We start from the raw sequence: 57671 nt of genomic DNA on the forward strand, positions 1-57671 counted from the left end.
CGGGTGGCGGTTGCGGACCGGGTGGCGGTTGCGGACCGGGTGGCGGTTGCGGACCGGCCGGCGGTTGCGGGCCGGCCGGCGGTTGCGCAGCGGTCCGGCTGAGGGCCGGTCCCGGCGGGGGCGGGCCGGCCTCGGTCAGCCGGCGCCGCTCCCGGGCCGGGCCGGTCCCCGCCGAGCCGGCGGGCTCGGAGTCGGGCTCGGGAACCCGGCTCCGGGCCGGCGTGGGCGGGAACAGATAGGCGTCGCCGTCGGGCGGCCGGTCGGGAAAGAGCGCGTCGTTCCCGGCGGCGGGTCGGTGGCCCTCGGCGACCGGCGGGGCTTCGGGCGGCTGCCCGGCAGATCCGGCGACGGTGGTGGAGGTGGCCTCCGGCGCGGGGAGGTTGCGGTCGGGGCCCGGCGCCGCCGGCCGGCGGCGCCGGGCCCAGGGCGGCGGGGAATCGTCGGGCATGTCACGGCTCCAGGCGGCGGGGGAGGCACCGGTTCGTCAGCGCCGCACCGGTCAACTCGGGAAAGCGCTCGGCGCACCAGGCCACCACGTCGGCCGGCCGGTCGGCGGCGACCAGCGCCACGGTGATCCAGAGCGGCTGGCCCCGGTACAACTGCCGCTTGCCGACGTCGGTGCTGAGCAGCAGCACAACCGGCGCCTCCCGGGCGGTCTCGGCCCGGATCCGGCGGTGCTCGGCCAGGATGTCGACCGCGTGGAAGGTGTGCGAGCCGTTCGCCGCCACCTGCCGCGGGTCCACGATGCCGACGCTCTTCGAGGCCAGTTGGGCGGCGTACCGGCCGTCGAGCCGGATCAGCGGCTGGTCGCCGAGCCGCAGCTCGTGCAGCGCCGCCAGGGCTGCCGCCTCGGCCCCGGCGGTCGACTCCGAACCGGCCGGTGCGGTGGTCCAGCCCGATGCCGGCGTATCCGTCGAGCCCGGTTCGGCCGGCGCCTCCGTCCAGCCCGATGCGGCCGGGCCGGCTTCGGTGGCCCGCCAGCCGGTCGGCTCGGCCGCGTCCGGCCCGGCTACCTCGGCTGCCGGGTCCGCGCCGCCGTCGCTCCCTTCACCGGCCGCCAGCACCACGGCGGCGGAGACCGCCAGTGCCACCAGCACCATCACGCCGGCCAGCCGAGCGATCCGGGGCAGGGCGCCACCGGGGCCGATCCCCTGTGCGGAGCCGACTCCGGCCAGCAGGCCGCCGACGAGTCCGGAATCGGCCCCGACCACCGGTTCGTTCCCCGACCGGGGCGCGACACCGGTCGCCGCGCCGCCCCCGACCGTCGTACCGTCGCTCGTCGCCGCGCTGCCGTCCCCGACCGTCGCATCGGCCTGGACGGTGGGCGGCACCGCAGGGCCCCGGTCGGCCAGGTCGCCGACCAGGTTCCGCAGGTCCCAGACGGCTGGCGTGGCCGGCGCCGGGCCGTCGTCGTCGCCGGTCACGGCTCGTCCACCACCAGCACGCGACGCTTCGGGTACCCGCCGTCGGTGCTCGACGCCCCGATCGACCGTCCTGCCGGTATCGCCCGCTCCCGGCCCCAGGCCCGGATCTCCTCGATCTGCTCCGGGTTCGTCCGGCTCAGCGGGTACGTGTTGGCGAAGGTGTCCAGCACGAACTCCGGGCGCAGCGCGTCGGTGCCGCCGTTCAGCAGTACCTCGGCGCCCACCTCGTGCAGCGCGGCCTCGATGTCGGAGCCGGCGAAGCCGTCCGAGAGCGCGACGAGCTTGTCGACGAGTTCGGGCGGTGGCTCCTGCCGGACGTACCGGCGGTAGTAGAGGCGGACGATGTCGCCACGGTCCTCGGCGTCCGGCAGGTCCACGAAGAACAGCTCGTCGAAGCGGCCCTTGCGGAGCAACTCCGGTGGCAGCGACCGGATGTCGTTCGAGGTGGCCACGACGAAGACCCGGGACCGGGACTCCTGGAGCCAGAACAGGAACTGGCCGACCATCCGCCGGCCCACGCCGGTGCTGTCGTTCTGCCCGGCCAGCCCCTTCTCGATCTCGTCGATCCAGAGCACGCAGGGTGCCACCCGGTCGGCCGTGTCGAGCGCCTCCCGGAGCCGGCCCTCGGACTGCCCGACGTACTGGCCGAGGATGGCGGCGAGGTCCATCCGGTACAGCGGCAGCCGCCACTGCGCGGCGACGGCCTTGGCCGACAGCGACTTGCCGCAGCCCGGTACCCCGACCAGCAGCACTCCGCGCGGCGGCCGGAGTTCGGTGCCGCGCAGGTCGGCCACCATGATCTGGTGCCGGCGCCGCAGCCAGCTCCGCAGGCTGGTCAGCCCGCCCACCTGGTGGTCGGCCTCCTTGAGGTGTACGCGTTCCAGCCCGGCCAGGTCACCGAAGTGCTTGTCCTTGAACTCGGCGAGCCGTTCGACGTCCTCCCGGTCCACCGAGCCCTTCGTCACGATCGTCGCCAGTACGTTGACCGCGGTCCCCTCCGGTACCCCGACCAGGAACTCGGCGGCGCGCCGGGCGTCGGATTCGGTCCAGGCGATCGGCACCACCCCGTGGTGGTCGCCGAGGAAGTCGACGATCACCTCGTACATCTCGGTGGCGTCCGGCAGGTCGAGCGTCACGCTCATGCCCAGCCGCTGCAAGCCGCTCCACAGTGGCGTGTCGGTGACCACGATGATGCTGCCGGAGTTGGCGTCGGCGAGCCGGGCCAGCTCGGCGACGTGCCGGGCGGCGGCGTTGTCGTCGCCGAGGTCGTCCGGGTCGACGAGCACCACGGTGGCGTTGGCCCGGCTGGTGAACTGGGCGGCGGCGAAGTCCATCGCCCCGACCAGCGAGCGGTCCTCCTGGGCGGAGGAGTTGTTGCGCAGGTCGCGGATGCCGGTGGCCCGGGTGTAGATCCAGAACGGCAGTTGGCTGCGCTTCGGGTTCGCCGCCACGTCCTTGACCAGGCGGATCGCCCTGACCTGTTCGATGGTGCGTACGCCGATCAGGGGTACCCGGGCGGCGATGTAACTGTCGAGGTCCCGACGGGACTCGGCGTAGTTGGACACGCTCGCTCCTTCCGGAACGGGTCAGGGCCACGGGGGCGGGGTGCGGGAGTCAGTCGGCGATGATCCGGCGTCGGGTGGTCCGGGTCGGGTCGGCGTACCATCCGGCCGGCCCGGGTGGCTCGGCCTCGGCCGGCTGCCCGACCAGCACGGTCAACGGGTTGTCCCGGACGGTCCGCAGCCGGGCCTGGACGATCCGCTCGTCGAGGCCGGAGCGGCGGGCCAGGTCGAGGTCGTCGACGAGCGACTGCTGCGCCGCCCGCACCCCCCGGTCCACCGCCTCGACCAGTTTCCCGGCGAGCTCGGTGGGCAGGCCGGGGTGTCCGGCCAGCGCCCGGATCGGCTGGAGGCTCCACCGGGCGTGCCCGAGCGCCCGGGCCGCCTCGAACTCGTCCCGGGACTGGCTCATCGACCGGGCGAGCGCCTGTGACCAGGACCGGAGCCGGCGGGACAGCGCGTCGCTGATCCGGTTGGTCAGTCGCTCCCAACCGTCGCCGGGGAAGTCCGCCGGCTCCAGCGCCGGCAGCGTGTCCGGGTCGACCCGCTCACCCGCGGCCCAGCGTTCGAGGAACGAGGCCCAGGCCGCGTACTGTCCACCGCCGCCCCACACCGCGTCACTGCCCGCGAGGACGCTGGACGAGGATCTCGCCGGGCGGCAGCGGCTCCCAGCCGGGCAGCCCGTCGGCGATCCGCCGGGTCCGGGCGGTGGCGCGCTGCCCGGGTACGGCCGGCTGGCGGGCCCACGGTACGGCGGCGGGCGCCGGTGTCGGCCCGGCCGGAGCGTCGGGGGAGGTGTTCATGCCATGCTCCTGTCTGCGCGGTGACCCTGCTCGGCGGCCGCGACGGTGCGCCGCTCGTACGGCGAGACGGTCTGCCCGGCGCTGGCGAGTTCGGCGATGAGCGTCCGGACCTGTGCCTCCGTGCCGTCGGCCGCCTTGAACTGGCTGGTCCAGTCGGTGAGTTCGGCGTGCGCGCCGCGCAGTTGGGCGAGCGAGTCCTGCCGGGCCCGTGCGATCAACTCCGCCGCTTCGGATTGCCGGCGCTGCGCGGCCTGGGACTGGCTGTAGAGCACCAGCGCCCAGATGCCGCCGCCGAGCACGGCCGCCAGCAGGCCGAACCCGATGCTGCCGCATACCCCGAAGACCAGCAGTACGGCGCTCAGCACCGCGATCGGCAACACCAGCGCCTTACCCCAGTTGAACGCGAACCCGTCGATGTACGGCTTGCCGTGCCGGTCCCAGTGGTCCACCAGGGACCGTTCCAGGTCCTCCAACGGCCGGGTGAACGAGCCGGTCCACCTCGGTAGCTGGAACGCCTGCGCGCCGGGGTTGTGCGTCCCCTCGAAGGCCGCCTCCACGTCGGACGGTACGACCAGGCGGTAGTCGCGGGTGAACTCGGCGTGCGCGGTGCCGAGCCACTCGTGGCAGGCGGAGACCGCTATCCGCTGGGTCGAGCGGGACACTCCGATCGCGGCCGGGTCGAGCGCGGCGGTGGTCTGGATCGTCAGGTAGTCGAGGGTGCTCTCCAGCGCGGCCGACCCGGCGTCGACGGTCCGGGTGGCCGCTTCGAGGTCGCCGTCGTGCGCGATGACCGCCTGGCTCCGGGCCAGCTCCCGGCGCAGTGGCAGCTCCTCGGTGTCGTACTCGGCGACCAGCCGGTCCAGGATGTCGTCGACCGCGTCCTCCAGCCGGTCGTTCGGCACGATCTCCTCGGCCAGCATCGCGGTGTACTTGTCCACCACCGATCGGTGGCTCTCGGCCCGGACGAGCGCGGTGTCCATCTGTGGCCACTGCGGCGACACCTCGGCGAGCCGGGGGAACCGGGCCGCGGCCGGTACCGTGCCGACCAGGCTCTCCAGTTCGTGCCGCCACCGGTCGACCTGGGCGCGCTGCATCGACTCGTCGGAGAGCAGTTGCCGTCGGCACCGGTCGAGGAAGTCCCGGACGAGTTCGAGGCCGGCCGGACCGAAGGCGCCGTGCGAGATCGCCTCCAGGATGACCGCGAAGTCCCGGCCCAGCGCCGCCGGGTCCTGCGCGGCCAGGTAGTGCCGCAGCCAGCGCACCGAGCTGGCCCGCCGGCCCTGGCGGCGCAGCACCAGGGCCATGAACAGGGAGGTCCGGTCCGGTGACCGGCGGAACGCCTCCTCGATCGCGCGCCCGCAGAGGTCCTGGTCGTCGCCGGCCCACGCGGCGAGGGCGACCAGCACCGGGGCGAGCCAGTATCTGGGGGTCTGCACCATGAGCTGTTCGCCGACCTCCCGGACGGTCTCCTCGGAGACCAGCCCCACGTCGAAGGCCTGGAGCATCCCGACCGCGGTGCGCCGGACCACCTTGTGGTGGCCGAACTGGTGCTCCAGCTCGCCCTGCAACGCCCCGACCCGGGTTTCGGCGCGCTGGAGGTTGGCGATCCGTTCGGTCCGGGCGACATGGCGGCGGAACTCGTCGCGCAGCTCCAGCAGCTTGTCGTGCGACTCCTGCTGCTTGTTGCCGATGTCGTAGACCTGCTGGTTGACCAGGCCCAACGTGTGGTCCAGCGCGGCGACCGCGTGCTGCACCTCGTTGACCTGGCGACGAAGGTGGTGATCTATCTCAGACATGGGCGGTCCAAATCGGCTAGACGGGAGCGGATCCGCCGCTGTCGGAGACGACGGTTCCGTCGGCGAAGACGGGCCGGATCTCGCCGCTGGCGTACACCTCGACGAAGGCGTACGCGTCGTTGCGGGCGAGCATCCTGGCCTGGGCGAACGGCTCGGGTACTCCGTCGGCGGGGGCGAAGTGCTCCACGATGTCGTGCAGCAGGTCGAGCCGGTGGTCGACGTAGGGCGGGCCGAGGTAGCAGCGCGCCATGAAGCCCAGCGGGATGTCCCCGTACTCGGTCTCGTACTGCTCCCGGACCCAGCGGGCCAGCTCGGCGCGGGCCGCCGGGTCGATCTCGGTGTCGAGCCGGCTGACGGCCGCGAACAGACCGGAGTGCCGAGGCTTCCTTGCCCTGCGCAACGGTGTGCTCCGGAGGTCGCCGGATCGGCGCAGGCCGGTAGTGGATTGATCATGGCGTTTCTCGACGCGTCTGCGGGAAAAGAAGTCCATCGGCATCCCTGGCGCACTCGGGCGGGCTTGCAATGGGTGGCGCTAATCGGGTGGCGCGCAATCGGGAGGCAGCTTATCCACGGCCTCAAGTGCGGGCCAGCGTACCGTCTGCTTTTTTTCACACAAAACCATCGTTCCGGCTGTCCGGTCGATGTCGCGGAACGATTCGGTCGGGTGACTTGTTCGTCCGTACGACGGGTTGGCCGAAAGTCTGTTCCGGTCGGCCGACCGGGGTGTCACCGCCGCCGATCGCCGTCGGCCGGGTGGGTCGGTCCGGTTCGGACTGTCGATCATGGAGGAGCAGGTCAGGAGCGCTCCGCCCTGTCGACCAAGGCGATTCTGGCCATACGTCCGGCCGGTACTGACCGTACCGGCGGTGCCGGCAAGCCCGGCGTACCAGCCGGAAATCGTGATCGCCGGAAAGTGGTCCGGCGCAGGGGTGGACATCGGCGCCGATGGCTTGCCCGCGCAATAGCCACCTGCAAGGCGCGCTCCCGCGCAAACACCCGGCGGAAGTCCGCCGCCGGTCCTGGCGTACGCATTCCAGGCGTTAATGCGCCGGCCCCTGCGCGCCGCCGGCGCATTCCGCGTGCCCTGGTGGTAGCGGAAGCTATCGGCGATGCCGGATCCGATCTCCGCCGTCGAGGAGTGACCCCCGATTCCGGCATGTCGCTCGACGAATGGATCGTATTGTCGACCCGGACCTGCCGACCCCGAACGGTCGGCACGCCGCCCGCCCGCGAGCTACTGGATCGACGGGGTCTGCTCGGCCGCGGTGACGGCGAGCGTGGCGTCCCATCCCGCGACCCGGGCGCCCGGGCGTCCGCCCATCCCGGCCGCTGACCGCCTGCCATGTCCAACCGTGTCCAACCCGGTCCAAGATCCCGGGAGTTCTGTCCCGCCGGGCGGCAGGGTCGGTCGCGCGCACCCGTCGGCGGCACCGGAGGGCACCGCCGGCCGGACCCTCCGGCGCGGATTCGCCATCGCCAGCCGCGCGGCCGGCCGGCGGCGGTGGCCGCCCCGGGTGCCGCCCGGACGGCGAGGGGGTGTCCGGGCGGGCCCGGGTCGGCGTGGTCACGCGTCGACCCGGCATCCGCACCAGGGACGCCGCGCGGAGATCCGGGCGGACGGCTCCACCCGGCCGACCCGACCGACGCGCGGGGCGCGCCGGAGTTGCGGGCTGTGCGGGGAGCGTGCTCGGCCGGGCGGGGTCCGATCGAGGGGCGATTCCGGATGCCGGGGTCAGCGGTCCGGTGCCCGGCCGACCCGGTGCAGGCGGGCCTTCACCTGCTCCGCGTCCGGGTGGTCGAGGTCGTCCAGGATGTCGAGCGCCCGGTGCCAGGTGTCCGAGGCGGCGTCGAGGTCACCGATCGCCGACTGGGTGTCGCCGAGCCGGGCCAGCAGGTCCGCCTCCTGATAGCGGTGGCCCAACTCCCGCCAGAGGGCGTACGACTGCTGGTACGACTCGGCCGCCTCCCGGTACCGGCCGAGTTCGTGCTGGGCGTGCCCGAGGCTGTCCCAGCCGTCGGCGGCGCCGAACCGGTCGTCGAGTTCCAGCAGCGTGTCGAGGGCCCGTCGGCAGTAGTCGACGGCCTCCTCGTGCTGCCCGAGCCAGCTCAGGCACCAGCCGATGTTGTTGAGCGCCCGACCCTGTCCGGAGCGGCTTCCCGCGGCGGTGAACAGCGCGAGCGCCTCCCTGCTGTGCCGCAGCGCGTCGGGGTAGCGGTCCTGCCGGACCGCGATCCAGCTCAGGTCGAACTGGATCCGGCCCTGTCCGAGCCGGTCGGCGGCCAGCCGGTAGAGCCGGTGTGCGGTCTCGAAATGGTCGGTGGCCCGGTCGATCCGTCCGAGGTGGACCTGGGACCGGCCGAGACTCCGCCGGGCGTGTGCCTCCTCGGCCGGGTCGTTCAGCCGCTGGGCCGCCGCCACGGCGAGTTCCTGCACCGCGGCCCACCGGTGCCAGTGTCCCCGGCGCTCCAGGGCGTGCGCCATGGTCCGGGTCAGCCGGCACAGGTGCCGGTCGAGCCGGGCGGTGGCGGCCTCCTCCGCGCTCGCCAGCAGCGCCGGCAGTTCGGCGTCGAACCAGGCAAGAGCGGCGCCGTGGTCGGCGATCTGCCCCGGTGTGACGCCGGGCGAGGCGGTTAGCAGCGGGATCGGGTCGCGGTGCGGGTCCAACCGGCGATCCGCGGCGTGCGCCGTGTGCAGGTAGTGGTCGAGTACCCGGCGGCTCGCGGCCCGCCGCTCCTGCTCCGGGTCGATCCCGGCGGTCAGCTCGGCCGCGTACGCGACCAGCAGGTCGTGGCAGGCGTACCGGCCGGGGCCTTGCTCGGCGACCAGGTTGGCGTCGGTCAGCTCGGCGAGCAGCGGCCGGACCTGGTGCGGCGGCAGGCCGGCGAGGCTGGCTGCCGCCGGTGCGCCGACACTGGGTCCGGGGTGCAGGGAGAGCAGCCGGAACAGCCGGGCGGCGGCGGAACTGAGCGCCCGGTACGACCAGGAGAAGACCGCGCGTACGTCGGAGGCCGGATCGGTGCCGGCGAAGGCGGCCAGTCCGCCCCGAGCGTCACGGAGTTCCCCGGCCAGCGCGCCGAGCGGAAACTCGGGGTGCAGCGCCGCCCGGGCCGCCACGATCGCCAGCCCCAGCGGTAGCCGGGTGCAGGCGATGACGATGTCGTCGACCGCCTCTGGTTCGGCCGCCACCCGGGCGGCACCGATCCGGGCGGCCAGTAGCTGCCGGGCCTCGGTGCGGGTGAGCAGGTCCAGGGTGATCGGTCGGGCGCCTCCGGTGCTGAGCAGGCCGGCGAGCGGGTTGCGGCTGGTCACCAGGACCCGGCAGGCGGGGCCACCGGGCAGCAGCGGGCGTACCTGGTCGGCGTCCCGCGCGTTGTCGAGCACCACCAGCACGTGCCGTTCGGCGAGCAGCCCCCGGTAGAGGGCCGCCTGCGCGTCCAGGGTCGCGGGGATCCGCTGCGGCGGCACTCCGAGGGCGTCGAGCATCGTACGGACCGCCTCGGCCGGGGCGACCGGCGCTCCGGCCGGGTCGAAGCCGCGCAGGTTGAGGTAGAGCTGCCCGTCGGCGAACCGGTCGGCGACCCGGTGCGCCCAGTGCAGGGCCAGCGCGGTCTTGCCGACCCCGGCCGTGCCGGAGACGGCGGTGATCAGCGCTACCGGCGCGGCCGGATCGGCCTCCAGCAGCCGGTCGAGTTCGGCGAGCTGGCTGGCCCGGCCCGCGAAACCGGGCACGGCCGGCGGAAGCTGGCGCGGGGACGGGACGGCCGGGGCGACCGGACCGGCCGATCCGGTGGACCGGCGTCGTTCCTCGACCCGGTCCCGGGCGGTGGCCAGGGCGCCCTGCTCGGCAGGGGTGGCGCCGAGCAGCCGGATCAGGATGTCGAACCGGTCGGTGGGCGGCAGCACCCGGCCGGCGAAGTACTCGCCGAGGATGCCCCGCGACCAGCCGGTCTTGGCCGCCAGATCGCGGTAGGTGAGCGGGCTCGCCCCCTCCAGCCGGGCCTCCCGGCGCCGGAGTTGACGCAGCAGCGCGGCCAGTTCGGCGACGGTCTCCACCCGGGCCACGTCCCGGTGCGACAGTCCCGGCGATCGTTCGCCCGACCAGTCGGTCACCCGTCCTCCATGCCTCGCGGACATCGGCCTGCGCAGTGAACCTTCTCCACCTGAACCGGGCGACGCTCACGCACCGCGTCCGACCCTGCCGTCCACCGCAGCGCAAGGGGTAGGTGGAAGAGGCTCAGTGTGGTGGAACCGACACAATATATCTACCCGCGTCGCTGGCCGGCCGCGTTCGTCCCGCCGGGCACCGGACCGCACGCCCGACTGGCAGGTGCGGGACGGGCCACCGGATGACCTCGGCGAACTCCGCCCGGCACCTGGCGGGCCGGTGTCAGCCCTGGCGGCTCTTCCACTGCGGGTTGGCGCGGTTCACCACGACCACCCGGCCGCGCCGGCGTACCACCACCGAGCCCGGCTTCTGCTTCAACGCCCGGAGCGAGCTGCGGACCTTCATGACTGCTCCCCTCCGTCTGCTACCGGCGGATTCTCCGCGGTTTCCGTCCGGCACAACGCCCGCTCCGGGGTGCGGATTCCCCGACACGGTTCGGCGGAGCGGCCCAGCCGACCGGCCGGAACGTGGTAAATCTCGGGGGTCGAGACCCGGAGCGGGCGCGGACGAGGCGCGGCCGGGTTCCCGCCCGGAAGGCTCGTGTGTCGGGTTCGTGCCTCCGGGCGCAGATGGCTGACCGGACGGGGGATACCGGTGACCGATCCGCCTTCGTCCCGGTTTTCCGGCCGGACGGCCTGGGCCCAGGACATCGCCGCGCCGCTGCGGCGGTTCGCGCGTACCGAGTCGGGCAGCGCCGGGATACTGGTGGCGGCCATCGCCGCGGCGCTGGTCTGGGCGAACATCCACACATCGTCGTACGAGGCGGTGTGGGGCACCGAGCTGTCGATCCGGCTCGACGGCGTCGGCGTGGCGTACGACCTGCGTACCTGGGTGAACAGCGGCCTGATGACCCTGTTCTTCCTGGTGGTGGGTCTGGAGGCGCGCCGGGAGTTCGACCTCGGCGACCTGCGGGACCGGCGGCGGTTCGTGCTCCCGCTCGCGGCGGGCGTGGTCGGGATGGCGGTCCCGGTCGGGATCTACCTGCTGGTCAACCGGGGCGGTCCCGGGGCGCACGGCTGGGGCGTGGCGATGTCCACCGACACCGCGCTCGCGCTCGGCCTGATCTCGCTGCTCGGCCGTGGCGTACCCGACCAGGTGCGGATCTTCCTGCTGACGGTGTTCGTGGTCGACGACCTGGTGGCGCTGGTCGTGATCGCGGTGGTCTACACCGAGCACGTCGACGTGCTGCCGCTGGTTGTGGCGATCGGGCTCTTCGCGGTACTGCTCGGGCTGCGGGCGCTCGGGGTGCGGCGCGGCTTGGTCTACCTCCCGTTCTGCGTCGCGCTCTGGGCCGCGTTGCTGGCCAGCGGGGTGGAGCCGGTGGTGGCCGGGCTCGCCATCGGCCTCACCGCGACCGCGTACTCGCCGGCCCGGGGTGCCCTGGAGTACGCCAGCGGCCTGTTCAAGCTGTTCCGGGAGCAGCCCACCGCCGAACTGGCCCGCAGCGCCACGATCGGCCTGACCCGCTCCCTGTCGCCCAACGACCGGCTCCAGCGGATGTACCACCCGTGGTCGAGCTATCTCATCGTCCCGCTCTTCGGCCTGGCCAACGCCGGTATCGCGCTCGACGCCGAGTTCCTCTCCCGGGCCGTCACCGCCCCGGTGACCCTCGGCGTCTTCCTCGGGTACGTCGTCGGCAAGCCGGTCGCGGTCGCCGGGGTCTCCTGGCTGGTGCAGCAGATCTCCGGGGGCCGGATCCGGCCGTCGGTCGGCTGGGCCGGCGTTCTCGCCAGCGGCACCATCTCCGGCATCGGCTTCACCCTGTCGCTGCTGATCGCCACGCTCGCCTTCCGCGGCGACCAACTCGCCGAGGCGAAGATCGGGGTGCTGGCCGCGTCGGTGGTCGCCTCCCTGCTCACCTGGGTCGTCTTCCGGATCACCGCGGCGCTGCCGAAGCCGCGACGGACCCGTGCGCTGCTCGGCGACGCGGACCAGCTCCTCGACCTCGCCCCGCCGGTCGACCCCCGCCGGGACCATGTTCGCGGTCCGGCGGACGCCTCCGTCACGGTGGTCGAGTACGGCGACTTCCAGTGCCCGTACTGCGGCCAGGCCGAACCCGCGGTACGCGAGCTGCTGACCGACGCCGACCTGCGTTACGTCTGGCGGCACCTGCCGTTGACCGACGTCCATCCGCAGGCACAGCTCGCGGCGGAGGCGGCGGAGGCGGCGGCCGCCCAGGGCGCCTTCTGGGAGATGCACGACCTGCTGCTCGACCACCAGGACCGGCTGCGCCTCGACGACCTGGTCGGGTACGCCGGCCAGCTCGGGCTCGACCAGGAGCAGTTCCAGGCGGACCTGATGACGAACGAGCACGCGGCCCGGGTCGCCAAGGACGTGGACTCGGCCGACGTCAGCGGAGTCTCCGGCACCCCGACCTTCTTCATCAACGACCGCCGGCACTACGGGGCGTACGACATCGAGACCCTGACCCGGGCGGTCAAGGTGGCCCGGGCGCGGGCCCGGATCCAGCCGCGCCGGGACCGGCGGTCGGGCCGGGACTGAGCCCAAACCGATTCTCTTCTTTCCGTTCTCTGTCCCGCATCTTTCAGCCTTGCGTCGGACTATTGCGAGAATGTGTCGGGTCCTGGCAGGCTAAGGCATCGACCCGCATCCCTTCCCCCCGAGGAGCGGCAGCCATGGCGGTAGCACGCCGACGATTCCTGATGTCCGCAGCGGCCGGTTCAGCCCTGGCCGCCGTCTCCACCACCGAACTGCTCGCGGCGATGACCGGCCCGGCCGGCGCGGCGAGTCCGCCCGGCGACGTGGTCGGCAAGATCTCGGTCGGCTACCAGGGCTGGTTCGCCTGCCCCGGCGACGGCGCGCCGATCGGCGGCTGGTGGCACTGGAGCCGTGACCGGTTCCAGCCGCCCTCGCCGAGCAACACCACCATCGTCTCCTGGCCGGACATGCGCGAGCTGAGCCGGGGCTACCCGACGGCGTACCCGAACCTCGGCAACGGGGCGCCGGCCGAGCTGTTCTCCTCCTACGACCAGCAGACCGTCGACACGCACTTCCGGTGGATGCGGGACCACAACTGCGACACCGCCGCGCTGCAACGGTTCAACCCGATGGGCGACGAGGGACCGACCCGGGACGCGATGGCCGCCAAGGTCCGGGACGCGGCCGAGCGGTTCGGTCGGAAGTACTACATCATGTACGACGTCACGAGCTGGACGAACTTCCAGCCGGAGATCAAGGTCGACTGGTCGACGAAGATGTCGGCGCACACCGCCTCAGCGGCGTACGCCCGGCAGAACGGCAAGCCGGTCGTCTGCATCTGGGGCTTCGGCTTCAACGACCCCGGTCGCCCGTTTCCGCCGGCGCCCTGCCTGGACGTGGTCAACTGGTTCAAGGCACAGGGCTGCTACGTGATCGGCGGGGTGCCGACGTACTGGCGGGAGGGGATCAACGACTCCCGGCCCGGGTTCCTCGACGTCTACCACGCGTTCAACATGATCTCGCCGTGGATGGTCGGCCGCACCGGCACCCTCGACGGGCTGGACTGGTTCTACACCAACGTCAACCAGCCCGACCAGGCCGACTGCAACGCCCGGGGGATCGACTACCAGCCGTGCGTGATGCCGGGCGACCTCTCCTCCGGGCACCGCCGGCACGGCGACTTCTACTGGCGGCACCTCTACAACATGATCCGGCTCGGTGCCCAGGGCCTCTACGTCTCGATGTTCGACGAGTTCAACGAGGGCAACCAGATCGCCAAGACCAGCGAGACCCAGGCGACCACTCCGGCCGGAGCCGGCATCCGGGCACTGGACGAGGACGGCACGTTCTGCTCGTCCGACTACTACCTGCGGATCACCGCCGACGGTGGCCGGATGCTCAAGGGTCAGCTCGCGCTGACCCCGGTCCGGCCGACCCCGCCGGTGGCCGGCGGCACCGGCACCCCGCCCACCGCACCGGGCAACCTGACCGTCACCGCGAAGACGGCCAGCAGCGTCTCGCTGGCCTGGACGGCGTCGACCGACGACGGCGGGGTGACCGGCTACCAGGTCCGGCAGGGTTCGAGCGTGCTCGGCTCGCCGACCGGCACGTCGTACCAGGTGACCGGGCTGCACCCCGCGACCAGCTACACCTTCACGGTGGTCGCCCGGGACGGCGCCGGCAACGTCTCCGCGCCGTCGAATCCGGTGACCGTGACCACCGACCCGGCCCCGGCCACCAACCTGGCGCGCGGCCGGCCGACCGCCGAGAGCGGGCACACCCAGAACTACGGCTCGGGCAACGTCGTGGACGGCAACCCGGACAGCTACTGGGAGAGTCCCAACCACGTCTTCCCGCAGTGGGTGCAGGTCGACCTCGGGGCCAGCACGGCGGTCGGGCGGCTGGTGCTGAAGCTGCCACCCTCGCCCGCCTGGGGCACCCGTACCCAGACCCTGGCGGTGCGCGGCAGCACCGACGGCAGCTCCTTCACCACCCTGTCGGCCTCGGCCGGGCGGCAGTTCAACCCGGCCAGCGGCAACACCGTCACGGTCACCTTCCCGGCGACCCCGACCCGGTACGTCCGGCTGGAGTTCACCGGCAACACCGGCTGGCCCGCCGGTCAGCTCTCCGAGCTGGAGGTCTATCCGAGCTAGTCCTCCGGTCAGGTCCGGGCCAGCGGCACCTCGACCAGGTGCTCGGCGAGGAACCACGCCTGAAGCTCGCCGGTCCGCAGCACGTTCGACACCAGCACGTCGTTGCTGCCGTCGTCGCCGAGTTCGGCCACCCGCCGGGCGGCGTCGCGTACCTCGATCAGGATGATCTCGTGCGCCTCCAGCAGCCGGGACAGCATCACCGGCACCTGCTCGGCCCCGTCCGGCGGCCGGGGGATCCGGGTGATCTCGGCGACGTGCCGGGGGTCGCCGATCGCCACCCCGCCGAGCGTCTGCACCCGTTCGGCGAGCATGTCGACCAGCGCCAGTTGCTCGCCGGCGTGCTTGTCGAGCAGCAGGTGGAGCTGGTAGAAGGTGGGCCCGCGCATCAACCAGTGATGCTTCTTGTAGAGGGCGTACAGAATCTGGGTGTCGGCCAGGACCCGGTTGAGCCGCTGGCAGGAGTACATCCGGGCGTCCGAGGAGAGCCCGAGCGGAAACTGCCGTACGGTGCCGAACTCCTGGATCCGCCCGTCGTGCTGGTGCAGCCACGGTTGACTTCCGACGGTTTGCCCCGGACCGCTCATCGCACGCCCCTTCCGACCGGCGACGGTGATAGGAGACAGGCGCCTACCCGGGTGCCGCCCCGGCAAACCCGCGGACCGGCCCAGGTCACCGCCGGATCAGAGGGCGACGGGCCGGTTACCCGGCGGGTGACCGGCGAGCTGGCGCGGCCTAGACTCTCGGATGTGGGCGCCAGCATGATCGACCGGACGGTCGCCGAGCTGGCCTGCCTGCACCCGGTGACCAACGTCCCGGAGGTCCTGACCGTCGTACCGGGGACCTCGTGGAGCGCCGCCGCCCGCCTCGTCGAACTGCTCGGGCTGTCCGGAGTGCGGGTCGAGGCGGCTCGATGAGGACAGGCGCCGCCGCCGGCCACCAGGGTTACTACCACGAGGCCGTGCCGTACCGCTCCGACGACGAGCTGCTCGCCGTCGTGCTGCCGTTCCTGCTCGGCGGCGTCTCGGCCGGAGAGCCGACGGTGGTCTCCCTCGGCGAGCGGACGGGGGCGCTGGTCCGGGCCGCGCTGCCCGCCGGCTCGGGCGTCACCTTCCTGCCCGGCGGCGATCTCTACGCCCGCCCCGCCGCCGCGATCCGGAGCTACCAGCGGATGCTGGCCGGATACGTCGCCGACGGCGCCCGGCAGATCCGGATCATCGGGGAGGTGCCGCCGGCCGCGCTCGGCGCGACCTGGGACTGGTGGGCCCGCTACGAATCGGCGATCAACTATGCGTACGACAGCTTCCCGCTCTGGAGCATGTGCGCGTACGACACCCGGATCACTCCGGCGCCGGTGCTCGCGGACGTGCTGCGTACCCACCCGCGGGTGGTCACGGCGGACGGCCGCCGGCCCAGTGAGACGTACACCGAGCCGAAGGCGTACCTGACGGAGGAGCGGCCGCCGCTGCCCGATCCGCTCCAGCGGACGCCACCGCTCGTCGAACTCGTCGATCCGTCCCCGATCCGGGCCCGGCAGGCGGTTTACGAGGCCGACTCTGGAGTGCTCCGCACCGAGGAGGTCGAGGACCTGGTCGTCGCGGTCAGCGAGACGGTGACCAACGCGCTGCGGCACGGCCGCCCGCCGGTCCGGTTCCGGCTCTGGGCCGGCATGGACCGCATCGTCGTTGCGGTCAGCGACGGCGGTGGCGGCCCGGAGGACCCGTTCGCCGGGCTGCTGCCGGCGGCCGACGGCGGCACGGGTGGGCTCGGCCTGTGGATCACCTATCAGTCGTGCAACCACGTGGTGCTCACCAGGAGCCAGGGTGCCTTCACCCTCCGGCTGACCGCCGGAAATCCACACTTCACCGACTGACGCCCGGCTCGGGCTCCGATAGAGTGGCAGCATCAATCGTCCGCGAACGATGAAGGTGGAGCTGGTGGCCGAGTTGCTGGACCGGTCGGTCGCGGTCGAGTACGCGTCCTGGTTCCGGGCGCTGGCCGACCCGAGCCGGGTGCAGATCGTGGCGTACCTGGCCCGGGAGGGCCGGCCGATGAGCGTCGGCGAACTCGTCGCGGCGGTGGGGCTGGCGCAGTCCACGGTGTCGCAGCACCTGAAGATCCTCGCCGACGTGCGGTTCGTCCTGGTCGAACAGGTCGGCACCGCCCGGCACTACCGGATCAACGAGATCTGCGTCGGCTGCTTTCCCTCCGCGGCCGACGTGGTGATGGGCAGGCCCGCCCCGACGGGGATCGGAGGATGCTGATGCGGATCCGGGGGATGGAGCCGGGTGATGCCGCCGCGGTACTGGCGATCTACCAGGCCGGGCTGGACACCGGGCAGGCCAGCTTCGAGACCGCCGCGCCGAGCTGGCCGGCGTTCGACGCCGGTCGGCTCGCCGCGCACCGGCTGGTCGCGGTGGACGACGCCGGTACGGTGCTCGGCTGGGTGGCGGTCACCGCGGTCTCCGCCCGGGCCGTCTACGCCGGGGTGGTCGCACACTCCGTCTACGTACACCCCGCCGCCCAGGGCCGGGGCGTGGCGCGGGCCCTGCTGGACGGGCTGATCGCCTCGACCGAGGCCGCCGGGATCTGGACGATCCAGTCCGGGGTGTTCCCGGAGAACGCGGCCAGCCTCACCCTGCACGAGCGGGCCGGCTTCCGGGTCGTCGGCGTACGGGAGCGGGTCGGGCGGCATCACGGCAAGTGGCGTGACGTGGTGCTGCTGGAGCGGCGCAGTCCGGTGATCGGCTGATTCCGCGAGGTGGCCGGCACCGACCTGTCACGCCCCGGTCGCCGGAGCAGGCTCCGTGCCGGTCGCCGGAGCGGGTTCCCCGGCTGGCGGATCGTCGCGGCGCTGGCCGTCACCCAGACCGTCGGGTACGGCACCCTCTACTACCCCTTCGCCGTCCTGCTGCACCCGATGGCCGCGTCGTTGGAGACCTCGGCCACGGTGCTGACCGGCGCCTTCACCAGCGCCCTGCTCGGCTGGGCGGTGCTGGCGGTGCCGGTGGGCCGGTGGCTGGACCGGTACGGCGGGCGGGGGCTGATGACCGTCGGCTCGCTGCTCGCCACCGGCCTGCTCGTCGCCTGGTCCCAGGTACGCACCGTCGCCCAGCTCTACCTGGTGCTGATCGGCCTCGGCCTGACCATGGCCATGGTGCTGTACGAGGCGGCCACCGCCGTCATCATCTCCTGGTTCGACCCGGCCCGCCGGTCCCGGGCACTGCTCGGGATGATTCTGGTGGCCGGCTTCGCCAGCACCGTCTTCCTGCCGCTGACCGGCCAGTTGGTCGCCCGGTACGACTGGCGGACCGCGTTGCTCGTGCTCGCCGGCGGCTACGGGCTGGTCGCCGTACCGCTGCACGCGCTCGTGCTGCGGCGGCCGCCCCGGTCGGCGGCGACCTCTGCGAAGTCCCGCGCCTCGGCGCTGGCCGCCTCCGAGCGGGACCCCGCCCCGCGCGATGATCCGGCGGTGCGGGCGGCGGTGGTCCGGGCGGCGCTGCGGGACGGCCGGTTCTGGTGTCTCGCGGTCGCGTTCGTCGCGCACAGCGGGGCGATGAGCACCATGACGGTGCACCTGGTGGGCTTCCTCGTCGAACGTGGCCATCCCGCCACCTTCGCCGCCACCGTGGCCGGACTGCTCGGCGTGATGTCGGTGACCGGGCGGCTGCTGCTGGCCGCCGCCCAACGTGGAGTCCGGCTGACCACTCTGGTGGCGACGGTCTTCGGCATCCAGGCCGCCGCCGCGTTCTGCCTGCCGCTGGCCGCCACCACCCGGGTCGGCGCCGCGCTCGCGGTCACCGCGTTCGGGCTCGGGTTCGGGGTGGCCAGCCTCGCCGCCCCGGCGCTGCTCGCGGACCGGTACGGCACCGCCGCGTACGGCAGTGTCGCCGGCCTGCTCGCCGCCCCGGTCACCCTGGTCAGGGCGGTGGCGCCGCTCGGCGCGGCGGGGCTGCTCCAGGTCGCCGGCGGCTACCCGCCGGTGCTGGCCACGGTCGGCGGAGTCTGCTGCGTCGCCGCCGCCGGAATCCTGGCCCGGGCTGGTACGCCGGCACCGTGGTCCCGAGTGGAACACCCCCTGTCGCAAGGCCTTTCCGCAGGCGATACTAGAAATTGATCAATTAGTGCCCAGCTTGCCGGAGCCCGTCCCGGCGATATTGCATACGGTATCCAAGGCGACGTATGGTGGAGGTCCAGTCGGCACGAGTGGAGGTGGGATCGCCGTGGCCAGTCCGGACCCCTCGGTGACGGATCGGGTGCGCGCGCTGGTCGCCGCGCATCGTGGTGACCGCGGTGCGCTGTTGCCGATCCTGCACCGGATCCAGGCCGAGTTCGGCTACGTCGACTCCGACGTCGTGCCGGTGCTGGCCAGCGAGTTGAACATCTCCCGCGCCGACGTGCACGGCGTGGTCACCTTCTACACCGACTTCCGGGCCGAGCCGGCCGGGCGGACGGTGGTCAAGCTCTGCCGGGCCGAGGCCTGCCAGTCGGTCGGTGCCGAACAGCTCGTGGCGTACGCGGAGCGGACCCTGGGCGTCAAGGTCGGGCAGACCACATCGGACGGTTCGGTCACCCTGGAGCAGGTGTTCTGCCTGGGCAACTGCGCGCTCGGCCCGGCCGGTCAGATCGACGAACGGGTGCACGGGCGGCTCACCCCCGCCCGGCTGGACGCCCTGGTGACGAAGGCGGTGGACGCATGACGGCCCCGGTTACGGTCTACGTACCCCGCGACTCGGCCGCGCTCTCGGTCGGCGCCGACCTGGTCGCCGCCGAGATCGAGCGGGTCGCGGCCCAGGCGGGCCGGCCGGTCCGGGTGGTCCGGAACGGCTCGCACGGCATGCTCTGGCTGGAACCGCTGGTCGAGGTGGTCACCGGGCGCGGCCGGATCGGGTACGGCCCGGTCGAGCCGGAGGCGGTCGCCGACCTGGTCGCGGCCGGGTTGCTCGACGGCGCCGACCACGAGCTGTGCCAGGGCGTCGTCGCCGAACTGCCCTGGTTGCGCGACCAGACCCGGCTCTGCTTCGCCCGGGTCGGGGTCACCGACCCGCTCTCCCCGTCCGACTTCGTCGCGCACGGCGGCCTGGCCGGGCTGCGCCGTGCCCTGGAACTGACCCCGGCCGAGGTGGTCGCCCAGGTCACCGAGTCCGGGCTGCGCGGCCGGGGCGGTGCCGGCTTCCCGGCCGGGATCAAGTGGAAGACCGTGCTGGACACTCCCGGCGAGCTGAAGTTCGTCTGCTGCAACGCCGACGAGGGCGACAGTGGCACCTTCGCCGACCGGATGCTGATGGAGGGCGACCCGTTCACCCTGATCGAGGGGATGACCATCGCCGCGCACGCGGTCGGCGCCACCGAGGGCTACGTCTACATCCGCTCGGAATATCCGGACGCGGTGCGGACGATGCGCCAGGCCATCGCGGTGGCCCGGGAGCAGGGCTGGCTCGGCGGCGACATCCTCGGCTCCGGGCTCCGCTTCGACCTGCACGTCCGGGTGGGCGCGGGTGCGTACATCTGCGGCGAGGAGACCGCGATGCTGGAGAGCCTGGAGGGCAAGCGCGGCATGGTCCGGGCCAAGCCGCCGATCCCGGCGATCACCGGCCTGTTCGGCAAGCCGACCGTGGTGAACAACGTGCTGACCCTGGCCTCGGTGCCGACCATCCTGGCCGAGGGGGCGGCGGCCTACCAGGCGCTCGGGGTGGAGCGGTCCCGGGGCACCCAGGTCTTCCAGTTGGCCGGCAACGTGGCCCGGGGCGGCATCTTCGAGACCGCGTTCGGCATGACACTGGGCGAGCTGATCCACACCTACGGCGGGGGCACCCGCACCGGCCGGCCGGTCCGCGCCGTCCAGGTCGGCGGCCCGCTCGGGGCGTACCTGCCGGGGACCGGCCTGGACCTGCCGATGGAGTACGAGGCCTTCGCCGCGGCCGGCGCGATGCTCGGCCACGGTGGCATCGTGGTCTTCGACGACACCGTCGACATGGCGGCGATGGCGAGATTCGCGATGGAGTTCTGCGCCGAGGAGTCCTGCGGCAAGTGCACCCCCTGCCGGGTGGGCGCGGTCCGGGGCGTCGAGGTGATCGACAAGATCACCGCCGGCCAGGACCCGGACGGCAACCTGGCCCTGCTGGGTGATCTCTGCGAGCTGATGACCGAGGGGTCGCTGTGCGCGATGGGCGGCCTGACACCGATGCCGGTACGCAGCGCACTGCTGCACTTCCCGGACGACTTCACCGCGAGGGGTGAGAAGTCCGCCGGCCGATACGAGGAGGCCAAACCGTGAGCCTTTTGAAGGAACCCGATCTCGGTACTCCGGCCAAGCCCGGCCCGGCGACCGTCACCGTCGAGGTGGACGGCCACCCCGTCGCCGTTCCCGAGGGCACCTCGGTGATGCGGGCAGCGGCGCTGAGCGGGATCGACATCCCCAAGCTCTGCGCCACCGACAGCCTGGAGGCGTTCGGCTCCTGCCGGCTCTGCCTGGTGGAGATCGACGGCCGGCGCGGCACCCCGGCGTCCTGCACCACCCCGGTCGCCCAGGGCATGAAGGTGACCACCCAGTCGCCGAAGCTGGAGAAGCTCCGCCAGGGCGTGATGGAGCTGTACATCTCCGACCACCCGCTGGACTGCCTCACCTGCTCGGCCAATGGCGACTGCGAGTTGCAGGACATGTCCGGCGTGGTCGGGCTGCGCCAGGTCCGGTACGGCTACGACGGCGCCAACCACCTGGACGAGAAGACCGACTCCAGCAACCCGTACTTCGACTTCGAGGCGTCCAAGTGCATCGCCTGCTCCCGCTGCGTCCGGGCCTGCGGTGAGGTGCAGGGGACGTTCGCGCTGACCATCGAGGGGCGGGGCTTCGGCTCCAAGGTGTCGGCCGGCGGCACCGACTTCATGAGTTCCGAGTGCGTCTCCTGCGGCGCCTGCGTGCAGGCCTGCCCCACGGCGACGCTCCAGGAGAAGTCGGTGGTGCAGCTCGGCATGCCGACCCGCAGCGTGGTCACCACCTGCGCGTACTGCGGCGTGGGCTGCTCGTTCAAGGCCGAGTTGCGCGGTGCCGAGCTGGTCCGGATGGTGCCCTACAAGGACGGCGGGGCGAACGAGGGGCACTCCTGCGTCAAGGGCCGGTTCGCGTTCGGCTACGCCACGCACCCGGACCGGGTGCTCACCCCGATGCTCCGGGAGAGCATCACCGACGAGTGGCGGCCGGTCGACTGGGAGACCGCGATCTCCTACACCGCGGCCAAGCTCAAGGACATCCAGGCCCGGCACGGTGTCGGGGCGATCGGCGGCATCACCTCCTCGCGTACCACCAACGAGGAGGTCTACGTGGTGCAGAAGATGATCCGGGCCGCGTTCGGCAACAACAACGTGGACACCTGCGCCCGGGTCTGCCACTCGCCGACCGGGTACGGCCTGAAGCAGACCTTCGGCACCTCCGCCGGTACCCAGGACTTCCGCTCGGTGGCCAAGTCCGATGTGATCATGGTGATCGGGGCGAACCCGACCGACGGGCACCCGGTCTTCGCCTCCCGGATGAAGCGCCGGCTGCGCGAGGGCGCCAAACTGATCGTGATCGACCCGCGTCGGATCGATCTGGTCCGCTCCCCGCACATCGAGGCGGCCCACCACCTCCAGCTCGCCCCCGGCACCAACGTGGCGGTGGTGAACGCGATGGCGCACGTGGTGCTGACCGAGGGACTGGTCGACCGCACCTTCGTCGACGAGCGCTGCGAGGACTTCGACGGCTGGGCCGAGTTCATCGCCCGGCCGGAGAACAGCCCGGAGGCGGTCGAGGAACTGACCGGGGTACCGGCCGAGGAGCTGCGCGCCGCGGCCCGGCTCTACGCCACCGGCGGGAACGGGGCGATCTACTACGGCCTCGGCGTCACCGAGCACAGCCAGGGCTCGACCATGGTGATGGGAATGGCCAACCTGGCGATGGCGACCGGCAACATCGGCCGGGAGGGCGTCGGGGTCAACCCGCTGCGCGGGCAGAACAACGTGCAGGGCTCCTGCGACATGGGGTCCTTCCCGCACGAGCTGCCCGGCTACCGGCACATCTCCGACGACGTGGTCCGCGGCGTCTTCGAGAACATGTGGGGGAGTACCCTGCTGCCCGAGCCCGGGCTGCGGATCCCGAACATGTTCGACGCGGCGATCGAGGGCAGCTTCCGGGCGCTCTTCGTGCAGGGCGAGGACATCGCGCAGTCCGACCCGAACACCAAGCACGTCACCGCCGCGCTGGAGGCGCTGGAACTGCTCGTGGTGCAGGACCTGTTCCTCAACGAGACGGCGAAGTTCGCGCACGTCTTCCTGCCCGGCACCTCCTTCCTGGAGAAGGACGGCACGTTCACCAACGCCGAGCGCCGGATCAACCGGGTACGCCCGGTGATGGCGCCGAAGACCGGCAAGCACGAGTGGGAGATCGTCGCCGAGATCGCCCAGGCGATGGGGTACCCGATGCGGTACGACCACCCGAGCCAGATCATGGACGAGATCGCCGCGCTCACCCCGACCTTCGCCGGGGTCTCCTTCGACAAGCTCGACAAGCTGGGCAGCGTGCAGTGGCCCTGCAACGACAACGCCCCCGAGGGCACGCCGATCATGCACATGGACGGCTTCGTCCGGGGCAAGGGCCGGTTCGTGCAGACGCCGTTCGTGCCGACCCGGGAACGGAGCACCCGCAAGTTCCCGCTGATCCTGACCACCGGGCGGATCCTCAGCCAGTACAACGTGGGGGCGCAGACCCGGCGGACCGGGAACGTGGCGTGGCACCCGGAGGACGTACTCGAAATCCATCCGCACGATGCGGAGGTCCGGGGCATCAACGACGGTGACGAGGTCACCCTGGCCAGCCGGGTCGGCGCCACCTCGCTGCGGGCGGTCTTCTCCGACCGGATGCCGGTCGGGGTGGTCTACACGACCTTCCACCACCCGGTGACCGGGGCGAACGTGGTCACCACGGAGAACTCCGACTGGGCGACCAACTGCCCGGAATACAAGGTCACGGCCGTGCAGGTGGGCCTGAAGAACCCGCCGGCACCGGTCGAGGCGACCGAGTCGGAGACCCGGCTGCCGGCGATGGCGGACTGAGATGACGACGCACACCGGGATGTCGCCACAGGTCAGGCTCGCCAACGAGATCGCCGTGCAGTTCCACCACCAGCCGGCGGAGCAGGCGGCGGCGGCGATCGCCGAACACATCCGGGCGTTCTGGGATCCGCGGATGCGGGCCGAGTTGCGGCTCCGGGCCGAGGCCGAGCCCGAGGCGCTCGACCCGCTCGCCCTGGCCGCCGCCCGGCTGCTGACCGGCTGACGGCCCCGCCCACCGAGCGTTCACCTCGTGGCCCCGCGCGTCGCGCGGGGCCACGACCTGTTTGGAGTCCACTTTTATCGAATCTCTTCAACCTGAACCGTTTTCTCTCATATCGATGGGCGGCTTATGGCGTTCTCTGTCTAATCTGCGCTGGACCGTCGTCCCTGGTTGACGGAAGATGCTGGATGGTCACGGGTAGCCGATGGAAATGACCATCAGGATGGAAGAGATCTGGGGGATGTGAACGCCTATGTCTGCGAGCGAGTATCTGGTAGATGACCTTCGCCGGACCCGGGAACTTCTCGGCCTGACCCAAGAGGCGTGGGGAGACCGGATCCACTTCTCCGCGAAGCACGTAGGTGCCGTGGAGCGAGGCGAGCGGCCAGCTCTCCCGGACTATCTGGCAGCGGTCGATCGCGCCTTCGGGACCGCCTTCGTGAAGTTCTACCGGATGTTCGTGAAGCGGGAACTCGTCCCGGTGTGGTATCGACCCTTCATCGAGCAGGAGGGCCAAGCGAGCCTGCTCGGGGTCTATCACCCACTGCTGGTGCCGGGCATCCTCCAAACCGAGGCGTACGCGCAGGCGGTCCTGACGGGCTACCGCTTCCAGCCGGACACCGTGGACGACATGCTGGCGACCCGGCTCGGTCGACAGGAGATTTTGCATCGTCGGCCGGACCCCTGCCAATTGGTAGCGGTACTGGACGAAGGGGTTCTGCACCGTCGGGTCGGGGACGCGGACGTCATGCGCGACCAGTTGAAAGCCCTGATGGCGGCGTGTGATCGTCCCCACGTGCGGGTGCAGGTCGTCCCGTTCGAGGCCGGCGCCTACGTGGGGATGGACGGCGCGCTGGCCATCGCGACCGTGGACGGTCGATCGGTCGGCTTCCTGGAAGGGCACCTGGAGGGTCGCGTCGTCGAGAGCCCGGACGCCGTGACGGATCTTGAGAGCGTCTGGGAAGCGATCCGGGACTACGCTCTACCCAGCAACCAGAGCCTAGAGTTGATCATGAGGGCGGTCGAGAAGTGGACGTGAACACCACCCCGAACTGGCACAAGTCGTCACACAGCGATACCGGATCCTGCGTCGAGGTGGCCGACAACCTTTCCGGCCGAGTGTTGGTGCGGGACAGCAAGGACCGCGACGGAGGCATGCTGGTCTTCGGGACGTCGGGCTGGCAGGCGTTCCTCGACCTCGCGAGGCGGACCAGCCGGGCGGACTGAGCCGCCACAGGCCGCAACGACAGCGGAGGGCTACGGGGGTGGTCGACAAACACCCTGCGGCAGGGGAGTATGCCTTGACTCGCTTCCATACTGCATACAGAATTCTGTAGGTAATAGCAGGGTCGCCGAGCCGCCAGGGAGGGTCCGTGCCCGGACACCAGCTCCGCTACGACGTGAACTGCTCGATCCTCTTCACCGAGCTGCCGCTGCTGGAGCGGCCGGCGGCGGCGAAGGCGGCCGGATTCGACGCCGTCGAGTTCTGGTGGCCGTTCGCCGAGGCGGTGCCCCCGGCCTCCCAGGTGGAGGCGTTCCTCGCCGCCCTGCACGACGCCGACGTCCAACTGGTGGGGCTGAACTTCTTCGCCGGGGACATGCCCGGTGGTGACCGGGGAGTCGTCTCCTGGCCGGCCCGGTCCGCCGAGTTCCGGGAGAACGTCGAACTGGTCGCGATGATCGGCACCGCCACCGGCTGCCGGTCGTTCAACGCCCTCTACGGCAACCGGATCCCCGAGGTGCACCCCGGCACCCAGGAGGAGGCGGCGGTGGCCAACCTGGCCTTCGCCGCCGCCGCGGTGGCCCGGATCGGCGGCACCGTACTGGTCGAGGCGGTCAGCGGCCCGCAGCCCTATCCGCTGCGTACCGCCGCCGACGCGGTCGCGGTGCTCGACCAGTTGCTGGTCGAGCGCGACATCCGCAACCTGGCCTTCCTGGCCGACCTCTACCACCTCACCGTCAACGGCGACGACGTGCCGAAAGTGCTCGCCGAGCATGCCGACCGGATCGGGCACGTGCAGATCGCCGACGCGCCCGGGCGGCACGAGCCGGGCACCGGCGAGATCGACCTCGACGGTCATCTCGACCAGCTCGAACGGGCCGGCTACCGCGGCTGGATCGGCCTGGAATACCTGCCCAGCGGGCCGAGCGCGGAGAGCTTCGAGTGGCTGCCCCGGCACCGCCGGGGTGGCGGCGCCGACCAGACCAACGAAGGGGATCGCTGAGATGACCAGCATTGGTTTCATCGGCCTCGGCATCATGGGCGGCCCGATGGCCGTCAACCTGATCAAGGCCGGTCACGACGTCGTCGGCTACGACGTCAGCCCGGCCCGCAACGCCGCCCTGGAGCAGGCCGGTGGCAAGGTCGCCACCGGCGTCGGCGAACTGGTGCAGCAGGTCGACGTGGTGATCACGATGGTCCGCGACTCGGCCGACGTCGAGGCGGTCGCCCTCGGCGACTCCGGCATCCTTTCCAACGCCCGCCCCGGCCAGCTCTACGTCGACATGAGCAGCATCTCGCCGGGCACCTCCCGGCAGGTCGCCGAGGCCGCCCGGACCCGCTCCGTGCGGGTGCTGGACGCCCCGGTCAGCGGCGGCGAGGCGGGCGCGATCGAGGGCACCCTCTCTATCATGGTCGGCGGCGAGCCGGAGGACTTCGCGGCGGCCCGGCCGATCCTGGAGGTGCTGGGCGGCACCGTCGTGCACGTCGGCCCGGCCGGTGCCGGTCAGACCGTGAAGGCGGCCAACCAGCTCATCGTCGCCGGCACCATCGAGCTGGTCGCCGAGGCGATCGTCTTCCTCGAGGCGTACGGGGTGGACACCGAGGCGGCGGTCAAGGTGTTGGCCGGCGGCCTGGCCGGCAACCGGATCCTCGATCGCAAGGCGGCCGGGATGCTGGCCCGGCAGTTCCAGCCCGGCTTCCGGATCGACCTGCACCACAAGGACATGGGCATCGTCACCTCGGCGGCCCGGGAGGCCGGCGTGGTGATCCCGCTCGGCGCGGCTGTCGCCCAGCTCATCGCCGCGCTCAAGGCACAGGGCGACGGCGGCCTCGACCACAGCGCCCTGCTCAAACTGGTCGAGCAGCTCTCCGGCCGGTCGGCCGGCTGACCCGGCCGGGCCGTCGCGCCGATGGGGCACGTACTGCTGGCACCGGACAAGTTCAAGGGCTCGCTGACCGCCGCCGAGGTCGTCCGGCACCTGACCGCCGGGCTGCACCGGGCCGCCCCCGGCATCGAGGTACGCGGCTTCCCGGTCGCCGACGGCGGCGACGGCACTCTCGACGCGGCGGTCTCGGCCGGCTTCCGCCGGATCCCGGTCTCCGTCGCCGGTCCGACCGGGATCCCGGTACACACCGCCTTCGGGTACGCCGACGGCGTGGCGGTGGTCGAGCTGGCCGACGCCTGCGGGCTGCGCCGGCTGCCGGCCGGGGTACCCGATCCGCTGCACGCGAGCAGTCGCGGTGCCGGTGAGGTGATCCGGGCGGTGCTGGAGTACGGCTGCCCGGAGGTGGTGCTCGGGCTGGGCGGCAGCGCCAGTACCGACGGCGGGGCAGGGCTGGTCGGTGCGCTCGGCGTACGCCTGCTCGACGAGCGGGGCGCCGAGTTGCCGCCCGGTGGTGCGGCGCTGCGCCGGCTGCACCGGGTGGACCTGACCGGGCTGCATCCGGCGGTCCGGCGTACCCGCTTCGTGGTGGCCGGCGACGTGGACAACCCGCTGCTCGGCCCGAACGGCGCCGCCGCCGTCTACGGCCCGCAGAAGGGCGCGACCGCCGACGACGTACTGCTGTTGGAGGCCGGCCTGACTCGCTGGGCCGGGCTGGCCGAGGCGGCAGTACGGGACGTGGAGCTGATCGGTACGGATGGCTGCCCGGGGCAGCCGGTCAGCGCCTGGCCGGGCGCTGGCGCGGCCGGCGGGGTGGGCTTCGCCGCGCTCGGCTTCCTCGGGGCGCGGTTCCGGCCCGGCATCGAGCTGCTGCTTGAGCTGCTGGGCTTTCCGGAGGCGGTGGCCGGGGCGGACCTGGTGGTCACCGGCGAGGGATCGCTGGACCTCCAGAGCCTGCACGGCAAGGCGCCGGTCGGGGTGGCCAGGGCGGCCGGTCGGGCCGGTGTACCGACGGTGGCGGTCGCCGGTCGGGTCAGCGTCGGACCGGACGAATTGCGGGACGCCGGGATCCGGGCGGCGTATCCGCTCACCGACCTCGAACCGGACCCGGCGGCCTGCCTCGACCGGGCCGCCGAGCTGGTCGGGAAGGTCGCGGCGAGGCTGGCCGCCGACTGGCTGGACCCGGCCGGCCCGCCCCGCCGTCGCTGAGGCGGACCGCCCGGGTGTCGCCGTCTTCCGGAAGCTTCGCCGAGCCGAGCGCCCGCGGGCGACCCGCGGCTCGTCCGACTGTGCAGAGCCCGGGCGGTCGCGCCGGCTGGTGCCGCGCCCTCAGAGCTGGCGGGTCGCTATCCGCCGGAAGGTGATCGTCTCGTACGGGCCGAAGTTGCCCGTCTCGTAGAGCACGCCAACGGTCCTGGCATCGAGTTGGACCAGGTCCGAATAGCCGGCCGGGAGACCGGACAGGGCGAGCGCCGGCCGCCAGGTAACGCCGTGGTCGGTGCTCACCCGCAGCGTCAGCGCGGCCCGGGCCGCCGGTTCGGCGGGGCCGGAGAACAGCAGCGGCGCGTTCGCCCCGGACAACTGGAGTACGCTCGCCTGCACCACCGGTCCGACGAGGGTCGCCTGTGGACGGTACGGCAGTTCCAGGCTCTGGCCGCCGTCACGGCTGTAGGCGTCGGCCCGGTTGCCCGGCGCGGTGCCGTTGTGCTCGCGGGTGTTGAGGTAGAGCCGGCCGTCGGGGAGTTCGGCGGCAGTGCTCTCGTTGACGTTGAGATAGCCGTCCGGGTTGTCGTCGACGAATCCGATCCGCCAGCTCTCACCACCGTCGTCGCTGTAGAGCGCGTGTCCGCCGTAGTACTTGGCCTCGGTGCCGAGGTCGGGTGAGCCGGCCGGCGGCGCGATGGAGTGGTTGGCGGGCACGACCAGCCGGTCCCGGTGCGGTCCACGGGTCAACCGGACGGCGTGGCCCGGTCCCGTGGCGTACCAGCGCCAGTTCGCGGCCTTGGTCTGCGCGGTGATCTCGCGCGGCGCCGACCATCGGGCGCCCTCGTCGTCGCTGTACTGGACGAAGACCCGCCGGCTCTGCTCGGCCGGGACCTCGCCGCGCATGATCTCGGCCTCCGACGCCTCGCCGCCGTTGTACGTCGTCAGCAGAACCACCCGTCCGGTCGCGGTGAGCACGGGGGCCGGGTTGCCCGCGGTGTTGGTGCCGCTGTCGTGCACCACCTGTAGTGGTCCCCAGGTGCAGCCGCCGTCGGTCGACCGCTTCAGTACGAGATCGATGTTGCCGGCGTCGCCGAGCGAGCTGAGTCGCCCCTCGGCGAAGGCGAGCAGGGCGCCGGAGCGTGTCGTCACGATCGCCGGGATCCGGAAGCCGTTGTATCCCTCGGTGCCGGACGTGAAGGGTATGGAGACCTCACAGCGGGCGGTGTTGCCGGCCGGGGTTCGGTCTGCGGCGACCGACGGCGCGCTCGCGCCGGTCAACGTTGCCACCAGTACGGCGCAACCGGTGGCGATCGCGGGTTGGCTGAGCCGGCTCCTGCGGTTCGTCCTTGCTGACATATGCGCCCCTCTCGGGAGAACCGGACATAGGATGTCCGCTGTCAGCCGAGACGCTAACGATCTTTCTGCCGAGTCGTCAAGGATTGATGGCTACTACGGTGCCGCCGACACGCTGGCGATCTCGCCGGATCGCTGAGCCGGTCCGGTTGGCGCGGCGGCAACGCCCGGGCGCCAGGGGGCCACTGCCGGCAGCGGGAGCGCGGTCTCGGCGGCGGGCAGCGGGAGCAGTTCGACCTCGGCGCCGGCCCAGCCCGGCGGCACGACCGCGAGCGCGTCCGCCCCGGCGGCGCCCCAGAGCGAACCGGGGCGGTCGTGCCCGACCGGCAGCGCCGCCGAGCCGACCCGGGCCACCGGCACCAACCGGGTGTCCCGGTCGTGCGGTGCCACCGGCCCGGCCAGCGTCGCGGTCAGGGCCGCCGGTTCGGTACGCCCGGCCAGCCGGCCGAGCAACGGGGAGAGCAGGGTCAGCGCGGCGACCAGGGCCGCATAGGGGTTGCCGGGCAGGCCGACCACGAACCGGCCGTCCGGCAGGCTGGCCAGCAGTTGCGGGTGTCCCGGCCGGCAGGCGACGCCGCGTACCGGCACCTCGGCGGCGAGCGTGTCCAGGGCCCGACGCAGGTGGTCGGCGGCGCCGGCCGAGGTGGCTCCGCAGACCACCAGCACGTCGGCGTCGGAGCGCAGCAACGCGGCGACCAGCGCGGACGCGTCGTCGGCGATCCGGGTGGACCAGGCCAGCTCGGCTCCGGCGGCCCGGACCAGCCCCGGCAGCATCGGCCCGATGGCGTCCCGGACCTGTCCCGCCGTCGGGATGCCGGCGGTACGCAGCTCGGCTCCGGTGACCACCATGCCGACCCGGGGTCGCCGGTGCACGGTCAGCGTGTCGTGCCCGAGGCTCGCGGCCAGCCCGAGTACGACCGGGTTGACGACGGTACCGGCGGGCAGCACCTCCTGGCCGACCGGGCAGTCCTCGCCCCGGCGGCGTACGTGCCGGCCGGGCTCGATCTCGCCGTGCACCGTCCGGCCGGTGCGGGTGGCCCGCTCGTAGGGCAGCACCGCGTCGGCGCCGGCCGGCACCACGGCCCCGGTGCCGATCTCGACGGCGTCTCCGTCGGTCAGCGGTGCCGGGACACCGGGATCCCCGGCCAGTACCCGCCCGGTGAGCTGCCACGGGCCGGGACCGGCCACCGCGTACCCGTCCATCGCGGCGGAGTGGTACGCCGGCAGCGGGGAGAGGGCGACCAGCGGGACCGCCAGGGCGGAGCCGACGGCGTCGGGCAGCGGCCGAGGGACCGGGCCGAGCGGGCGGGCGGCGTCCCGGGCGTACCGCCGGGCCTCGGGCCAGGCGACGGCGCTCATCGTCCGGCGTCCCGCCGTTGCCACCCCTCGGCGAGCCGGGTCAGTCGGTCCGCCGCCTCGGGCAGGGTCGCGCCCCGGCCCACCATCACGCCGAGCAGGAAGGTGCCGAGCGGTGCGGCCGGCCGGGTCACGCCGTGCGCCACGTCCCGGGCGACGTCCAGCACCAGCCGCTGGTCCAGCACGTCCGGGTCGAGACCGAGTTCCTCGATGGCCTGTCGGGTCCACTCGTCCAGCACGCTCATGCCCATCTCCTCGCTGCGCCGTCGACGTCATGACCTCGGATAACCCGGCCAGCCGATCCGCTCGCCCGTGGATCGACCTGGACAGTCGCCCGTCGGTGGTAGAGAATAGTGCACTCAACATACAGTATACAGTGGCCAGTTGGAGGCACCAGATGACGGACTCCAGCAACGACACGGCGGTGCGCGAGATCAGCGACCTCTACGGCCGCCGCTACCGGGTCGGCGAGACCGACCGAGCCCTGCTGGGCCGGTCCCGGGCGTGGATGCTGCTGCTGCCCTGGGCCGCGATGCTGGCGATCAGCCTGTTCCAGTACGGCTACGGCGCCGCCCTGCCCACCCTGCTCGACGCGAACGGCTGGAGCCTGTGGCAGGCGTTCGGCGTCCTCGGCCTCTGGGTGGTCTGCCAGGCGGCCAGCTCGCCCCTGGCCGGGTGGTGGTACCAACGGCTGGGCGGGCGGCTGGCCGTACCGATGCTCGTCGGCGCCGCCTGCTGCCTCGCCGCCCTGCTCACCCTGGCGCACCGCGCCGACCTCGGCACCGTGCTGCTCGGCTACTCGGTGCTCGGCGGCGTCGGCGCCGGACTCGTCTACATGACCTGCATCGCCTGTGTCACCGAGTGGTTCCCGGAGCGGATCGCCGGCCGGGTGGCGGTGGTGAGCGCCGCGTTCGGCTACGGGTCGATCCCGTTCGTCGTCCTCGCCGGCTACGGCCTGGACGCCGGCAACCGGTCGGCCGTGCTGACCGGTACCGCGGCTGCGGTCTTCGCCGTGGTGGCCGGCTGCGGCGTGCTGATGCGCAAGCCGCCGCGCAACTGGTGGCCGGCACACATCGACCCGCAGCGCTGGGCGGTCGACCGGCGGCTCAACCGCAGCATCCCGCACAACCGCCCGGCGGCCCGGCCCTACCCGCCCCGCGCGGCGGTACGCAGCGGCATGCTGCCGTTGATGTTCGTGGTGGTGGTACTCACCGCGACGATGGCGCTGTTCGACATCGCGTACCTGGCCGGTGCCGCGTACACCCAGGGGTTGCCGGCGCTGACCCTGGTGGCCGGGATCGGCGCGCTGGCCGTGTCGAACGGCATCGGGCGGGCGGTGACCAGTTCGCTCTCCGACCGGATCGGCCGGCGCGGCACTCTCGGCCTCTCCCTGCTGGTCGGCGGGATCGCCCAGTTCGGCCTGCTCGCGGCGGCGGCCAACGACAACCATCCGGCCGCGGTGGTGGGTTTCGCCGCGCTGGCCGGTGCGGGCACCGGAGCCGGCTACTCGCTGCTGGTCAGCCTGGTGCGGGACTGGTTCGGTGACGCCGCCACGGTGCCGAACTACGGCATCGTCTACACCGGCAAGGCCGTCGGCGGGCTGCTCGGGATCGTGCTCGCCGGGCTGGTGGTGACCACTCCGGACTCGGTGGTCCCGTTCCTGGTGGCCGGTTCGCTGGGCCTGTTCGGCGCGGCGCTGACCCGCTGGATGCGCCAGCCCGGACTGGCGGTGGTCCGGCTGCCGTCGCCGCTTCGCGCGGACCGGCTCTAGTGCGGGCGAGGCCCGGTCGGCCCTACCGTGGAACGGGGTCGACCGGGCGGGTGAGACCGAGCGAGGATCGGGGTGGGGCGGAATGGGACGGGTGACGAGTCGACGTCGGCTGGTCCGGATCGTCGACGGTGTGGTCAGCGAGCCGGTGGACACGCTGGCGGCCGAGGAGCCGCTGGAGATCAGGGTGAACGGGCGGTCCCTGGTGGTGACGATGCGGACCCCGGGCGACGACTTCGACCTGGCGGCCGGCTTCCTGGTCAGCGAGGGCGTGGTACGCGCCGCCGGTGAGATCGCCGGGATCCGCTACTGCGCGGGCGCCACCGCCGACGGGGTCAACACCTACAACGTGGTCGACGTGGTACTGGCGGCCGGGGTGGCGCCACCGGACCCGTCGCTGGAGCGCAACTTCTACACCACCTCGTCCTGCGGACTCTGCGGCAAGGCCAGCCTGGACGCGGTGCGTACCATCGCGGCCTGGTCGGTGGCCGACGATCCGATGCGGCTCGACCCCGAGGTGGTCAGCACGCTGCCGGACACCCTGCGGGCCGCGCAGCGGGTCTTCGACCGCACCGGCGGGCTGCACGCGGCGGCGCTCTTCTCCGCCGACGGGCGGCTGCACTGCCTGCGTGAGGACGTCGGCCGGCACAACGCGGTGGACAAGGTCGTCGGCTGGGCGCTGCGCAACGGCCGGGTGCCGCTGCGCGGCACCGTGCTGATGGTCAGCGGGCGGGCCTCGTTCGAGCTGGTGCAGAAGGCGGTGATGGCCGGCATCCCGGCGCTGGCCGCGGTCTCCGCGCCCTCCTCGCTCGCCGCCGACCTGGCCTCCGATGCCGGGCTCACCCTGGTCGGTTTCCTCCGCGGCAGCTCGATGAACGTCTACGCCGGAGCGCACCGGCTGACCCGGCGGGCTCCGACCACCCTGTCGGCCTGACCCCGATCAGCCCGCCGCGGCCGTCCGGCCGCGGCGGCTTCGTCGTGCCCGCGGCCGCCAGCCGGGGCCGGTGCCTCCGACTCGGCAACCGAGCGCGGGCGAACACCCGATCGCCGCCGGCAGCGGAAACCAGGGCCGGGACGTGCGAGAGGTCCGGGCGGAGGTTCGGACTCCGCCCGGACCGGCGCCGACCTTCGGGTACGGCGGTCGCCGGGTGCCGGTCGCGTCCGTCCGACCCGGCACCCGGCCTCTCCGCCGACGGTCGGCGCATCAATAACGCCTCGCGGCTCGGCGCAGCGGTAACGCCTCGCGGATCAGCGCGCCAGCAACGTCTCGCGCATCAGTGCGGCGGTCTCGGACGGCGTCCGGCCGACCCTGACCCCGACCGCCTCCAGCGCCTCCTGCTTGGCCAGTGCCGTGCCGGACGAGCCGGAGACGATCGCCCCGGCGTGCCCCATCGTCTTGCCCTCCGGGGCGGTGAAACCGGCGACGTAGCCCACCACCGGCTTGCTGACGTGCGCGGCGATGTACGCCGCCGCACGCTCCTCCGCGTCCCCGCCGATCTCGCCGATCATCACGATCGCCTCGGTCTCGGGATCGTCCTCGAACGCCTGGAGGCAGTCGATGTGCGTGGTGCCGACGATCGGGTCGCCGCCGATGCCGACGCAGGTGGAGAAGCCGAAGTCGCGCAGCTCGTACATCATCTGGTAGGTCAGGGTGCCGGACTTGCTGACCAGGCCGATCCGGCCCCGCTTGGTGATGTCGGCCGGGATGATGCCGGCGTTGGACTGACCGGGACTGATCAGTCCGGGGCAGTTCGGCCCGATGATCCGGGTCCGGTTGCCGGTGGCCCGGGCATACGCCCAGAACTCGGCGGTGTCGTGCACCGGGATGCCCTCGGTGAGCACCACGGCCAGGCCGAGGCCGGCGTCGACCGCCTCCACCACGGCCGCCTTGGCGAACCGGGGCGGTACGAAGACCACCGTCACGTCCGCACCGGTCGCCTTGACCGCTTCGGCGCAGGTGTCGAAGACCGGGATGCCGTCGACGTCCCGGCCGCCCTTGCCCGGGGTGACCCCGGCGACGATGTTGGTGCCGGCCGCGACCATCCGGCGGGTGTGCTTGGTGCCCTCGGTACCGGTGATGCCCTGGACCAGCACCCTGCTCTTCTCGGTGAGGAAGATTGCCATGGCTGTCACGCCCCCTTGCCGGCGAGTTCGGCGGCGAGCCGCGCCGCACCGTCCATCGTGTCCACCAGCCGTACGCCCGGAAGCGCCGCCTCGGTGAGGATCCGCCGCCCCTGCGCGGCGTTGTTGCCGTCGAGCCGGACGACCAGCGGTTTGGTGATCGTCTCGCCCCGGGCGGTGAGCAGCCCGACCGCCGCGACGATGCCGTCGGCGACCGCGTCGCAGGCGGTGATCCCGCCGAAGACGTTGACGAAGACGCTGCGTACGTCGGGGTCGCCGAGGATGATCTCCAGTCCGTTCGCCATCACCTCGGCGGAGGCGCCGCCGCCGATGTCGAGGAAGTTGGCCGGCTTGACCCCGCCGTACTGCTCGCCGGCGTAGGCGACCACGTCGAGGGTGCTCATCACCAGACCGGCGCCGTTTCCGATCACTCCGACCGAGCCGTCCAGCTTGACGTAGTTGAGGTCCTTCTCGGCCGCCCTGACCTCCAGCGGGTCGGTGGCGCTGACGTCGACGTACTGCGGGTGCCCCGGCTGGCGGAACCGGGCGTTGTCGTCCAGCGTCACCTTGCCGTCCAGGGCCCGTACGCTGCCGTCGGCCAGCCGGGCCAGCGGGTTGATCTCGACCAGGGTGGCGTCCTCGGACCGGAACACGTTCCAGAGCCGGACGAGTACCCGGGCCACGTCCTCGCGTACCTCGTCGGGCAGGCCGGCGGCGGCGGCCAGCCGGCGCGCGCTGTCCAGGTCGAAGCCGCCGGCCGGGTCCACCCAGGTCCGGGCCAGCGCCTCCGGGTTCTCGGCCGCCACCTGCTCGATCTCGACGCCGCCCTGCGCGGAGACGAGGGCCAGGAACGACCGGTTGGAGCGGTCGAGCAGGAACGACACGTAGTACTCGTCGGCGATGTCGCTGGCCTCGGTGACCAGCACCCGGTGCACGGTGTGGCCCTTGATGTCCATGCCGAGGATCTTGGTGGCGACGTCCCGGGCGGCGTCCGGTCCGTCGGCCAGTTTGACCCCGCCGGCCTTGCCCCGGCCGCCGGTCTTGACCTGGGCCTTGACCACCACGCGTCCGCCGATCTCGGCGGCGGCCGCGTGGGCCTCGTCGGGCGTACTGGCGACGCGGTTGCGGCTGACCGGTACGCCGTGCTTGGCGAAGAGTTCCTGTGCCTGGTGCTCCAACAGGTCCACCGGGCCTCCCTTCTTCTCGACCTTCGGTGGGTTGCCTCCGCCCGATGCGTGGGCCGTTCCCGGACGGGCGGGCGGAGAGACAGGGGAGTGGCGATCGGACCGGACGTGGAGATCGGACCGGCGATGGGGTGCTGGGCAGCGGAACCGGGCTCTGGCCCGGGTCGACGAGCGGGGACCGTACCGCCTGGCCTCGCTGGCTTCGGCGGAAAACGTCCCGCTACCCCCTAGACACTCCGCTGTTACATGCGCCACGATATTGCCTACCCCATACGGTATGCAATCCCGAGGTGGGGGCGGACCGGGCAACCGGTCCACGGCAACCGCGAACGGCAGGGCAACCGAGGTTCAGCTCCACGGCAGGCAGTGCACGGCGGGGCGCGCACAGGAGGTTGGCATGGGTAAGGCACTGGAGGGCGTACGGGTCCTCGACATGACGCACGTACAGTCCGGCCCCTCGTCCACGCAGATCCTGGCGTGGCTGGGCGCGGACGTGATCAAGTTGGAGGCACCGGGCCAGGGTGACATCACCCGGACCCAGCTACGCGACATCCCGGACGTGGACAGCCTCTACTTCACCATGCTGAACGGCAACAAGCGCAGCATCACCCTGAACATGAAGCACGAGCAGGGCAAGGAGGTCTTCACCCGGCTGGTGTCCGGAGTGGACATCCTGGTGGAGAACTTCGGCCCCGGCGTGGTGGAGCGGTTCGGCTTCCCCTGGGAGCGGCTACAGGAGATCAACCCTGGCCTGGTCTACGCCTCGATCAAGGGCTTCGGGCCGGGCCGCTACGCCAACTTCAAGGCGTACGAGGTGATCGCCCAGGCGATGGGCGGGGCGATGAGCACCACCGGATTCGAGGACGGGCCGCCGACCGCCACCGGAGCGCAGATCGGCGACTCCGGCACCGGCATCCACCTGGTCGCCGGCATCCTCGCCGCGCTCTACCAGCGCACCCGCACCGGGCGGGGCCAGCGGGTGCAGGTCGCCATGCAGGACGCGGTGCTCAACCTCTGCCGGGTCAAGCTGCGCGACCAGCAGCGGCTCGCGCACGGCCCACTGGGGGAGTACCCGAACGAGACCTTCGGCGACGAGGTGCCGCGCTCCGGCAACGCCTCCGGCGGCGGACAGCCCGGCTGGGCGGTGCGGTGTGCGCCCGGTGGGCCCAACGACTACATCTACGTGATCATCCAGCCGGTGGGCTGGAAGCCGATCTGCGAGCTGATCGGCAAGCCCGAACTGGCCGACGACCCCGCCTGGAGCACGCCGCAGGTGCGCCTCAACAAACTCGACAAGGCGTTCGCGCTGATCGAGGAGTGGACCGAGCGGCACACCAAGCAGGAGGTTATGGAGAAGCTCAACGCGTACAACATCCCGTGCGGGCCGATCATGTCGACCAGGGAGCTGATCGAGGACGAGACCCTCGCCGAACTCGGCTCGGTGGTCGAGGTCGCGCACCCCGCCCGGGGGGCGTACAAGACCGTCGGCAACCCGATCAAGCTCTCCGACTCGCACGTCGAGGTGGAGCGCTCGCCGCTGCTCGGTGAGCACACCCTCCAGGTACTCGGCGAGCTGGGCTACACCGAGGAGCAGGTCGGCGAGCTGCGTGCCGCCGGCGCCGTCTGAGCGGCCGGGCGCCGCGCCGGCGGCGTCCGGCACCGCACCGCCACCACCGGTCCCGTCCGACCAGAACCCGCACGTTCCCCGGCCGCCGGCCCCGCCGGCACCGGCGTTCCTGAAGGAGACGACGTAATGCCATCCAACGACAGCAGCTACGACCGCGAGGCAGTGCGGCGGGTGCTGGACCAGGCCGCTGCGGAGGGCCGGAGTTCGCTGACCGCTCCGGAGGGGCGGTTGGTGGTCGAGGCGTACGGGATCGCCACCCCGGGTGAGGGCCTGGCCGGCAGCGCCGACGAGGCGGTGGCGCTGGCCGAGCGGATCGGCCTGCCGGTGGTACTCAAGATCGTTTCGCCGGACATCCTGCACAAGACCGAGGCCGGCGGCGTGCTGGTCGGGCTGCGCACCGCCGAGGAGGTGGCTTCCGGGTACGACACGATCCTCGGCAACGCGCGGGCGTACAAGGCGGATGCCAAGATCGTCGGGGTGCAGGTGCAGCAGCAGCTCGACTCCGGCCACGAGGTCATCGTCGGTACGGTCACCGACCCGACCTTCGGCAAGGTGGTCGCGTTCGGGCTCGGCGGCGTACTGGTCGAGGTGCTCAAGGACGTCCAGTTCCGGCTCGCCCCGACCGACACCGCGACCGCGCTGTCGATGATCGACGGGATCGCCGCGGCCGAGATCCTGCGCGGCGTACGCGGTGCCGAGCCGGCCAACCGGGAGGTGCTGGCCGACCTGATCGTCCGGCTGTCGAACCTGGTCACCGACTTCCCGGAGCTGGCCGAGGTGGACCTCAACCCGGTGCTGGCCACCGCCGCCGGGGCGACCGCGGTGGACGTGCGGATCCTGGTCGACCCGGCCGCCGCGACCCAGCCGGAGCGGTTCACCGACGAGGAGATCCTGGCCAGCATGAACCGGATCATGCGGCCGGCCTCGGTCGCGGTGATCGGCGCCTCCGCCGAGGCCGGCAAGATCGGCAACTCGGTGATGAAGAACCTGGTCAACGGCGGCTACCAGGGCGAGATCTACCCGATCAACCCGAAGGCCAGCGAGATCCTGGACCGCAAGGCGTTCAAGAGCATCTCCGACGTGCCCGGTCCGGTCGACGTGGCGGTCTTCGCCATCCCGGCCAAGTTCGTGCCGCAGGCGCTGGCCGAGGTCGGCGCCAAGGGGGTGGCCGGGGCGATCCTGATCCCGTCCGGCTTCGGCGAGACCGGCAACCACGAGTTGCAGGCCGAGGTGGTCAAGGTGGCCCGCGAATACGGGGTACGCATCCTCGGGCCGAACATCTACGGCTACTACTACACCCCGGAGAACCTCTCGGCGACGTTCTGCACCCCGTACGACGTCAAGGGCGGGGTGGCGCTCTCCTCGCAGAGCGGCGGCATCGGGATGGCGATCCTCGGCTTCAGCCGGGCCGCCCGGATGGGCGTCTCCGCGATCGTCGGGGTGGGCAACAAGGCCGACATCGACGAGGACGACCTGCTGACGTTCTTCGAGAGTGACCCGAACACCCAGCTCATCGCCATGCACCTGGAGGACCTCAAGGACGGCCGCTCGTTCGCCGACACCGCCCGCCGGGTCTCCAAGACCAAGCCGGTGGTGGTGCTCAAGGCGGGCCGCACCGACCAGGGCGCGAAGGCGGCCAGCTCACACACCGGGGCGCTGGCCGGCAACGACAAGGTCTACGACGACATCCTGCGCTCCAACGGCGTGATCCGGGCCCCCGGCCTCAACGACCTGCTGGAGTACGCCCGCGGCATCCCGCTGCTGCCCACCCCGCAGGGCGAGAACGTCGTCATCATCACCGGCGCCGGCGGCTCGGGAGTACTGCTCTCGGACGCCTGCGTGGACAACAAGCTCACCCTGATGGAGATCCCGCCGGACCTGGACGAGGCGTTCCGCGCGTTCATCCCGCCGTTCGGCGCGGCCGGCAACCCGGTGGACATCACCGGCGGCGAGCCGCCGTCCACCTACCGCAACACCATCGCGCTCGGCCTGTCCGACCCCCGCATCCATTCGCTGATCCTCGGCTACTGGCACACCATCGTCACCCCGCCGATGGTCTTCGCCGAGCTGGTCGTCGACGTGGTCGAGGAGTTCCGGGCCAAGGGCATCCACAAGCCGGTGGTCGCCTCACTCGCCGGGGACGTCGAGGTCGAGGAGGCCAGCGAGCACCTGTACCGGCACGGGATCGTCGCCTATCCGTACACCACGGAGAAGCCGGTCGCGGTGCTCGGCGCCAAGTACCGGTGGGCACGTTCCGCCGGTCTGCTGGGCGGCCAACCGGACGGCCGCTGAGCAATGCACGACAGTTCCACCCGACCAGGCAGTTGGAGGGGCCACTAAGCGACACGGCGACCCGCTCCGCGGCCAAGGGTCAACGGACACCAGCGTCGGAACCGGCCCGTCCTCCGGCTCCGTACGACGTCACAGTCCCCAGGAGGTCCAGCGTGGACGCTTCGAACAGCCCTTACCCAACTCAGCCGACGAGCACCACCCCGGCGGCCGGCACCGCCGCGTTGCCCGAGCAGCGCGGCGGTACCCCGCCGGCCCCGCCCACCGAGGAACGGGTGTGGCGGGCCGGAAAACTCGAACCGATGCCGATCCGGGAGCTGCCCAAGGCTCCGCCCTCGATCCACCTGCTCGGCCCGACCGTGTTCCTCGTCGCGCTCGGCGTGGGCATGGGCGAGTCGTACATGTGGCCCCGGCTGGTCCTGATCTTCGGACCGGAGATCCGGTGGCTCTTCCTGATCGGTGTCACGCTCCAGGCGTTCGTGATGCTGGAGATGGCCCGGTACGCGATGGCCACCGGGGAGAGCATCTTCTTCGGCGCCGCCCGGGTCTTCAAACCACTGATGTGGTTCTTCTTCAGCGTGGCGATCCTGGTCTACATCTGGCCCGGACACCTCTCCACCGGCGCCGCCGCCTTCGAGGAGGTGACCGGGATACCCTGGACGGTCAGTGCCTGTGTCGGGCTGATCCTCGTCGGCGTGGTGTTCAGCCTGGCCAAGGTGATCTATCCGCTGCTGGAGAGCCTGCTCGGCATCCTGATCGGCGTACTGGTGGTCGGCACCTCGGTGGTCGCCTCGATCGTCGGGCAGTGGAGCGACGTCACCTCGACCCTCGCCGGGATGTTCCACTTCGGCTACCTGCCCAGCGAGGCGATGTCGGCGGCCTGGTTCCCGGTGATCGTCGGTGCGATCGCCTTCGCCGGCCCGTCCGGGATGCAGCAGATGTGGTACACGCTGCACCTGCGGGACTCCGGTGCCGGCATGGGCGCGCACATCCCGAAGATCCGTGGCCTGCGGCACGCGGGTGAGCAGGAGGAGATGCCGTCCCGCGGCTTCATGTTCGACACCGACAGCCCGGAGGAGATGAAGAAGTGGAAGGGCTGGCGGCGCTGGGTCACCTTCGACGCCCTGCTGCTCTTCTGGGGTGTCACGATGCTGGTCACCATCTCGTTCACGGTGCTGGCCCAGACCGCCGTCCGGGAGAACCCGGGCGTCGGGGACGTGATCCGCGACGGTGAGCGGGAGGCGGCGCTGACCGCGATGGCCGACGCGTTCGCCTCGGCCGGCGCGCCGGTGCTGCACGGGGTCTTCCTCGGCTTCATCGCGTTGATCGGTCTCAACGCCACGCTCGGCCTCTTCGACTCGTTCTCCCGGGGCCAGGCGGACATGACCTACCACTTCGTACCCGGGGCCAAGCGGTTCAGCATGTCGAAGCTGTACGCCGGGTTCCTCTGGGGTGTCATCGCCTTCGGCATCCTGATCCTGAACTTCGGTCCGGCGGACGGCCCCGGCGCGATCCTCGACGTACTGGCCTTCCTCTCCACCTTCGCGATGGGCGCTTACTGCGTCGTGCTGCTGCTGGTCAACAACCGGATGCTCCCCAAGCCGATCCGGCCGGGCATCGTGCAGAACGCGGTGATCGGGTTCGGCGCGGTGTTCTACCTCGGCATGTTGATCTACAGCCTGGTCCGGTTCGGCGTGGTCATCGACTGAGGTGACGGGAGGAGTTGTCATGATCAAGCGGAGTGAGGGAACGCCGTGACCGGCCACAAAGTACGCCACCTCGGTGAGCTCGCCCTGCCGGGAGCCGGCATCGGGGCGACCGCCGGGGTGGCGGCCGTCGGGCTCGCCCTGCTCGCCGGCCAACCGTTCGACTGGGCCCTGGCCCACGGCGTGGGGCTCGGTCTGCCGCTGGTACTGCTCGGCGGCGGCTTCAGCCTGCTGCTGGGCGCCGGCGTCGCCTCGCCGGGCGTCTTCGCCCCGGCGGCGCTCTACTGGTTCATCGGGTTCCCGGTCGCCCGGGTCGCCCACGAGATGCTGGTCGGCCTGATGGTCGTCGGCCGGCCGGCGCTGCCGCCCGACCTGCTCGGCTTCCTCGCCTACCAGGCGATCGTCAGTCTCGGCTTCGCGATCGGGTTCAGTTGGCTGCACGAGCGGATCGCGCCGGGCTGGCTGCGCCGGGTCCGGCACCGTAACCCGGCGGCCGACCGGCTGTACGCCTTCTACCTCCAGCACGCCGAGGCGCAGTGGAAGGCCCGGGAGAGTCGTAGGCGGGCCCGGGCCGCCGGCCGGGGTAACGGCCGACCGGCCCTGTTCCGAGCGAAGGGAGAGCTGTGAACCTGCCGGTCTGGGTATGGGCCGTGACGATCGTCGGCTTCCTGGCGATGATCGCCTTCGACTTCTACCTGGTCGCTCGCAATCCGCGCGAGCCGGCCTTCCGGGAGTGCGTGGCCTGGGTGAGCTTCTACGTACTGGCCGCGGTCGCCTTCGGGTTCGTCGTGATGGCCACGGCCGGGGTCAGCTACGGCGGCCAGTTCTTCGCCGGCTGGCTCACCGAGTACTCGCTCAGCGTCGACAACCTGTTCGTCTTCATCATCATCATGAGCCGGTTCGCGGTGCCGGTCCGCTACCGGCAGAAGGTACTGCTGATCGGCATCGTGCTGGCGCTGCTGATGCGGGGCATCTTCATCGCGGCGGGCGCCCAGGCGGTCGCCCGGTTCGACTGGCTCTTCTACCTGTTCGGCGCGTTCCTGATCTACACCGCGATCAAGTTGGTCGGTCCGCAGCAGGAGGACGAGTTCTCCGAGAACTTCGCCCTCCGTACCGCGAAGCGGATCCTGCCGACCACGGAGTCGTACCGGGGCGCGTCGGTGTTCGTCCGGGTGGACGGTCGGACGTTGGTGACCCCGATGTTGATCGTCATGATCGCCATCGGCACCACCGACCTGCTGTTCGCGCTCGACTCGATCCCGGCGATCTTCGGACTGACGCAGGAGCCGTACCTGGTCTTCACCGCGAACACGTTCGCGCTGATGGGCCTGCGGCAGCTCTACTTCCTGCTCGGCGGCCTGCTCGACCGGCTGGTGTACCTCAGCAAGGGCCTGGCGTTCATCCTGGCCTTCATCGGCGTCAAGCTCGTGCTGGAGGCGGCGCACCACGACGGGGTCTCCTGGGCGCCGTCGGTGCCGATCGCCGTCTCGCTCGGGGTCATCGTCGGTACGCTGCTGGTCACCACCGTGGCGAGCCTGGCGAAGTCCCGGCGGGACGAGTCGCAACGGCCGTCCGCCGCCACGGAGGGGGCGGGGGCCGAGGCCCCCGGTGCCCACGACACCGTGACGGCGGACCGGGATGCGGTCTGACCGGTCGTCAGACCTCGATCAGGTCTTCGTCCGCGGCGGAGCCACGGAGGAAGCGCTCGATCTCCTCGTCGCTCGGCCGGGCGGCCCGACGCTGGTTCTCCAGCGCGGCCGCCAGGCCGAGCCCGAGGGAGCGACCGTCAGCCGGGAACCCGGTCGGCAGGGACAGCCGGTCGGAGAGTCGGGTCAGGGAACGTGAGAACGTTCGCCAGGTGGTCATGACAACATCACTCCTGCTTGTCGGTCTTCCCGGGAAACGACGCTTCCCGGGACCGTGCGCACCGGACCGGACGGCTTGAGACCGTCCGGGACGGTGGTCCGGCAGGACACCCGGGTGTGCCTGGTGGGGCCGGGCACACCCCGGGTCGCCGGATCTTCCGCCGTCACGCCTCGTCGCGTGGCGGCCGGATCTATGTCTGTCGCCGGGATCGATGACCGGCGGGGGTCTCCCGCGGCGGCCGTGCTGGGCCGCCGCCTCGCGGCCCGGACCATGGTGTAACGGTACGCCGGCTCCTGTGTGGACCTACCCGGTGCCGCGTCACCAGAAACCCTCGCGCTCGTCCTGTCCGGCGACAGGTCCTTGTTCGACGGTTCCAGGATACCGCCTTCGGTATACAAAAAACCGGCCTAGTGACCAAAGCCACCGCGCGTCGCCGACCGGTCCGCGACCACCAGTTCGGTGCCGGTACGGGCCAGGCTGCCCGGAAAACGTCCCTGCTACCCCTAGACACCTCGCTGTTACATGGTCCACGATTATTGCCTACCCCATACGGTATGCACTTCTAGGGACAGCGAGGGGGAGGACGTCGCTTCCCGTGCGCGCAGTGCCCGTCGTCGCCGTCGCCGGTCACGTCAACCTCGACGATCGATAGCAAAACTACATATTGTACGCAGAAGTCGCACGACGATGATGGAGGACTCTGATCATGACCATCGCTTCCCTCCGGGAGTCAGACGCTGGCGACCTCGTAGGTGCGCAGAAACTCACCGACGGGATCCATCTGGTCGTCGATGCGCTCAAGCTGAACGAGGTCGACGCCATCTACGGCGTCGTCGGCATCCCGATCACCGACCTGGCCCGCCTGGCGCAGGCGTCCGGCATCCGCTTCATCGGCTTCCGGCACGAGAGCGCCGCCGGGCACGCGGCGGCGGCGGCCGGGTTCCTGACGAAGAAGCCGGGAATCTGCCTCACGGTCTCCGCTCCGGGATTCCTCAACGGGCTGGTAGCCCTGGCCAACGCCACCGTGAACTGCTTCCCGATGGTGCAGATCTCCGGGTCCAGCGAGCGGCACCTCGTCGATCTGCAGCGGGGCGACTACGAGGAGATGGACCAGTTGGCGGCGGCTCGACAGTTTGCCAAAGCGGCATACCGCGTACACCGGGCGGAAGATATCGGCCGCGGCGTGGCCCGCGCGATCCGCACTGCCGTGTCCGGACGGCCGGGAGGGGTCTACCTCGACATCCCGGCTGCGGTCCTCGGCGAGGTCATCGACGCGGATCTGGGCGCGGCGTCACTGTGGCGGGTCGTCGACCCGGCACCGCGTCAGGTACCCGAACCCGCGGCCCTGGACCGCGCGATCGAACTGCTCGCCAGCGCCCAGCGGCCGCTCGTCGTGCTCGGCAAGGGCGCCGCGTACGCGCAGGCGGACGATCAGATCCGCCAGTTCGTCGAGCTCACCGGTGTGCCCTACCTGCCCATGTCGATGGCGAAGGGCCTGCTGCCCGACGACCACCCGCAGTCGGTGGCCAGCACCCGGTCACTGGCCCTACGCCGGGCCGACGTCGTGATGCTCGTCGGTGCGCGCCTGAACTGGCTGCTCGGACACGGCGACGCACCGCAGTGGAACTCCGACGCCAAGTTCATCCAGGTGGACATCGCCAGCACCGAGTTGGACAGCAACCAACCCATCGCGGCGCCGCTCGTCGGTGACGTCGGCTCGGTGATGCAGGCCCTGATCGACCGGACCACACCCGGCCAGATCGCGGTCCCGACCCAGTGGCGGGACGAGCTCTCGGCCCGCTCCGCGGAGAACGTCGGCAAGATGGCCAAGCGCCTCAAGGCCGCCGAAACCGCACACCCGATGAAGTTCCTGGGCGCGTTGCAGGCCATCCGCGACGTCCTGCGGGAGAACCCGCAGACCTATGTCGTCAACGAGGGCGCGAACGCGCTGGACCTGGCGCGCAACACGATCGGTATGCGGGTGCCGCGACACCGCTTGGACAGCGGCACCTGGGGCGTGATGGGCATCGGCATGGGGTACGCGATCGCCGCCGCGGTCGAGAGCGGAGACCCGGTCGTCGCCATCGAGGGCGACAGTGCGTTCGGGTTCAGCGGCATGGAGCTGGAGACGATCTGCCGCTACGGCCTGCCCGTCGTCACGGTCGTGCTGAACAACAGCGGCGTCTACCGCGGTGACGATGCGTCACCGTCCGGGGACCCGGCACCGACCGCCCTCAGGGCCCGGCATGACCTCATGATCGCCGCATTCGGGGGCAAGGGCTATCGGGCGACGACGCCGGCGGAGGTCACCGCCGCGCTGCGCGAGGCCCTGGCACAACGCCAGCCGGCGCTCATCGACTGCGTCATCGACCCCACCGACGGAACCGAGAGCGGCAACATCGCTCACCTCAACCCCAAGGGCATCACGGTGCAGCGGTGAGGACGACCGGCTTCCCCCGGATCCCAAGGCGCGCAGCGATGGCCGCACCGCGGGGTACCGCCCGGGTCGGCGAGGAGGGCGTCGAACATCCCGCTCGGGTGCCTCGGCCGGCCCGCGCATCCTGAGCAACACCAGCCGCCGCTTTCGACAAACCCGCGGTGCGGGTGGGCGGCCCGTCGATGCGCGACCGCGTGCTCGCCGTGGTACGCGACACGTCCCCCGCATCGTGCTCGGGCCGCCCGGCGGATCCGCCCGGGGTGCCGACTGCCCGTGCGGATCCGCCGGGCGGCTGACGGGCCGCCGCCGGACTCGGCCTGATCGATCCGGACACGACTGCGCAGACCAATGACGGAGTGCCCGGCGCAGCGTTGGTTAGAGAACGGAGGCTTGGATCTCTATGTACACAGTTACCGACCCAGCGACAGGTGAACTGGTCGAGGAGATCGAGAACGCGACCGACGGAGAGGTCCGTGCGGCGATCGATCGCGTCCACCGCGGGTACGTGTCGTGGCGGCGTCGGCCGGTCGCCGAGCGGGCCGAGATCGTGTCACGCGCGGCGGACCTGTTCGCCGAGCGCGCCGACGAGCTGGCGGCGACGATGACGTTGGAGATGGGCAAGCGGATCAACGAGGGCCGCGGTGAGGTCGGCGTTGTCGTCGACATCTTCCGGTACTACGCGGACAACGGTCCTTCGCTGCTGGCCGACGAGCCGCTGGAGATCAGGGGCGGCAAGGCCGTCATCACCAAGAACCCTATCGGGCCGCTGCTCGGCATCATGCCGTGGAACTTCCCCTGCTACCAGATCGCCAGGTTCGCGGCGCCGAACCTGGTCCTCGGCAACACGATCCTGCTGAAGCATGCCTCGATCTGCCCTCGGTCGGCAGCCGCGATCGAGCGGATCCTGCACGACGCCGGGGTGCCTGACGACGCGTATGTGAACATCTTCGCGTCCAGCGCGCAGATTCCCCAGATGCTCGCGGACCCCCGCATCCAGGGAGTTTCCCTGACCGGCAGCGAGCGGGCGGGCATCTCGGTCGCCGCCGAGGCCGGGAAGAATCTGAAGAGGGTCGTCCTGGAGCTGGGCGGTTCCGACCCGCTGATCCTGCTGGACACCGACGACATGGACAAGACGGTGAAGGCCACCGCGACTGCCCGGATGCGCAACTGCGGCCAGTCGTGCAACTCGCCGAAGCGGATGATCGTGCTCGCCGACATCTACGAGGAGTTCGTCGACCGCCTGACCAAGCACGTGGCCGAGACCTTCGTGCCAGGCGACCCCGGCGATCCCGCGACGAAGTTGCCGCCGCTGGCGTCGGTCGCGGCGGCCGACGAGGTGGCCGGTCAGATCGAGAAGGCGGTCCGGCAGGGCGCGACGCTACGCACCGGTGGGCGTCGTATCGACCGGCCCGGCGCCTATCTCGAGGCCACCGTGCTCACGGACGTGACCCCCGAGATGGACGCCTACTACGAGGAGATCTTCGGCCCTGTCGTGCTGGTCTTTCGCGCGGAGACCGAGGAGGAAGCGGTCGCGATCGCGAACGACTCGCCGTTCGGGCTCGGCGCCAGCGTATGGGGCACGGATCCCCACCGGTTGCGCCGGGTTGCCGGGCAGATCGAGTCCGGCATGGTGTATCTGAACAGCGCTGGTGGGTCGCAGGCCGACCTGCCGTTCGGCGGGATCAAGCGCTCCGGGATGGGCAGGGAACTCGGCCCGGCCGGCATCGAGGAGTTCATGAACAAGAAATCCATCCGCCTGTGAGGGGACGTCGGTCGAGCTTGGACACCCGCGGGGGCCGTATTCGAGGGGGACTTTCCCTCGTGGTGCGCCCGTGCGCCCCCCATGCCCCACCCGCCAAGGCATCCACGCCCATCGACTACACCGAGCCCTCGCTTCTCCTGGTTCACGATTCCCTCTCATGCTTCCGGAAGGTGAACCAGAGACCCAGGTGAAGGACGATTCCCAGGCCCCCTCCAATCAGGGCGAGCGCAACCAGCGGGCCGACCCACGTGGTTTCGACATATGCCGTGTCACCGACCACGCGTGCTCGGACGGTGCTGCCCTCATGGTTAACCACTCCCAGGCCGGTGACCTCCCCGGAACGCTGTCGACCATCAACTGCCCAGGAGCCGGTGCAGACCAGGTCAGAGTTTCCAGGAGCCGCGCCGTCGACGAGGCGGCACTCCTCCACCTTCGCCGTCGTCGGGATACCCGACGACTGGGCTCGCGCGTAAGGAATCGTGAATATCAGCCCCAGAACCAGCGATCCGCCCCAGACGCAGGTATAGGTGATCGCCTTGGTCCGCGCACGGGAGAAGGTCATGATCGCAGACCTTACCGCCCAAGGCGTAGCCGAGACCCTGATCGCGCAGCCGCCCGTTCCGGGGCCCATCCCCCCGGCCAGGCAGGTCCCAGAGGCCGTGCTGGGTCGGCTGAGCGGCACCGCCAAGGCCCAGCCGCAGCGCCACCGTACCGCAGCCGCGGTGCGCCGGTCGGAAGCGGTGCGCGCCCGTACCCGTGGAAACGCCGCACGTCCCGCCCTGCTTGACGGGACATGCGGCGCGGGATGTGCGCGGGGGAGCGGGTCAGCCCAGGGCTTCCCGCTCGGCGGCCTCCTTGCGGCGCTGGTGGTAGCTCTCCCGGGTCCGCTCGGTGTGCCGGCGCATCAGCTCACCGGCCCGCCGGCCGTTGCGGCTGGCGATCACCTCGATCAGCTCCGCGTGCTCGTCCCACGCCTCCCGACCCCGGGACCGGGCGATCGGGGCGTAATACCACCGCACCCGCCGGTCGACCATCGCGATCAGCTCGGCGAGGACCTTGTTGCCGGACATCTCGACGACGTACGCGTGCAGGGCCGCGTTCGCGTCGACCAGTTCCACCTGGTCGTCGTCGCGCAGCGCCTTCTCGCCGGCGTTCTGCAGCTCGCGCAGCCGTTCCACCTGCTCCGGGGTGGCCTGCCGGGCGGCCAGCCGGGCCGACTCGGACTCCAGCAGGGTACGGGTGGCGAGGAGTTGGTCCGCCTCCTCCTCGGTCGGCACGTGCACGAACGCGCCGAGCGCCGGGCGCAGATCGACCCAGCCCTCGCTCTGCAACCGTTGCAGCGCCTCCCGTACCGGCTGCCGGCTGACGCCGAGCTGGGCCGCGAGCTCGTTCTCGACCAGGTGCTCGCCGGGACGCAGCTCGCGGTTGATGATCATCTCCGCGATGACGTCGTAGACCGCCTGGCGTAGCGGCGCGGGGCGCTCCAGGGGCTGTCGCGCGGCCCGTGGCTCGCGGCGGGCCGCGGTGAGTCGTCGTCGACCACCATTGGCGCCGGCAGGCGAGGCCGAGCCTCCCCATTCGGTCATGGACTACCTCCGGCTGCGAAAGAAACCGATCGGGCGTTCCGTTGTTGGCTATAGCATACAGTCGTCTAGATGCAATCGTCGGTCGCCGTGCCGGCGACCGGAAAAGCATCGATCGGCGCGTGCGTGGCGCCGATCGCGGTCGCGTCGGCGGGGTGGGCGATCCGGCTGCCCACCCCGCCGCTGTTCCGGTGCACCGAACCCGTTGTCAACCTCTCCACGCGGTTCGCCGTGGCCGCAGGTGGAAGCCGGGGCGCGGGCGCCGCGCGCACAGGTGGAAAGAGTTCACCTTTCGCACTGTCCGTCGCGACCCACCTGGGGCCGGTTCAGCCCGAGACCGGGTCCCGGTACTCGATCTCCGGTACCGGCTCGAATTCGTTGACCTGCGCGATGGAGAGCCCGTGCGCGGTGTTCGCCTCCCGTTCGATCATCACCTCGACCAGGACCGGACGGCTGGTCCGCCGGGCCTCCTTGCTGGCCCAGGCGAGCGCGTCGGCGATCTCGTCGGGGCGCAGCACCCGGCGGCCGGCGCAGCCGTACGCCTCCATCACCTTCACATTGTCGGTGCCGTACTCGTCGTAGTGGATGTCCACCTCGTAGTTCATCTCGTAGCCGATCTCCGCCTGCCGGATCAGCCCGAGATACTCGTTGTTCAACATGATCAGTACGAACGGGATGTTGTACTGCGCGGCGACCGCGAGTTCCTCGACCAGGAACTGGAACGAGTAGTCGCCGACCACCCCGACCACCTCGGCGTCGGGTTTAGCGGATTTCACCCCGATCGCCGCCGGGATTTCCCAACCCAGCGGACCGGCCTGACCGCAGACCTGGTAGTGCCGGGGCTTGAAGACCTTCTGGAACTGTCCGGACCAGATCTGGTAGAGCCCGATCGCGGTGACGAAGTAGGTGTCCGGGCCGAAGAACTCGTTGATCTCCTTGAAGACCCGGGGCGCCTTCACCGGTACGGCGTCGAAGTCGTCCCGGCGGCGCAGCGTCTCGCGCAGCTTGCGGACCAGCGAGACCCATTCGCCGCGGTCCCGGTGCACACCCCGGCGCCGTACGGCGTCCAGCAGCACGGCGAGGAACGCCCCGGTGTCCGAGACGATCCCGAGGTCGGGGCCGAACACCTTGCCGAGCTGGGTCGGCTCGATGTCGACGTGGATGAACTTCCGGTCGCCCCGGTAGGTCTCCAGGTCGCCGGTGTGCCGGTCGCCGAACCGGGCGCCGAGCGCGAGCACCAGGTCGGACTCCAGGAAGGACGCGTTGCCGAAGCGCTGGGTGGTCTGGATGCCGGTCATCCCGGCGAAGAGGTCGTGGTCCTCCGGGATGGCGCCCTTGCCCATCAGGGTGACCTGGACCGGGATGTTCAGCGCCTCGGCGACCTCGCGGAGCAGGTCGGTGGCCTCGCCGATGATCACCCCGCCGCCGGCCAGGATCAGCGGCCGCTCGGCGGCGAGCAGCATGTCCAGGGCCCGCTCGACCCGGGGCAGGTGCGGCTCGACCCGGGGCACCGGCAGCGGGGCGTCGATCGAGGCGTCCCATTCGATCTCCTGCCGCTGCACGTCGATCGGCAGGTCGATCAGGACCGGCCCGGGCCGCCCGGAGCGGGCGATCCGGAACGCCTCCCGGAAGATCCAGGGCGCCTGGGCGGCCTCCTTGACCTGCACCGCCCACTTCGTCACCGGCTTGGCGATCTCGACGATGTCGACCGCCTGGAACGCCTCCTGGTGCAGTTTGGCGGTCGGCGCCTGGCCGGTGATGCAGACCATCGGGATGGAGTCCGCCTGCGCGGTGTAGAGGCCGGTGATCATGTTGGTACCGGCCGGGCCGGAGGTGCCGATCGCGACGCCGACCCGGCCGTTGGTCCGGGCCCAGCCGTCGGCCATGTGGGTGGCACCCTCCTCGTGCCGGACGATCAGGTGCCGGATGTCGCTGCGCCGCAGCGCCGCGTAGAGCGGCAGGATCGCGGCGCCGGGGCAGCCGAACGCGATGTCCACGCCCTCCGAGGCGAGCACCGAGACGACCGCCTCCATGCAGGGAATCTTGGCCATGGGTTCAGACCTCCGGGTAGTGGGCGTGGGTCGGGAAGTTGCCGTACCGGCGTTCGCCGGGCGGGCCCTCGGTCACCGCGTGCACCAGCAGCGCGCCGCCGACGAAGTCGCCCCGCCAGGAGGCGCCCCGGCCGCCGAAGACCTCCTGCCGGTCGCCCCGGGACCGGGGCCGGTTGATGCCGACCTTGAAGGCCCGCAACTCGCCGCCGAGCCGCTGCGCGGTCGCCTCGTCGTCGCAGGCCAGCGAGGCGACCAGCGCGCCGTTGCTGGCGTTCATCCCGGCCAGCAGCTCGGCCTCGGTGTCGACCAGCACGATGGTGTCGACCGGTCCGAACGGCTCGGCGTGGAACAGCGGGGAGGAGGGCGGCGGGGCCAGGATCGCCACCGGTGCCAGGTACGCCGACCGGTCCTGGTCGGGCAGGAACCGTCCGTCGTCGAGCGAGCCGCGGTAGAGCGGTACGCCGCCCTTGGCGATCGCCGCGTCGATCGCGTCGGTCAGCTCCTTGGCCTTGGTGTCCTTGATCAGCGGACCGAAGTCGAGGTCGGGAAAGCCGTCCTGTCCCGGCTCGACGGCGAGCGGATGCCCGAACCGGACGTCCCGGACCGCCGGCAGGTACGCGGCCAGGAACTGGTCGAACAGCGACCGCTGTACGACGTACCGGGGGTAGGCGGTGCAGCGCTGCTTGGCGTACTCGAAGGACTTGCGGACGTTGCCCGCGAGGGTGTCCCAGTCGCTGAACTCCCAGACACCCCAGCAGTTCAGCCCCTCCTGCTCCAGCACGTGCCGCTTGCTGGAGTTGAGCAGGCCGGTGGCGACCTGGCTGCCGGCGGAGCGGCCGCCGACGAAGAAGACGCAGGCGATCTCGGGGGAGTCCACCAGCACCGGGGAGAGTTCGGCACCGCCGCCGCTGACCAGGGTGATCGGCAGGTCGTGCCGGGCGGCGAGGGCGACGGCCAGGGTCAGGCAGCTCACCCCGCCGTCGGTCGGCGCCTTGGCCAGCACCGCGTTGCCGGCGAGCACCTGCACCAGCACCGAGTGCATGATGACGCTCATCGGGTAGTTCCAGCTTGAGATGTTGCTGATCGGGCCGGGCAGCGGGGAGCGGCCGGCGAGCATGGAGTCGATCTCCTCGACGTACCAGCGGACGCCCTCGATGCAGCGGTCGACGTCGGTGGTGGCCAACCGCCACGGCTTGCCGATCTCCCATACCAGCAGCAGCGCCAGTAGGTCGCGGTGTGCCGCGAGGGCGTCGAGTGTCGCGGTGACCCGGGCCTTGCGCTCGGCCAGCGGCACGGTCGACCAGCTCCGGTGGGTGTCGGCGGCGGCCCGGACCGCCTCGGTGGCGGTGGCCGCGGTCAGCCGGGGCGGGCCGGCGATCGAGCTGCCGTCGACCGGCGAGGTGGCCGGGACGGGGTCGCCGTCCGGACGCCACCGGCCGCCCCAGTAGTTGCGGACGCGGTCCTCGGCGAAGGCCTCCGGCGCGGTCTCACGGCAGCGGGCGAAGACGTCACCCCAGTCGGTACCTGGCTTGCGGATCAGGGTCACGGGAGCCTCCAGGGCGTCGGGTGTCCTGTTGATTGGCGAGATCGCCGGCCGGGACGGGGGTCGATAGGTCCGGTGCGTCCCGTCGATGGCTGACCGGCACCGGATCCCGGTGCCCGGAAGGACCAGCTAGGAAGTCTGCATACAGTATTCTGTCGGCAGACCGAGTGCAATACCTGCGCCGACGCCTCGCCGGTACGCCGGTGGTGGTGGCGACCGGTCAGGCCGCGGTCATGCTGGGGGTGGGCGCCGGCCGGGCCATGGTCTTGGCCAGCAGTTCGGTCGCGGCGTAGATGGTGCGCAGCGTGGGTGCCGGCGCACCGGTGATGTCGGCGATCTCCACGACGGCGGCGACGACGGCGTCGAGCTCCATCTCCTTGCCCGCCTCAAGATCCTGCAACATCGAGGTCTTGTGGTGGCCGACCCGCCGGGCCCCCTCGACCCGCTTGCTGATCGAGATCTCCGGCGTGCTGCCGACCCGGCTGGCGATGTCGAGCGTCTCCGCCATCATCTGCTCGACCACCCGGCGGGTGCCCGGGCTCTCGCAGATCTCCGCCATGGTGGCCCTGGTGAGGGCGCTGATCGGGTTCAGCGACACGTTACCCATCAACTTGATCCAGATATCATCCCGCAGCCGTGGCTCGACCGGACACTTCAGTCCGCCGGCCACCATCGCGTCGCTGAACCGCTGGCAGCGCTGCGAGATAGTGCCGTCCGGCTCCCCGATGGAGAACCGGGTCCCCTCCAGGTGCCGGATCACCCCGGGTGACTCGATCACCGTGGCCGGGTAGACCACGCAGCCGATCGCCCGCTCCGGGGCCATCACCGCCGAGGTCGCCCCGCCCGGGTCGACCGCCTCGATCCGCTGGCCCTCGTACGGCCCCGGGAGCTTGTGGAAATACCACCACGGGATGCCGTTCTGCCCGGCGATGAGGGCGGTCTCCGGGCCGAGCAGCGGTTCGAGCAGTGGCCCCGCCGAGGCGTAGGAATGCGCCTTGAGGCCGAGGAACACGTAGTCCACCGGCCCGACCTCCCGGGGGTCGTCGGTGGCGTGCGGGTGCGCGGCGAAGTCGCCCCGGGGACTGAGTACCCGCACTCCGTGTGCCCGCAGCGCGGCCAGGTGTGCGCCGCGGGCGATCAACTGGACATCCACCCCGGCCCGGCACAGGGACGCACCGACGTACGCGCCGATGGCGCCGGCTCCGAGCACTGCAACTCGCACGGGCTGCTCCCTTCTCGTACGACGTCCGCGCGGCGCCGAGGCGACGCAGCAGCGGCGTGCCTTCCCGTATGCGTTATGCTGACTACAGTATGCAATTTCACATGAGGCTGACAAGCCTCGACTGTTCCCGGAGTCGGTTCGGGGCACCCTTACCGACGGGGCTACCAGCGGATACGGATCTTCAGCACGACCGGCATCCGGGGTTCCGGGCATGCGGAACGAAGGCGACGGCCAGCGGTGTGACGGTCGCCGCCGCAGCGATGGGGGACTGCCACACCGGCACCGGTGCCGCCGCCCGGATGAGCCCCCCGATCGGAAGCCGGTGCCGCTCGCGGCTCCCCGGTGTCAGGTCGCCGTGGTCCGGGGGATCACCGGAGCGTCGTTGACGTCCGGGCCGAAGAACTTGAACACCACGAGGTCCTGCTCGCCGGTGTTCTGCACCGGGTGCGGTGCGGTCGCCACGTCGTGCGAGACGAGCAGTTCGTCGCGGTCGGCGTCGCCGCCTCGTACGTCGTGGCCGCAGTACCGTCCGGTGCCGGACCAGACGAGGATCGAGTACACCCCGCGCTCCGTGCAGTGGTGGGTCCGGCCGGGCGGCACCACGAGCTTCTTTCCGCTGAACTTCGGCGTGTTGTAGAAGATCCACCACTCCCGGCCGCCGTCCGTCGCACCGTCCGGGTCGACCGGGCGCGGCGGCAGGTGGTTGTTCTCGTAGAAGTACGGATCACCGTTGAGCTCCCACTCCACGAACCCGAGCGGGAACCGCTCGCCGTGCGCCTGCCGGTCCTGTGGCCGGACGTCCTTGAAGAGCAGCTCCTTGGAGATGATCCGGCCGGCGTTGAGCGCCTGGAACATGGCGAAGACGTCGGAGTCCTCCTGAAGCTCCACGGTCAGCGCGGTGCCGGGTGCGTGCAGCACCCCGGACGGCACGCCGAATCCGTCGTCGGGGACCTGGAGGTCGGCCCGGGCGTGCCGGAGGATCAGGTCGCTGTCCCAGTCGACCAGGTACGGCAGCAGCACCTCGTACGCCCGTTCCCGGACGATCCACGGATGCACCCCGAAGAACGTCTCCGGGTGCGGGCCGGGCTCCACCCCGGCGGGGAAGTAGTAGGCCTCGTCCTTCGACCGCCGCCCGACCAGCTCGGCGAAGCGCTGCGGCGGATGGATGTGGTACGGGATCCGCGCGCCGTAGTCGAGCAGCTTGGCGAGCCGGCCGAGCCCCTGCGGGTGGCTCGCCGCGTACGCCGCGCCCATGATGGCGGCCGGGTCGGCGCGTACCGCGTCGCGCAGCGTCAGCCGGGCCCGCCCGTCCCGGTCGACGACGTGGCCGAGCCCCTCGTCGGGCGGGCCGATCCGGTTGTCGGCCCGGGTGGTCGAGCCGAGCCAGCGCTCGCAGACGAAGCCCCGGTCACCGAGGTCGTAGGCGTCCTCGGCCAGGCCGAGCCGGCGGCCGGGCGGCACCAGGTCACGGGCGACGAAGGCGGGCGCGAGCCGGAGCACCCCGCCGCCGTCGTTCAGGAGTTCCTCGACCAGCGCCCGGGCCGCGCCGGTCGGGCGGCCGTCGTTTTCGGTCATCCCTTTAGTCCGCTCATCGATATGCCCTGGATGAACCGGCGTTGGAACACCAGGAAGGTGACGATCATGGGAAGGGTGGCGACGACCGAGCCGGCCATCAGCAGGTTCCAGGATGTCCGATTCTTCACCACGAACAGGGCCAAACCCAGCGGAGCGGTGTACTTGTCCGAGCTGGAGATGACGATCAGGGGCCAGAGGAAGTCCTCCCAGGCATAGGTGAAGGTAAAGATCGCCGTGGCGGCGAGGGCGGGACCGCAGAGCGGCAGCACCACCCGCCAGAAGACCCGGAACTCGCCGGCACCGTCGATCCGGGCCGCGTCCAGCAACTCGTCGGGGATGGCGAGCATGTACTGGCGGAGCAGGAAGATGCCGAACGCGCTGACCGCGCCGGGCAGGATCAGCCCCCAGTACGAGTCGAGCCAGCCGTGCCCGCCCGCACCGAGCGCGTCGTTGCCGCCGAAGAACGGCACGTGCTTGAGCACCAGGTAGTTCGGGATCAGGGTCACCTGCGGCGGCACCATCATGGTGGCCAGGAAGAGCAGGAAAATCGCGTCCCGGCCGGGAAACTTCCGCTTCGCGAAGGTGTACGCGGCCAGCGAGTTGAAGAACAGTTGCAGCAGCGTCACCGAGGTGGCGACGAAGGCGCTGTTCAGGAACCAGCGCCAGGCGCCCTCGCTGCCCTGGGCCAGCTCGCCGGCCTTGCCGATCCCGAAGAAGCCCCGGTAGCCGTCGAGGGTCGGATCCTTCGGGATCCACTGCGGTGGCCAGGAGAAGATGTCGCCGACGTGCTGGAACGAGGCGCTGACCAGCCAGGCGAACGGCGCGACGAAGAGGATCGCGCCGGGCACCAGGATGAGATAGCAGACGGCCAGCCAGAGCCGGCGCCCCAGCACCGGCCGGCGGGCCGGTCCGGAGGTGCGGGTCGGTGCTACCGGGGGGTCCGGCACGGTGGCGGTCACGGCGGCTCCTTGGTTCGGGTCGCTCACAGGTCCGCCTTCCGGTACAGCCGGAGCTGGATCGCCGTGAAGACCAGCAGGAGTACGAACAGCCCGTACGCGAGCGTGCTGGCGTACCCCATCTCATAGAACTTGAAGGCGGCCTCGTAGATGTAATAGACCATCGTGGTGGTCCGGTTGACCGGGCCGCCGCCGGTCATGATGTAGATCTGGGTGAACACCTGGAACGAGCCGATGATCCCCATCACCATCAGGAAGAGGGTCGAGGGGGCCAGCATCGGCAGCGTCACGTAGCGGAACCGGGCCCACGGACCGGCGCCGTCGATCCGGGCCGACTCGTAGAGCTGGGTCGGGATGGCCTGCAACGCCGCCAGGTAGACCACCATCGAGAAGCCGACGCTGGCCCAGACGCTCATCAGCACCACGGCCGGCATCGCCAGGTTCTTGTCCGACAGCCAGACCAGCGGCTCGCTGATCAGGTGGGTCTTCAGCAGGTAGAAGTTGATCGGGCCGAAGTCACCGTTGTAGAGCCACTTCCAGACGATGGCCGCCACCACGAACGGGGTGATGTTGGGCAGGAAGTAGAGGGTACGCAGCAGGCCGCGACCCCGGATCGGCTGGTTGAGCAGCAGGGCGACGCCCAGCCCGACGGCCATGCCGAGCGGCACCGAGGCACCGGTGAAGTAGGCGGTGTTGATGATCGACCGGCGGAAGTCCTCGTCCTGCACCATGTCGCGGTAGTTCTGTAGCCCGACAAAGGGCTTCTCCGGCTCCAGGATGTTCCACTCCCGGAACGTCAGGTAGAACGCGAAGCCGAGCGCGAAGACGGTGAAGACCGAGAAGAGGATCAGTCCGGGGGCCAGGAAGGCGTACGCCGACCGCTCCCGCCAGGCCCGCCGGAGCTTGCCGCGTACGCTCATCGGATGATCTTTTCGGCCTCCGCCGCGGCCGCGTCCAGTGCCTGGGCGGCCGTCTGCTCGCCGTAGATCGCCTTGGCGAGCTGCTCGTTGAGGGCTTCCTCGATCTTCGGCCAGTCGGGGTTGGCGAACACGTTGCTGACCCCGCACTTCATGGCGGCGGCGAAGCCCTCCAGCACCGGCTTGGTCTTCACCAGGTCGGGGGAGTCCAGCAGGCTGGTGATCGGCGGGAGGGTGGTGCCGTCCTCGGACTTGTAGGTCCACTGGGCGACGTTCTCCGGCTTGGAGAGGAATTCGACGAACTTCCAGGCGGCGTCGGTCTGCTCGCTCTGGCTGAAGATGACCAGCGCGTCACCGGCGATCGTGGTGCCGCAGCCGGCCGAGCCCTGCGGCAGCGGCG

General features: G+C 71.4%; 49 protein-coding genes and 1 pseudogene (1 of these 50 running past the window's edge). 25 read left to right on the forward strand and 25 right to left on the reverse strand.

Features of this window, described 5'->3' with window-relative positions; genetic code table 11:
• The 9 genes and pseudogenes from AAH979_RS03770 to AAH979_RS03810 all read right to left on the reverse strand — a co-directional run.
• Positions 1-448, reverse strand: a pseudogene (locus AAH979_RS03770) (hypothetical protein); the annotation flags it as partial.
• 1 nt (position 449) lies between these two features.
• Positions 450-1424: a hypothetical protein gene (locus tag AAH979_RS03775; protein WP_346256584.1), complete on the reverse strand. Its 975-nt coding sequence runs from the start codon at positions 1422-1424 to the stop codon at positions 450-452.
• The gene (locus AAH979_RS03780) at positions 1421-2989 is read right to left on the reverse strand and encodes an AAA family ATPase (protein WP_346256585.1); all 1569 of its coding nucleotides are present in this window, start codon (positions 2987-2989) and stop codon (positions 1421-1423) included. Before AAH979_RS03780 ends, AAH979_RS03775 begins: the two co-directional genes overlap by 4 nt.
• 49 nt (positions 2990-3038) lie before the next feature.
• Positions 3039-3596, reverse strand: a complete 558-nt coding sequence (locus tag AAH979_RS03785) for a hypothetical protein (protein ID WP_346256586.1) — start codon at positions 3594-3596, stop codon at positions 3039-3041.
• Positions 3597-3600: 4 nt separating this feature from the next.
• Positions 3601-3786, reverse strand: a complete 186-nt coding sequence (locus tag AAH979_RS03790) for a hypothetical protein (RefSeq protein ID WP_346256587.1) — start codon at positions 3784-3786, stop codon at positions 3601-3603.
• The gene (locus tag AAH979_RS03795; protein ID WP_346256588.1) at positions 3783-5582 is read right to left on the reverse strand and encodes a hypothetical protein; all 1800 of its coding nucleotides are present in this window, start codon (positions 5580-5582) and stop codon (positions 3783-3785) included. The genes AAH979_RS03790 and AAH979_RS03795 overlap by 4 nt, the downstream gene beginning before the upstream one ends.
• 16 nt (positions 5583-5598) lie before the next feature.
• Entirely contained in the window at positions 5599-5982 is a 384-nt protein-coding gene (locus AAH979_RS03800) for a hypothetical protein (RefSeq protein ID WP_346256589.1), read from the reverse strand.
• A gap of 1332 nt (positions 5983-7314) precedes the next feature.
• Positions 7315-9693, reverse strand: a complete 2379-nt coding sequence (locus AAH979_RS03805) for a tetratricopeptide repeat protein (protein ID WP_346256590.1) — start codon at positions 9691-9693, stop codon at positions 7315-7317.
• A gap of 277 nt (positions 9694-9970) precedes the next feature.
• On the reverse strand, positions 9971-10093 hold the full coding sequence (locus AAH979_RS03810; protein ID WP_030490864.1) for a 50S ribosomal protein L36: 123 nt from the start codon (positions 10091-10093) through the stop codon (positions 9971-9973).
• A 249-nt stretch (positions 10094-10342) separates the two neighbouring features.
• Between AAH979_RS03810 and nhaA the strand changes: the two genes are divergently transcribed.
• Complete coding sequence (nhaA, locus tag AAH979_RS03815) at positions 10343-12250, forward strand: Na+/H+ antiporter NhaA (RefSeq protein ID WP_346256591.1); 1908 nt, start codon at positions 10343-10345, stop codon at positions 12248-12250.
• Between the two features lie 134 nt (positions 12251-12384).
• Entirely contained in the window at positions 12385-14340 is a 1956-nt protein-coding gene (locus AAH979_RS03820; protein WP_346256592.1) for a discoidin domain-containing protein, read from the forward strand.
• An 8-nt stretch (positions 14341-14348) separates the two neighbouring features.
• Here AAH979_RS03820 and AAH979_RS03825 read toward each other — a convergent pair whose 3' ends face one another.
• The gene (locus AAH979_RS03825) at positions 14349-14924 is read right to left on the reverse strand and encodes a DNA starvation/stationary phase protection protein (RefSeq protein ID WP_346256593.1); all 576 of its coding nucleotides are present in this window, start codon (positions 14922-14924) and stop codon (positions 14349-14351) included.
• Between the two features lie 162 nt (positions 14925-15086).
• On the opposite strand from AAH979_RS03825, the gene AAH979_RS03830 reads away from it, so the two are divergent.
• From AAH979_RS03830 to AAH979_RS03895, 14 genes are all read left to right on the forward strand, one after another.
• A complete protein-coding gene (locus tag AAH979_RS03830) occupies positions 15087-15254 on the forward strand; it encodes a hypothetical protein (RefSeq protein ID WP_346256594.1) in 168 nt (55 codons plus the stop codon).
• Positions 15251-16210 carry an anti-sigma factor RsbA family regulatory protein gene (locus AAH979_RS03835; RefSeq protein WP_346256595.1) on the forward strand — a complete coding sequence of 320 codons (960 nt, stop codon included), beginning with the start codon at positions 15251-15253 and terminating at the stop codon, positions 16208-16210. The genes AAH979_RS03830 and AAH979_RS03835 overlap by 4 nt, the downstream gene beginning before the upstream one ends.
• Positions 16211-16259: 49 nt before the next feature.
• Positions 16260-16601, forward strand: coding sequence for a metalloregulator ArsR/SmtB family transcription factor (locus AAH979_RS03840; RefSeq protein ID WP_346256596.1), 342 nt, complete (start codon positions 16260-16262; stop codon positions 16599-16601).
• Entirely contained in the window at positions 16595-17089 is a 495-nt protein-coding gene (locus AAH979_RS03845) for an N-acetyltransferase family protein (RefSeq protein WP_346256597.1), read from the forward strand. Before AAH979_RS03840 ends, AAH979_RS03845 begins: the two co-directional genes overlap by 7 nt.
• Positions 17090-17098: 9 nt before the next feature.
• The gene (locus tag AAH979_RS03850; protein ID WP_346256598.1) at positions 17099-18454 is read left to right on the forward strand and encodes an MFS transporter; all 1356 of its coding nucleotides are present in this window, start codon (positions 17099-17101) and stop codon (positions 18452-18454) included.
• A gap of 106 nt (positions 18455-18560) precedes the next feature.
• The gene (locus tag AAH979_RS03855; protein WP_318399196.1) at positions 18561-19037 is read left to right on the forward strand and encodes a formate dehydrogenase subunit gamma; all 477 of its coding nucleotides are present in this window, start codon (positions 18561-18563) and stop codon (positions 19035-19037) included.
• Positions 19034-20614, forward strand: a complete 1581-nt coding sequence (locus AAH979_RS03860) for an NADH-quinone oxidoreductase subunit NuoF (RefSeq protein WP_346256599.1) — start codon at positions 19034-19036, stop codon at positions 20612-20614. Before AAH979_RS03855 ends, AAH979_RS03860 begins: the two co-directional genes overlap by 4 nt.
• The gene (gene fdhF, locus AAH979_RS03865) at positions 20611-23424 is read left to right on the forward strand and encodes a formate dehydrogenase subunit alpha (RefSeq protein WP_346256600.1); all 2814 of its coding nucleotides are present in this window, start codon (positions 20611-20613) and stop codon (positions 23422-23424) included. The genes AAH979_RS03860 and fdhF overlap by 4 nt, the downstream gene beginning before the upstream one ends.
• A 1-nt stretch (position 23425) precedes the next feature.
• Positions 23426-23647 carry a formate dehydrogenase subunit delta gene (locus tag AAH979_RS03870; protein WP_346256601.1) on the forward strand — a complete coding sequence of 74 codons (222 nt, stop codon included), beginning with the start codon at positions 23426-23428 and terminating at the stop codon, positions 23645-23647.
• A gap of 250 nt (positions 23648-23897) precedes the next feature.
• Entirely contained in the window at positions 23898-24683 is a 786-nt protein-coding gene (locus tag AAH979_RS03875; RefSeq protein ID WP_346256602.1) for a helix-turn-helix transcriptional regulator, read from the forward strand.
• Positions 24674-24871: a DUF397 domain-containing protein gene (locus AAH979_RS03880; protein ID WP_346256603.1), complete on the forward strand. Its 198-nt coding sequence runs from the start codon at positions 24674-24676 to the stop codon at positions 24869-24871. The genes AAH979_RS03875 and AAH979_RS03880 overlap by 10 nt, the downstream gene beginning before the upstream one ends.
• 146 nt (positions 24872-25017) lie before the next feature.
• Positions 25018-25869: a TIM barrel protein gene (locus AAH979_RS03885; protein ID WP_346256604.1), complete on the forward strand. Its 852-nt coding sequence runs from the start codon at positions 25018-25020 to the stop codon at positions 25867-25869.
• A 1-nt stretch (position 25870) separates the two neighbouring features.
• Positions 25871-26755: a 2-hydroxy-3-oxopropionate reductase gene (locus AAH979_RS03890; RefSeq protein WP_346256605.1), complete on the forward strand. Its 885-nt coding sequence runs from the start codon at positions 25871-25873 to the stop codon at positions 26753-26755.
• Positions 26756-26776: 21 nt separating this feature from the next.
• Positions 26777-27958, forward strand: coding sequence for a glycerate kinase (locus AAH979_RS03895; protein WP_346256606.1), 1182 nt, complete (start codon positions 26777-26779; stop codon positions 27956-27958).
• Between the two features lie 120 nt (positions 27959-28078).
• On the opposite strand, the gene AAH979_RS03900 is transcribed toward AAH979_RS03895, so the two are convergent.
• From AAH979_RS03900 to AAH979_RS03910, 3 genes are all read right to left on the reverse strand, one after another.
• The gene (locus AAH979_RS03900) at positions 28079-29311 is read right to left on the reverse strand and encodes a sialidase family protein (RefSeq protein WP_346256607.1); all 1233 of its coding nucleotides are present in this window, start codon (positions 29309-29311) and stop codon (positions 28079-28081) included.
• A 93-nt stretch (positions 29312-29404) separates the two neighbouring features.
• Entirely contained in the window at positions 29405-30667 is a 1263-nt protein-coding gene (locus tag AAH979_RS03905; protein WP_346256608.1) for a molybdopterin molybdotransferase MoeA, read from the reverse strand.
• Positions 30664-30909 (reverse strand): DUF6457 domain-containing protein, encoded by a 246-nt coding sequence (locus AAH979_RS03910; protein WP_346256609.1) that lies wholly within the window; start codon positions 30907-30909, stop codon positions 30664-30666. The genes AAH979_RS03905 and AAH979_RS03910 overlap by 4 nt, the downstream gene beginning before the upstream one ends.
• A gap of 152 nt (positions 30910-31061) precedes the next feature.
• Between AAH979_RS03910 and AAH979_RS03915 the strand changes: the two genes are divergently transcribed.
• Positions 31062-32435: an OFA family MFS transporter gene (locus tag AAH979_RS03915; protein ID WP_346256610.1), complete on the forward strand. Its 1374-nt coding sequence runs from the start codon at positions 31062-31064 to the stop codon at positions 32433-32435.
• Positions 32436-32517: 82 nt separating this feature from the next.
• A complete protein-coding gene (gene fdhD / locus AAH979_RS03920; protein ID WP_346256611.1) occupies positions 32518-33366 on the forward strand; it encodes a formate dehydrogenase accessory sulfurtransferase FdhD in 849 nt (282 codons plus the stop codon).
• Positions 33367-33680: 314 nt separating this feature from the next.
• Here fdhD and sucD read toward each other — a convergent pair whose 3' ends face one another.
• Complete coding sequence (gene sucD / locus AAH979_RS03925; RefSeq protein WP_346256612.1) at positions 33681-34556, reverse strand: succinate--CoA ligase subunit alpha; 876 nt, start codon at positions 34554-34556, stop codon at positions 33681-33683.
• 5 nt (positions 34557-34561) lie between these two features.
• Positions 34562-35740 carry an ADP-forming succinate--CoA ligase subunit beta gene (sucC, locus tag AAH979_RS03930; protein WP_346256613.1) on the reverse strand — a complete coding sequence of 393 codons (1179 nt, stop codon included), beginning with the start codon at positions 35738-35740 and terminating at the stop codon, positions 34562-34564.
• A gap of 394 nt (positions 35741-36134) precedes the next feature.
• Here sucC and frc point away from each other — a divergent pair, with 394 nt between their 5' ends.
• From frc to AAH979_RS03955, 5 genes are all read left to right on the forward strand, one after another.
• A complete protein-coding gene (gene frc / locus AAH979_RS03935) occupies positions 36135-37364 on the forward strand; it encodes a formyl-CoA transferase (RefSeq protein ID WP_346256614.1) in 1230 nt (409 codons plus the stop codon).
• Between the two features lie 126 nt (positions 37365-37490).
• Positions 37491-39656 carry an acetate--CoA ligase family protein gene (locus AAH979_RS03940; protein ID WP_346256615.1) on the forward strand — a complete coding sequence of 722 codons (2166 nt, stop codon included), beginning with the start codon at positions 37491-37493 and terminating at the stop codon, positions 39654-39656.
• Between the two features lie 152 nt (positions 39657-39808).
• Positions 39809-41362, forward strand: coding sequence for an Nramp family divalent metal transporter (locus tag AAH979_RS03945; protein WP_346256616.1), 1554 nt, complete (start codon positions 39809-39811; stop codon positions 41360-41362).
• Between the two features lie 45 nt (positions 41363-41407).
• Entirely contained in the window at positions 41408-41986 is a 579-nt protein-coding gene (locus AAH979_RS03950) for a hypothetical protein (RefSeq protein WP_346256617.1), read from the forward strand.
• A complete protein-coding gene (locus AAH979_RS03955; protein ID WP_346256618.1) occupies positions 41983-43008 on the forward strand; it encodes a TerC family protein in 1026 nt (341 codons plus the stop codon). Before AAH979_RS03950 ends, AAH979_RS03955 begins: the two co-directional genes overlap by 4 nt.
• 7 nt (positions 43009-43015) lie before the next feature.
• Here the strand turns inward: AAH979_RS03955 and AAH979_RS03960 are convergent, their stop codons facing one another.
• A complete protein-coding gene (locus AAH979_RS03960; protein ID WP_346256619.1) occupies positions 43016-43225 on the reverse strand; it encodes a hypothetical protein in 210 nt (69 codons plus the stop codon).
• Between the two features lie 706 nt (positions 43226-43931).
• Between AAH979_RS03960 and oxc the strand changes: the two genes are divergently transcribed.
• Together oxc and AAH979_RS03970 are read left to right on the forward strand one after the other, a co-directional pair.
• A complete protein-coding gene (gene oxc, locus AAH979_RS03965) occupies positions 43932-45665 on the forward strand; it encodes an oxalyl-CoA decarboxylase (RefSeq protein ID WP_346256620.1) in 1734 nt (577 codons plus the stop codon).
• 397 nt (positions 45666-46062) lie between these two features.
• The gene (locus AAH979_RS03970) at positions 46063-47424 is read left to right on the forward strand and encodes an NAD-dependent succinate-semialdehyde dehydrogenase (protein ID WP_346256621.1); all 1362 of its coding nucleotides are present in this window, start codon (positions 46063-46065) and stop codon (positions 47422-47424) included.
• A 142-nt stretch (positions 47425-47566) separates the two neighbouring features.
• Here the strand turns inward: AAH979_RS03970 and AAH979_RS03975 are convergent, their stop codons facing one another.
• The 9 genes from AAH979_RS03975 to AAH979_RS04015 form a co-directional block, all read right to left on the reverse strand.
• Positions 47567-47986 (reverse strand): hypothetical protein, encoded by a 420-nt coding sequence (locus AAH979_RS03975; RefSeq protein WP_346256622.1) that lies wholly within the window; start codon positions 47984-47986, stop codon positions 47567-47569.
• A 262-nt stretch (positions 47987-48248) separates the two neighbouring features.
• The gene (locus tag AAH979_RS03980; RefSeq protein WP_346256623.1) at positions 48249-49010 is read right to left on the reverse strand and encodes a GntR family transcriptional regulator; all 762 of its coding nucleotides are present in this window, start codon (positions 49008-49010) and stop codon (positions 48249-48251) included.
• Positions 49011-49333: 323 nt separating this feature from the next.
• Positions 49334-51058 (reverse strand): glyoxylate carboligase, encoded by a 1725-nt coding sequence (gcl, locus tag AAH979_RS03985; RefSeq protein WP_346256624.1) that lies wholly within the window; start codon positions 51056-51058, stop codon positions 49334-49336.
• Positions 51059-51062: 4 nt separating this feature from the next.
• On the reverse strand, positions 51063-52604 hold the full coding sequence (locus AAH979_RS03990; protein ID WP_346256625.1) for an aldehyde dehydrogenase family protein: 1542 nt from the start codon (positions 52602-52604) through the stop codon (positions 51063-51065).
• Between the two features lie 217 nt (positions 52605-52821).
• Positions 52822-53823: a 2-dehydropantoate 2-reductase gene (locus tag AAH979_RS03995; RefSeq protein WP_346256626.1), complete on the reverse strand. Its 1002-nt coding sequence runs from the start codon at positions 53821-53823 to the stop codon at positions 52822-52824.
• Positions 53824-54168: 345 nt separating this feature from the next.
• Positions 54169-55398: a hypothetical protein gene (locus AAH979_RS04000; RefSeq protein WP_346256627.1), complete on the reverse strand. Its 1230-nt coding sequence runs from the start codon at positions 55396-55398 to the stop codon at positions 54169-54171.
• Positions 55395-56357 (reverse strand): carbohydrate ABC transporter permease, encoded by a 963-nt coding sequence (locus tag AAH979_RS04005; protein ID WP_346256628.1) that lies wholly within the window; start codon positions 56355-56357, stop codon positions 55395-55397. Before AAH979_RS04005 ends, AAH979_RS04000 begins: the two co-directional genes overlap by 4 nt.
• A 23-nt stretch (positions 56358-56380) precedes the next feature.
• The gene (locus tag AAH979_RS04010) at positions 56381-57274 is read right to left on the reverse strand and encodes a sugar ABC transporter permease (RefSeq protein WP_346256629.1); all 894 of its coding nucleotides are present in this window, start codon (positions 57272-57274) and stop codon (positions 56381-56383) included.
• Positions 57271-57671, reverse strand: the 3' portion of a protein-coding gene (locus AAH979_RS04015) for an ABC transporter substrate-binding protein (protein WP_346256630.1). Its footprint extends 919 nt past the window's final position; the window shows 401 of its 1320 coding nt (coding positions 920-1320); its start codon lies beyond the right edge, outside the window — the gene reads right to left on this strand; the stop codon is at positions 57271-57273. The genes AAH979_RS04010 and AAH979_RS04015 overlap by 4 nt, the downstream gene beginning before the upstream one ends.

The organism is Plantactinospora sp. ZYX-F-223 (assembly GCF_039649625.1).
In the GTDB taxonomy this organism is placed as follows: Bacteria; Actinomycetota; Actinomycetes; order Mycobacteriales; family Micromonosporaceae; genus Plantactinospora.

Excerpts from the sequence above, each read along its gene's own strand:
- AAH979_RS03845 (WP_346256597.1), top strand. The coding sequence starts at position 16,595 with ATGCTGATGCGGATCCGGGGGATGGAGCCGGGTGATGCCGCCGCGGTA.
- AAH979_RS03870 (WP_346256601.1), top strand. The coding sequence starts at position 23,426 with ATGACGACGCACACCGGGATGTCGCCACAGGTCAGGCTCGCCAACGAG.
- AAH979_RS03900 (WP_346256607.1), bottom strand. The coding sequence starts at position 29,311 with ATGTCAGCAAGGACGAACCGCAGGAGCCGGCTCAGCCAACCCGCGATC.
- AAH979_RS03825 (WP_346256593.1), bottom strand. The coding sequence starts at position 14,924 with ATGAGCGGTCCGGGGCAAACCGTCGGAAGTCAACCGTGGCTGCACCAG.
- frc (WP_346256614.1), top strand. The coding sequence starts at position 36,135 with ATGGGTAAGGCACTGGAGGGCGTACGGGTCCTCGACATGACGCACGTA.
- AAH979_RS03940 (WP_346256615.1), top strand. The coding sequence starts at position 37,491 with ATGCCATCCAACGACAGCAGCTACGACCGCGAGGCAGTGCGGCGGGTG.
- AAH979_RS03790 (WP_346256587.1), bottom strand. The coding sequence starts at position 3,786 with ATGAACACCTCCCCCGACGCTCCGGCCGGGCCGACACCGGCGCCCGCC.
- sucD (WP_346256612.1), bottom strand. The coding sequence starts at position 34,556 with ATGGCAATCTTCCTCACCGAGAAGAGCAGGGTGCTGGTCCAGGGCATC.
- AAH979_RS03835 (WP_346256595.1), top strand. The coding sequence starts at position 15,251 with ATGAGGACAGGCGCCGCCGCCGGCCACCAGGGTTACTACCACGAGGCC.
- AAH979_RS03840 (WP_346256596.1), top strand. The coding sequence starts at position 16,260 with ATGAAGGTGGAGCTGGTGGCCGAGTTGCTGGACCGGTCGGTCGCGGTC.
- AAH979_RS03810 (WP_030490864.1), bottom strand. The coding sequence starts at position 10,093 with ATGAAGGTCCGCAGCTCGCTCCGGGCGTTGAAGCAGAAGCCGGGCTCG.
- AAH979_RS03895 (WP_346256606.1), top strand. The coding sequence starts at position 26,777 with ATGGGGCACGTACTGCTGGCACCGGACAAGTTCAAGGGCTCGCTGACC.
- AAH979_RS04010 (WP_346256629.1), bottom strand. The coding sequence starts at position 57,274 with ATGAGCGTACGCGGCAAGCTCCGGCGGGCCTGGCGGGAGCGGTCGGCG.
- AAH979_RS03820 (WP_346256592.1), top strand. The coding sequence starts at position 12,385 with ATGGCGGTAGCACGCCGACGATTCCTGATGTCCGCAGCGGCCGGTTCA.
- AAH979_RS03960 (WP_346256619.1), bottom strand. The coding sequence starts at position 43,225 with ATGACCACCTGGCGAACGTTCTCACGTTCCCTGACCCGACTCTCCGAC.
- oxc (WP_346256620.1), top strand. The coding sequence starts at position 43,932 with ATGACCATCGCTTCCCTCCGGGAGTCAGACGCTGGCGACCTCGTAGGT.
- AAH979_RS03980 (WP_346256623.1), bottom strand. The coding sequence starts at position 49,010 with ATGACCGAATGGGGAGGCTCGGCCTCGCCTGCCGGCGCCAATGGTGGT.
- AAH979_RS03875 (WP_346256602.1), top strand. The coding sequence starts at position 23,898 with ATGTCTGCGAGCGAGTATCTGGTAGATGACCTTCGCCGGACCCGGGAA.
- AAH979_RS03905 (WP_346256608.1), bottom strand. The coding sequence starts at position 30,667 with ATGAGCGCCGTCGCCTGGCCCGAGGCCCGGCGGTACGCCCGGGACGCC.
- fdhD (WP_346256611.1), top strand. The coding sequence starts at position 32,518 with ATGGGACGGGTGACGAGTCGACGTCGGCTGGTCCGGATCGTCGACGGT.
- AAH979_RS04000 (WP_346256627.1), bottom strand. The coding sequence starts at position 55,398 with ATGACCGAAAACGACGGCCGCCCGACCGGCGCGGCCCGGGCGCTGGTC.
- AAH979_RS03795 (WP_346256588.1), bottom strand. The coding sequence starts at position 5,582 with ATGTCTGAGATAGATCACCACCTTCGTCGCCAGGTCAACGAGGTGCAG.
- AAH979_RS03910 (WP_346256609.1), bottom strand. The coding sequence starts at position 30,909 with ATGAGCGTGCTGGACGAGTGGACCCGACAGGCCATCGAGGAACTCGGT.
- AAH979_RS03975 (WP_346256622.1), bottom strand. The coding sequence starts at position 47,986 with ATGACCTTCTCCCGTGCGCGGACCAAGGCGATCACCTATACCTGCGTC.
- AAH979_RS03915 (WP_346256610.1), top strand. The coding sequence starts at position 31,062 with ATGACGGACTCCAGCAACGACACGGCGGTGCGCGAGATCAGCGACCTC.
- AAH979_RS03970 (WP_346256621.1), top strand. The coding sequence starts at position 46,063 with ATGTACACAGTTACCGACCCAGCGACAGGTGAACTGGTCGAGGAGATC.
- gcl (WP_346256624.1), bottom strand. The coding sequence starts at position 51,058 with ATGGCCAAGATTCCCTGCATGGAGGCGGTCGTCTCGGTGCTCGCCTCG.
- AAH979_RS03890 (WP_346256605.1), top strand. The coding sequence starts at position 25,871 with ATGACCAGCATTGGTTTCATCGGCCTCGGCATCATGGGCGGCCCGATG.
- AAH979_RS03860 (WP_346256599.1), top strand. The coding sequence starts at position 19,034 with ATGACGGCCCCGGTTACGGTCTACGTACCCCGCGACTCGGCCGCGCTC.